Genomic DNA, 57265 nt, shown 5'->3' on the forward strand with positions numbered 1-57265 from the left:
CGATGCATCGGTGCTGTGGCAGATCACCGCATTCTGAAGCGGATCGGCGACCGCAAGACCTGCGGCCCAGCAGGCGACAATCGGCGCCAGCACCTGCATCGCGAGAGCGAGCAGGACCAGGGGCAGGAATTTTTGCAGCCGCGCGCGCATTCGCCGAACCATTCGTTCGCCCAGCAACTAAACACCGGGCCGGGCCCGAGTCGAGGCCACTTCGCCAGCCTGCTTGCGCGATCACAAATTTCTCGAAAACTGTGTTCGGCGTGCGCGGCCGAAGGGTGACGACCCAGCATTTGAGGCAGATGCGAGGCAGCCCCATATCCACAGATTTCTTATATTTGTCATATGCTTAGGGGGCAAAAAAGCCCGATCATTTCGCCAACTGCTCGAATTTTGAACAATCGTTGCCGAAAATGATGACAAGTGAGAAAAGTTGATCTAGCATCTCTTTGCTCAGGCTGGCCGCGAGGTCGAAGTCTGGTGGTCCAAGTCTCGGGAGGAGCCCCTGGCGCGCAAAACGCAGCGTCGCCCCGTCAATCAAGATCAAATCTCAGATATCGGGGATAATAGGGTCGACACAATTTTTGAGCGGGGCTAGGGCCCCGCTCTCTTTTTTTGTGCGGGCACCCAACACGGATGAACGCTTCAGCCAATCCAATCGAGAGAAGCTTCGAGCTCGCAGCCATGCGCTGCGACGATCTGACACCACTCGTCTATCAGCGGCTGTTTGCCGAGCATCCCGAAACGCAGACGATGTTTCGCAAAGACGGCGGCGAGCTGGTCCGCGGGTCGATGCTCGCGCTCACGATCGAGGCGATCCTCGATTTCGCCGGCGAGCGCCGCGGACATTTCCGCATGATCCAATGCGAATTGTCCTCGCACGACGCCTACGGCACGCCCCAAGAGTTGTTCATCGCGTTCTTTCGCGTGATCCGTGATGTGCTGCGGGAGCTGCTGGGCAACGAGTGGTCCCCCGATACGGATGAGGCGTGGAAGAAACTACTCTCCGAGATCGCGGGCTTCGCCGGCAGCCCGGCCTAACTCTCTTTGCGTTGCACCAAGTCGCAGCGATGCTGTCGCGATTGCCGAGTGGGTAGCGTGAACTCTTCGATTGTGAGACACTGCCCGCCTTGGTAGCGCAAACAATGACGCTGCCAACGATAAAATCATGGGAGCGAGCGATGTCCGAGACGAAAGATTTCTCGACAACCAGGCGCGATCTTCTTCAGGCGGCAACGACCGCCGGCGCCGCGGCGGCCATCCTCGGCGGCATGGGGATTAACCCAGCATTTGCTGCCGAGATGGGACGTTCGGAGAAGCCGTTGAAGGCGGCATTCTCCAATGCAGGCCTGCAGGCCACCTGGTGCGCGCAAGGCAAGCAGGCTGCGGAATTCTGGGGCAAGCTGTTCAACGTCGAGGTGACCTGGTTCGACGGCCAGCTCGATGCGGTGAAGCAGCGCGCGGCCATCGACAACATGGCCTCGCAGAAGTGGGACTTCGTCGCGATCCAGGCCTTCGGCATCGGCACCCTCACCCAGCCCGTGCAGAAGATGATCGATGCCGGCACGCCCGTCATCGACATGGATACGCTTATTGCTCCTCTTGATCAGATCAACGTGCATTCCTTCCTGGCCCCCGACAACGAGTTCATGGGCGCTTCCGTCACGCAGGCGCTGTGCAACGCCATGGGCGGCAAGGGCAAGATCATCATGACGCAAGGCGCGCTCGGCCATACCGGCGCGCAAGGCCGTGCCAAGGGTTTCAACTCGGTCGTCAAGCAATTCCCCAACATCGAGGTGCTCGACACCCAGCCGGCCGATTGGGATGTCTCCAAGACCGCGCGCCTGTGGGAGACATATCTGACGAAATACCCGCAGATCGATGCGGCCTTCTTCCACAATGACGACATGGCGCTCGCGGCCGCCAACATCATGAAGGCGCACAACCGTACCAACATCCTGATCGGTGGCGTCGACGCGATGCCGCCCGCGATCCAGGCGGTGAGCGAGGGCCGGATGTTCGCGACCGTCCGCAATCCCTCCTGCCGCATCCATGGCGGCGCCATCGTTGCGGGCGTCGCCGCGGTGGTCGGCGGGGAAAAAAGCGGCCAGGGCATTCCGAAGAGCGTGGTGACGGATGGCCCGGTCGTGACCAAGGCGAATGCCGCCGGCATGCAGTGGATGGAGGATCACTTCCTGATCTGATTCCTCCATGCCCGAAGGCCGTTCGCCGATCCTGGAACTGCAGGGCATCACGAAGAGCTTTGGCGGCGTCGAAGCGCTTCGTGGTGTCGACTTCGCGCTGTACGCCGGCGAGATCCATGGTCTCGTCGGCGAGAACGGCGCCGGAAAAAGCACGCTGATGAAAATCATCGCCGGCGTGCACCCGGAATTCTCGGGCCGCTTCCTGATCGACGGGAAGGAGACCCGGTTCCGCTCGGCCCGCGACGCGCACGCGGCCGGCATCGCCATGGTGCATCAGGAGCTCAGCGTCGCGCCCGACCTGACGGTCGCCGAGAACGTTTTCCTCGGCAACCAGCCGACCAACCGGCTCGGGCTCGTACAATGGCGGCGCATGGCGCGCGAGGCCGGCGAGCAGCTCGCCCGCTTCGGCATCGACGTCGATCCGATGTCGCGGCTCGGCGACCTGCCGATCGGCCTGCAGCAGCTCATCGAGATCGCCCGCGTGCTTTTCTCCGGCGCGCGCATCGTCATCCTGGACGAGCCGACTTCCGCCCTCTCCCCGCCCGAGGTCGAGCGCCTCTTTGCGACGCTCCGCCGATTGCGCGAAGAGGGCACGGGCATCGTCTTCATCTCGCACTTCATCGAGGACATCTTGCGCGTGTCCGACACGGTAACCGTGTTCCGCAACGGTCGGAAGGTCGCCGAGACCGCGGCTAGCGCGACCACAAAGGGTGCGCTGATCGAAGCGATGATCGGCCGCGGTGGCGAGGCGCTCGAGCACAGCTACACCGACGACCTCATGTTGCCAGCCGCCAACGGGGGCTCAGTCGTCCTGAAGGTCGACCAGCTTTCGCTCGCGCGCAGCCTTCAGGACGTCTCGTTCGAGGCGCGTTCCGGCGAGGTGCTCGGCATCTACGGCTTCATGGGCTGCGGGCAGCAGGAGCTGTCGCGCATCCTGTTCGGCAAGCTGAAGCCGGACAGCGGCGCGCTGGTCGTCGACGGCGCGCCAAAGTCCTTTGCCTCGACCGCAGCCGCACGGCGCGCGGGCATCGCGCTCGTGCCCGAGAGCCGGCGTGCCATGCTGTTCCACCAGGAGCCAGTCTATAAGAACATCTCGATCAGCATTCTGGATCGCATTTCGGCCATGCTGCTCAAGCCGGCGCAGGAGCGCGACATCGCCCAGCGTCAGGTCGAGCAGTTGCAGATCAGGCCACCTGTCGTTGGCCTCGACCTCGGCATGCTCTCGGGCGGCAACCAGCAAAAGGTGGCCCTGGCGAAATGGCTGACCTATCCGCCGCGGCTCCTGGTGCTCTGCGAACCCACGCGCGGCATGGATGTCGGCGCCAAGAACGACGTCATCAACATCGTGCGCGACCTCCGGGCCAAAGGCCTTGCCATCATCGTGCTGTCGACGGAGCCGGAGACGGTGCTGTCGTTGGCCGACCGCATCCTCGTGCTCAAGCGCGGCGCGGTCGTGCGCGAATTCAAGAACGAGCCGGTCAGCAAAGACCGCCTTTTGGAGGCGGCGTGACGGAGAAACACAATGGCGAGCAGTGAAGCAGTTTCCGGAGCGGCCCGCCGGCCGCGCGGCATTGGCTCGTTCCTGCGCTCGCAGATGCGCAACATCGCGCCGTTCCTGACGCTGATCTTCCTGAGCCTGTTCTTCGCCTTCGCAAGCCCCTCCTTCGCCACGCTGGACAATCTCGGCAACATCCTCACCCAGGTCTCGGTGACCGGCGTGATCGCAGTCGGCCTCACCTTCGTGATCCTGTGCGCCGAGATTGACCTCTCGATTGCCAGCATTGCCAACGTCACGGGGATTGCGGTCGCCTATTTCACGATCCAGGAATCCTACGTCAACATCGCCAACGTCCCCCTCCCAGGCGCCGCCGCGATCCTGCTCGCGCTGCTGCTCTGTGCGGCTCTCGGGCTCGTCAACGCGCTGGGCCTGACCGTGATCGGCATCCCCTCCTTCATCATGACGCTCGCGATGATGCAGATCGCGGCCGGCATCTCTGCGCTGCTGGTGCGCGGCCAGATCGCCTACAAGGTGCCCGACCTGATCGCTACCCTTGGCTCAGGCTCGATCGGCGGCATTCCCTGGATCGTCATCGTCGCCGCGGTGATGCTGCTCGCCGGCCATCTGGTGCTGACCTACACGCGCTTCGGGCGCTACGTCTACATGGTCGGCGGCAATCGCGAGGCGGCCGAATATTCGGGCCTCAACGTCAAGCTGATCCTCGGCGTCGTGATGGTCATTTCGGCGGTCTGCTCAGGGATCGGCGGCATGCTCGGCGTCGCGCATTTCGGCAGCGCGCAGCAGAACGAGTTCGACACTTATCTGCTCGACTCCATCGCCGCCGTCGTGGTCGGCGGTACCAGCCTGTTCGGCGGCCGCGGCGGCATCGGCAACACCATCGTCGGCCTGTTCGTGCTGGGCGTGCTCAACAACGGCCTCGACCACGTCAACATCGACAGCTTCCTGAAGATCCTGATCCGCGGCCTGATCCTGCTGGCAGCGCTGATCATCAACGTCTACGCGCAGCGGCTGCGGGAGAAGGCGGCGGAGTAGATGGGCGCGATAGCCCTCACCTTCAAAATGTCGAAAACAACCCCATGCAAAGTAGCGGATGACGGTCGAGGCAGATTTCGTTTTTTACGAAATCATTTGACACGTCGGGCAAATCAGTGGCACGATGTCATCATGGCGCCGCGTATCCGAGACCGCAGCGTGGGCAAAGGCGCGCATTTCGCGCGCCGTGCCCACCACCTCTGTTGCACTCGCGGAAAGCTGGTGGGCACGGCGCAAGAGCGCCTTTGCCCACCCTACAACTGATCCTTCTGGCGGCGCTGATCATCAACGTCTATGCGCAGCGGCTGCGATGCTGAATAGCCCCAGCGGATCTGTGCGCGCGTCTCCCTGCTCATCGTCGTCCTGGCGCGAGCGGAAAGGAAGCGTCCAAAATGCTGGTTAGACCAGCTCAGATGGCCGATGCCGACCAAGCGATCGACGTCGTGCGACGGTCGATACAGGAACTATGCATCCTCGACCACCAGGGTGACCCAGCCACCCTGTCGATGTGGCTCAGCAACAGACGGCAGACAACATGCGGCGGTGGATCGGTGCTCACGCGGTCCTTGTGGCGATTGAAAGCGAGCGTATCGCAGGCGTTGCAGCCGTCCGGGCCGACGGTGGCGTTTTGCTGAACTACGTGGCACCCGAGACGAGGTTCAAGGGGACGAGCAAGTCTTTGATCCGTGAGATCGAGGTCTGGGCATCACATCATGGCCTCGAGCGGCTTACACTCGACAGCACGGTCACCGCACTTCGATTCTATCTATCGAACGGCTGGACCATGACCGGACCGCCGCAGCCTGGATTCGGAGTGACGACAAGACATCCGATGGGTAAGGCCGTGACAGTCGTACCTTAGCTATCTTGCGAAATCAGGCTGCCAACCGCGGACCTCGCGCGCTGCCTTGATCACCGCATCGATCGTCGCGAAAGACGACGCCTCCACCATCATCCTGCGCGCCAGCCGGAGGCTGCGCGCTTCGCAAATCGCGCGCAGCTTCTCGTCGGCGATCGCTTCGAAATCGAGATTATGCGCCAAGCCGAGAATGCGCCGGATGGTCTTCGCCGCGGCGAAGCCGACGGTGTCCTGGAACAGCCGCGCCATATGGGCCTGCCGTTCCGTGTCGAGCCGCGCTGCCCCCGCCTCGCCTGCGAACAGCGATACGGGATAGCCATCCCCCTTGGCGTCGCTTCGCCACAGTCCCAGGAACTTGCGCGCGAACTCGTTCCAGACACCCTCGATCGTTTCCAACACCCAGGCCTCGAACGCCGCCCGGTCGCCCGGCGAGCGCTCGTGCCCGGATGAGGCCAGATAAGCCATCAGGAGGTTCGCGATCACGGCCCCGACGTCGAATCCGACGGGGCCGTAGAACGCGAATTCGGGATCGATCACCTTGGTCTCGCTCTCCGTGACCATGATCGAACCGGTATGGAGATCGCCATGGATCAGCGCCTCCGGGCTCGCCATGAATTTCAGCTTCAGCCGGGAGATCGCGACATGCAGGTCAAAATCCTCGCGGAAGCTTGCGGCCGTCGCGTCGAGCCAAGGCGCGGTCCAGCGGTTCTGCTCCGCGATCCGGTAGGGATCCGTGAAGATCAGATCCTCGGTGATCTTGCAGAGCGCGTGGTTGCCGGCAAAGGCCGCGATGCCCTCCTTCTTCTCGGCGGCGGTGAGCGCGAGATCGGACGTGAAGAACAGTGTCTGCGCCATGAAGGTGGTGATGTCGTCGACGAAGCGCGAATATTGCGTGCCCGCGATCAGCCCCTTGCGCATGATGATGTGCGGCTCGAGCAGCTCCATTACTGTGAGCGCGAGCGCGTCGTTGTGATGCAGCACCGCCGGCACGAGCCCGGGCGCGAGTTGCGCCTGTCGGGTCAGCGCCAGATATTCGTAATGCGCGCGCGACAGCGGCAGCGGCCAGCTTTCCCCGACCAGGCGGACATAGGGCAGTGCCTGCTTCACGGCAACGCCGCCGCGCGCTCCCTTGACGATGAAGACGAGGTTGATGTTGCCGTCGCCGACTTCCGTGATCGACCAGTCGCCGGGCACGCCGCCCAGTACCGCGGTCAGCTTTGGACGACCCGCGAGATAGTCCCGCAGATCCGCCTCACGCAGAATCCGATAGTTCTCCGCCTGCGCCAGCGTCATGACGATTCCTGCCCATGATCCTGGCCGGATCGTCAGTCGCGCTCCAGGAAGCTCGAACCGATGTCGGCCTTTCTTTTGATCGGATCGTAATCGCAATAGACGCCGTCCGCCACCAGCGTGTAGCTCGCAATGACCGTATATTTGTCGAGCTTGACCGAGTTCAGGCCGGCGATCGCGGTGCTCTTGCCGCCGTTCCACTTGAACGGCGTCGAGCTCTGCGCCCGCTCGCAGGCCGCCACCGCCTCGTTGAAGACGTAGCCCTCGACGAAGGCCTTCATGGTGCGGACCTGCACGGCCATCTTCCACTCGAAATAGCCGATGGCGCCGAGGCCTGCGACGATCAATACCAAGAGCGCAACGACGATCCGCTGAAAAGTCATTCGTCCCCCAAACATGTTGCCACAGAAAAATCCAGGCCGCCTACCCACAATCGCATTGACGTAACGCGGTAAAGGCTACGTCCGCTCTGCTCCGTTAGCAACCAAGCTTGCCCGGCAGCGCAATATGTCGCGAAGGGCCATAAGCGGATTCATGCACCGCAGCAATGACGTTCTTATTCGATCACCTCGTCGGCACGGGCCAGCAGCGCCGGGGGCAGGATGAGGCCGAGCGCCTTCGCGGTCTTGAGGTTAATCACCAACTGGAATTTGGTCGGCTGCTGGACAGGGAGATCGGAAGGCTTCACCCCCTTTAGGATTTTGTCGACGTAGTCCGCAGCGCTTCTGTGAAGGTCTCGATCATCAAGGTCGTCGTAGGCCATCAGTCCGCCGTTCTCCGCAAACGCGGCGTAAGGATAAACTGCCGGCAAACCGTAGCGCGCAGCGAGTTCGGTGACTCGCGCCCGCGCGTCACGGAAGATGCTTTCGGCCGTGGTGAGAACTCCCTGTGCACCGACCCTGCTCCCAGCCTCGAACGCTACCGGAAGATCATCGGCTGTCTTAATGTCGATGACGTGCAACGTCACGCCTAGCGATGAAGCTGCTTCTTTCATAGCTTGGACTTGAAGCGGCGAGATAGGGTCAACGAGGTATGCCAGCACAAGCACGCGCGAAAGTTCGGGCACCGCCTCTTTCAGAAGCTCTAGACGCTTCGCCGCGAGCCCCGACGTCATTTGCGACATACCGGTGATGTTGCCTCCCGGGCGACCCAGGCTGGCGACGAGTTTTGTGCCGACCGGATCGCCAACCACCATCACGATCGGGATGGCAGTAGTTGCATCCTTCAGTGCACGAGCGCCGGGCGTTGTAGTCACTGCAATGATATCGGGCTTACGGTGGAGACATTCAGAAGCAAGTTCGGGATACCGATCACTCCGACCCTCAGGGTGCAGGTAGTCGATGGTGATGGTTTCTCCATTTACATAGCCAAGTTCGCGCAACCTCTCGAAGAACCCTTCGAAGCGCTTCGCCGGCGACTGTGGCGTGCCAGGGTCAAAGGTGAGAAAGCAGAGGCGAGGAATTCTCTTCAGCGATTGCGGCGCTGAAGAAAAGGGCCAGGCGAGCATCCCACCTGCGACCGCAATAAAGATCCGCCGCCGCATCTGAACTCTCCCATAGTGTCCAGGTCAGCAACCTATTGCGCCTGCGCGTTCGCGAGGGTCGCACCCTACCACATCGTCACAGCAATGCTTCATTCCGCATCACAGCAGACGAACTTGTTACGTCGGCAATGGGTCATTCGCTGCGGACCGAAAGCGGGCCCACGGCCCCCTAAGGCCGCAAGCCTCTGAAAGCAGACACGATCTGCGCGTCACAACACATGCTCGCTGCCCTCACAAACCGAGGAGTACGATCATGCTTGACGAAGACAGCCTCTCCACTAAGACTCGCCGCCCCCTGGAATAAGGGCAAGCTGATCGGAGCCAAACCTCCGCTGCGGCCAAGCCAAGTCTGGTCGATCCGAACACGGCTCCTGATCGAAAGACGAACCCCATGCTCGCGAAACAGCCAACGCGGACCTTATTCGATCCGGGCTATTCAAAGCGCAATGCCGCAATCGGATCGAGCCGCGCAGCCTTCTGCGCCGGATAGAGGCCGAACGAAATGCCGACAAAACCTGCGAATCCACAAGCCAACATGATGGCCCACGGACTGATGAGAACGGGCCAACCGGCATTCCATGCGATCGCGACGGCGGCGACGGCTCCCAGCACTGCTCCTGCGATCCCTCCGATCAATGAAAGTATCAAGGCTTCAATCAGGAACTGCCATCGGATATCACGGCGACTGGCGCCGACCGCCATGCGCAACCCGATTTCGCGGGTCCGTTCGGTCACCGAGACCAGCATGATGTTCATGATGCTGATGCCGCCAACGATCAGCGAAACTGCTGCCACTGCGATTAGCAGGATCCCGAGAGTTCGTACCGCAGCACCACGTGCGGTCAACAGGTCCGCGGGATTCTCGATCCTAAAATCGCTGGGAGCATCGCCGCGAATATGATGGCGCTGTCGTAGCAGGTCCTCGATGTTGCGTTCGATTTCGGGCCTGTCGCTCGCATTGGACATCTTGATCGAGACGAAATCCAGGGCTTCGCGGGTAGTGCCATGCACGGCACCGAGGACGCGGCTCTTTGCGGTCGAAAGAGGAATGAATACGACGTCGTCCTGACTGCGCCCGGCCGCGCCCAATCCTTTTCTGTCGAGAACGCCGATGACCGTGAAAGGCACGTTGCCAATTCGAAACACCTCTCCAACCCTCGCACGCCCATCAAATAGCTCATCGATGACCACCGACCCCACGATCGCGACTTTGGCGCCGGAGGTGGTCTCGTCGCCCGTAAATGATCGCCCCTCGATCACTCGCCATTCGCGGGCGACCAGATAATCGTTACTAATTCCAGCCACCAGCGTCACCCAGTTCCTATTGAGCGCGACGAGCGGCATCGAGCGCGACAGCAGAGGCGCGGCGACCTGCACGTCCACCAGTTCGCGGCGGATCGCCGCGGCGTCCTCTTCGGTGAGGGTAGGCTGTGTTCCAGACTCAAGCCTTGCTCCGCCGGCATTGCGCGCTCCGGGCAAGACCAGCAGGAGGTTGGCTCCCAAGGTACGGATCTTTTCCGAGACCTCAGCTTGTGCGCCCGCTCCCACCGACACCATGCAAACCACGGCCGCGACACCAACGATGATTCCAAGTGCGGTCAAGGCGCTGCGAAGCTTGTTCGAGCGAAGCGCTCGTGCCGCGATGCGCAGATCTTCCACGGGGCTCATGAGGGAGAACCCACGCCGATGGCGCTTGACGGCGCGCGTTTGCACGTTGCTCCATCGTCATCGACAATTCGTCCATCATGCATGGTGATCCGTCGCTGCGCACGACCGGCAACCTCAATGGCGTGCGTTACCACGATGAGGGTGCGACCGTCGCGATGCAGGTCGTCGAACAGAGATAGGATCTCCTCGCTCGTGGTGCTGTCCAGTGAACCCGTCGGCTCGTCAGCGAGGATAACAGCCGGATCGTTGACAATCGCGCGGGCGATCACAACCCTCTGCTGTTCTCCTCCTGAAAGTTGGTTCGGCCAACGATGACTATGGTCGGCCAAACCCACACGCGCGAGTGCGTCCATCGCCGTACGGCGGCGTCTCAGGCGCGGCGCGGAAGCGTAGACGAGGGGCAACTCGACATTTTCCAGCGCGGTCGCCCGCGGCAGAAGTGCCGGCAATTGGAACACGAAGCCGATGTCTCGGCTCCTGATGGACGCCCGCGTCGCCTCGCTCAGTTGCGCGACGTCGCATCCTTTCAAGGCGTACTCCCCGGAATCCGGCCGATCCAACAGACCTAGGAGGTTCATGAGGGTAGACTTCCCCGAACCCGAGCGGCCGCGGATCGCGACGAACTCTCCAACCGCAATTGAGAGCGATACGTTGGATACCGCAGCGATAACAACCTCTCCGGATAAGTATTGCTTCGAGAGACCAATGGTCCGGACCAGCGGCGACATCCTACAAATCCGATCTCAGAATTCGAGGCGAACCCCGAAGTAGCGCCTCGGGGTCTGCGTACTGGCAACCCCGATGATCAGCTGCCGGCCCTCGGCGAGCTGGCCTTCCAGGAGTTCGGCACCATTGTCGTCTGTCGCGCCGAGCTTGACAGCGATCGGACTGGGTTGCCCGTCATCGCCAACCGCCCAAACCGTCGCGAGTGCCTTTGAGGAAGCGGATTCGGCCTGACTCCGGCGAGGGGATCGAGAGCCGGCCTCCGCCGGCTGGAAACGCAGCGCGTGGCCGGGAATTTTGAGCACCTCTCCAGTATCGCTCACCACGATCCGAAGTTGTGCGGTCATACCCGGCAACAGCAGGAGCTCCGGATTTGGTGCGGAAACAATGGTCGTATAAGTGACGACGTTTTGCACGACGTCGGGAGACTTGCGGATCTGCAGAACCCGGCCGCTGAAGGTTCGATCAGGGAAAGAGTCCACTGTGAACTTGGCCGTCTGGCCCACTTTCAATTGCCCGACATCGGCCTCGTCAATCTTGCCATGCACCTCCATCTCATGCAGATCGTTCACGATCTTGAACAACGTCTTAGCTTCGAGGCTGACTGCAACCGTTTGTCCTGGATTGACATCCCGATTGATGATGATTCCGTCGATCGGCGCGCGCAGCACGGTACGATCAAGGTCGAGCTGCGCCTGATCGAGGGCCGCCTGCTTCTGCTCGACAACAGCCTGTGCATTCTCGAGATTGGCCTCGGCCATAAGCCGTTCTGCTTCCGCGATCGCAATGGCCTCGATCTTCATCTGGATCTGATCAAGGGAGGCGCGCAGGTCGGCGGCTCCCGCATCACGCAGGGCCCGCGCCTGGGTCAAGTCGCGCTCGGTTCCGGCTCCGGTACGCGCCAATGCCACCTTTCGCAGGAACTCCCTCTCGACCTCGTCCTGCCGCGCCTTATTCGCGGTGGATTGCTCCTCTGCCAGTTTTTCGGCAGTCTGCGCATTCGCGACCGCGACCTTCGCTCGTTCAAGTGCCGCCTTTTGTACCTCGGCAGTCGCTTTCGCCACTTTAAGGGCCGCTTTCGCTTCACTGACGCGAGCGGCAAAGAGTTCTGGATCGATTTGCGCGATCGGCTGCCCAGCCGTTACAGCATCGTTGAAACTAACGAACACTTTCGCGATTCGTCCCGACAGTTGCGAGCTGACATCGACGCTTACGACCGCCTCGATGGTGCCGCTCGCCTTGACCAAAGTAGCGATGCTGCCGCGTTCGACTGGGGCGGTGAGGAAGGTCGGGACCGAGGATTCGCGGCTATGGCTATAGGTGTACCCCAGCCCGACTATGAACCCGCAAAACAGAACGGCGACGGCGAAACGCATGTGTGGCTATCATCCTGATCACTAACCGCTTGAAGCAATCCCAAGAAGCGGATTGGTTCATTCAAGCCGAACATGTCCGCTAGACAGAGAAAGCTGCTACCTCCCAACGCCAGTCGATCCCGGGAAACAGTTCTCGAAGACCCCGGCGACCAATCGAGCCGACGGGGCCCCGCACTCAATGCCGAAACAGCCTCGCCCCTATGCATTCTGCGCTGTGTCGTGACCTGCCGCCTCCCGTGTCGGGCGGTGCCGCGCTTACGGCATTTGCTGGAAACAAGCGTTGTCGTACTGGGAGTTGGCTTTTGGATTGGCCCCTGAGTTTCCTGCGCCGGATCCAGCGTACACTTTGGTTGGCGTAGGGTTGCCTAGAGTAGGGAATGGGGAGTTGGTGTTGAGGCTGTCGACCTGACCCGGAGGACTAGCTTGCGCGCCACCGCACGATGCAACACCGGCACCACCTGTACCATTCTGGCCTTTGGTCCCTAAGACCCTATGGGCGTCCGTGGCGAAGACCGCCCCAGCCGAGGAAACCAGCAGGCAGGCGCCGATAAGAAGCGAAGTTGTCGGGTGTTTCATCTGGACACTCCCTTTCAAGGTTATGTTGCGCATTGGAAAAATCGCGCAGAGAGTTCCGACAGATAGTTCCAGCATATTATTGATCGTCCGCTGGTGGGACGTAGTCGCCGATAGCAAACACCAGACGGGCGCAGATCATCCGGAAACGATTCAAAGTTTTTTGGATCACGTCCTCTCCGGCGATTTCAAATGACAAAGGTGACAGATTCTGACAGCGAAGTTAGCGTGATTGTTAGGCGCCCGCGAAAGAACGCGAAGGGCCAGAAGGCGACATGGTCATCACATAACGGGATGCGACCGGAGGCGGCCTCCGCGATTCCATCTGGGAGCGGATATTTGGGTCAGGGTTTTGGTCTATATCGCGGCGGCGGTTCCGGCGTGGTGCATGTACCCACTGACGACACTCGGCAAGGCACATCATAGTGCAGTCTGCCCCCGCCGGGGGCGTTCCCATCGTTGGCCCGTTCCGTGGGCGTTGTGGGATCGACCACGGCATTCGTCTTAGGTGCCCTGGTTGTGGGAAGCTGTTGCGCGACAGCGAGCGACGACAAGGCAACCAGCGCGGTCGCCGTGAGCAACGCGGACCTCATGGCTTGTGTCCTCCGTAGTGCACTCAGACCATTGGGACACTAGTTACCACAAATTAAGACACGAGGCTCGGAATACGACAGCGCCGCTGCATTCAGAACCGATCATCACGTCCGTTGCTATCTCAAAGCGGCGGCGGTCGGGCTGTGGCTTCGCGCTAAACAGTCTGCGCTCTAGAACGGCATTCCCATCAATTTCGACAAGCGTTCGATCGAGAGGTATCCGGCATGATAGGCGGCCATGCCGAGGCCAAAGACGACCGCCGAGATCAGCGTGGTCCAGATCAGCTTGCTGCGCATTCCGGTCAGGATCGGCGCGCCGGGATCGGTGCCGGGGGCGCCGACGCCTTCCTCATGCTGGCTGCGCACGCCGAACGGCAGGGTCACGAACAGCGTGACCCACCAGAGTACGAAGTAGATCGCAAGCGCGGTGGAGATCTCGTAGGCCATGGCTCTGCCTTACGCCTGTTCGATCTCGACCAGCGCGCCGGAAAAGTCCTTCGGGTGCAGGAAGAGCACCGGCTTGCCATGCGCGCCGATCTTCGGCACGCCGTCGCCCAGCACCCGCGCGCCCTCCTTCACCAGCACGTCGCGCGAGGTGATGATGTCGACGACCTCGTAGCAGACGTGATGGATGCCGCCGTCGGCATTGCGTTCCAGAAACTTTGCGATCGGCGAGCCTTCGCCGTAGGGCTCGATGAACTCGATCTTGGTGTTGGGGAGCATCACGAACACGGTGGTCACGCCGTGCTCGGGTAGCGCCACGGCTTCGGAAATCTGCGCGCCGAACGCCGCGCCGTAGATCTTGGCGGCCTTCACGGCATCCTTGGTCGCGATCGCGACATGGTTAAGCCGGCCCAGCATGGTTCTCTCCCTCAGAGCATGATCCGGAAAAGTGTGAAGTGCTTTTCCGAAAAGACCATTCTCAAACTAGACTGTCAGTACATGTACCAGACAGGGGGGCTTTTTACCCCAATGTTCGTTGATCACGGCCCGCACCGCGCGTCGCACCGACTCAGCCAAAGCATCCGGGTCGCGGCGGCGCGCTTTCGGCAGGCCTTCGATCGTGGACATCACGGCATCGAAGACGAGGTCGTCAAACGCCTCGCCCGCCCTGTTCTTCTCGGGGATGCCGACGAGATCGACCTCGGGTTCGTCGACGAGCTCGCCCTGCTCCGTCATCGCGATGGCGACGAAAGCGCAACCGGAAAAGGCCATCCGCCGCCGCTCGACCACCGCGCGGGACTTGGAATCCTCCAGGATCGTGCCGTCCTTGTAGAGCCGCCCGGAAGGCACCTCGCCGACGATGCCGGGATCGCCCGGGCCGAGCTTCACCAGATCGCCATTGCGGCACACCAGCACCCGCGGCACACCGGCAGCGCGCGCGAGCTTGGCATGCTCGTGCAGATGCAGGGCCTCGCCATGCACGGGGACCAGGAGCTGCGGCTTGGTCCAGGCGATCATGTCGCGCAACTCGTCGCGGCGGGGATGGCCGGAGACGTGGACCAGATGGTCGCGGTCGGTGATGACCTCGACGCCCTGGAGCACCAGATTGTTGATGATCGAGCCGACCGCCTTCTCGTTGCCGGGGATGGTGCGCGAGGAGAAGATCACGCAGTCGCCGCGGTTCAGCGTGATCTCGGGATGATCGTCATTGGCGATGCGCGCCAGCGCGGCGCGTGGCTCACCCTGGCTGCCGGTGCACAGCGCGAGCACCTTGTCCTGCGGAAGATGGCCGTAGACCTCAGGCGAGCGGAAATTCTGCACGCCGTCGAGATAGCCGGTCTCGCGCGCGACCTGCACGACGCGGTCCATGGCGCGGCCGACCACGACGACCTCGCGGTCCGCGGCCTTGGCGGCGTCAGCCACCGCCTTGATGCGCGCGACGTTGGAGGCGAAGGTCGTCACGGCGACGCGGCCCTTGGCAGCCTTGACCAGATCGATGATGGTCCTGGCGACCTCGGCTTCCGAAGGCGAGCGGCCGTCGCGCACCGCATTGGTGGAATCGCCGATCAGGGCGAGCACGCCCTCCTCGCCCAGCTCGCGCAGCCGCCTTTCATCGGTCGGACTCCCCAAGGTCGGGCTCGGGTCGATCTTCCAGTCGCCGGTATGCAGCACCGTGCCGGCCTCGGTGTGGATCGCCAGCGCGTGCGCTTCCGGAATCGAATGCGCGACGGGAATGAACTCGACATTGAACGGGCCGACATCGACGCGCCCGCCGGACGGGACCACCGTCACCGGAATATTCGGTGCATTGCGCTCGGCCGCGCATTTGGCCTCAAACAGCGCCGCGCTGAATTTGGTGGCGTAGATCGGGCATTTAAGCTTGGGCCAGAGGTCGATGATGGCGCCGAAATGGTCCTCATGGGCGTGGGTCAGCACCAGCCCCATCAGGTTCTTGCGTTCCTTCTCCAGGAAGCTGATGTCGGGCATGATCAGGTCGATGCCCGGCAGGTGCTCCTCGTCGCCGAAGGAGACGCCGAGATCGACCGCGAGCCAGGCGCGCTGGTGGCGGTTGCCGAGGCCATAGATCGACAGGTTCATGCCGATCTCGCCGACGCCGCCGAGCGGCGCAAACACCAGTTCGTCAGGCCTTGCCATCACGCCGCTCCCATCGAGGCGGCCGTGCCGAAGAAGACCTCGCCTGCCGCCACCGGCACGCGCCGGCCGTCGGCGGTGCGGACGATCAGGCAGCCGCTGCCGTCGATCGTGTCGAAGATGCCTTCGAGCGTCGCGCTTCCGGTCTGGATCGCGACCTTCTCGCCAAGGCCGGCGGCGCGCTCCAGCCAGAGGCGGCGGATCTCCGCAAAGCCGCGGCCATCGTCCCAGATGCCCCGGAATTCAACCCAGGCGTCGGACAATGCCGTGAACAGCTCCTCCGCGCTGATACTGACGCCAAGGGCGGCCAGCGACACCGCGGGCGTCGGCGTGCCCTCAGGAGCCGCCACGACGTTGGTGCCGATGCCGACCACGACGGCAAGCCGGTCGCCGATGGCCTCGGCCTCGAGGCCGATGCCGACGAGCTTCTTGCCACCGGCAAGCACGTCGTTCGGCCATTTCAGGGTGTATCGGGGCCGGTCCGGACCCAGGCGAAGCGCGGCTTCGACGCTGACCCGCTCCAGCGCCGCCTCCTCGGCCAGCCCCGCCGCAAAGCCGAGCGTGGCGGCGACGGCCGGCGCGACGTCCATCACCTCGAGGATGCTGGCCGCCAGATTGCCGCGCGGCGCGATCCAGGCCCGCTGGCGGCGGCCACGTCCCGCCGTCTGCTCCGATGTCACGAACCAGATCGGGCCGCGCTCACCTAGGCGGGCGCGCTCCAGGGCTGCCGTATTGGTCGAGCCGATCTGGTCGAAGGCTGCGAGGCGGTAGCCCGCGGACGATGCGCGATGACCGAGCGCGAAGCCCATCCCTAAAACAGCGACTTTGCCGCTGCGCTGGCGACACTCACGACGGGTCCCGCAAACAGCGCAAACAGGATGGTGAACAGGCCCGCAACCGCCAGCACGGCCCGCACCTCGACGCGCACCGGATCGACCTGCCCGGAGGGCTCGTCGAAATACATCGTCTTGACGATGGTGAGGTAGTAGTAGGCGCCCACCACGCTCGTCAGCACGCCGATGACAGCGAGCGTGAACAAATTGGCCTTGATCGCGGCGACGAAGACGTACCATTTGGCGAAAAAGCCGGCGAGCGGCGGTACGCCGGCAAGCGAGAACAGCAGCATCGCGAAGAAGAAGGCAAGCAGCGGGTTGGTGCGCGAGAGGCCGGCGAAATCGCTGATCTGCTCGAGGGCCTGGCCGTTGCGCTTCATGGCGAGAATGACGGCGAATGAGCCGAGCGTCATCGCAACGTAGATCACGAGGTACATCAGCACGCCCTGCGCGCCCTCGACCGTGCCGGAGGCAAGGCCGACCAGCGCAAAGCCCATATGGCCGATCGAGGAATAGGCCATCAGGCGCTTGATGTTGGTCTGGCCGATCGCGGCAAAGGAGCCGAGCGCCATCGAGGCGATCGCCACGAACACCAGGATCTGCTGCCATTGCGAGACGATGCCGGGGAATGCGGTCAGCGTCGCGCGCGCGAAGACGGCCATGGCTGCGACCTTCGGCGCCGAGGCGAAGAAGGCGGTCACCGGCGTCGGCGCGCCCTCATAGACGTCGGGCGTCCACATGTGGAACGGCACGACCGAGACCTTGAAGCAGAGGCCGGCGAGCAGGAAGACGAGACCGAAGACCAGACCGACGCTGGCGGTCGTGGCCGATGCCGCGATGCCGGCAAAGCTGACCGTGCCGGTGAAACCGTAGATCAGCGAGGCGCCGTACAGGAGCATGCCCGAGGACAACGCACCCAGCACGAAATACTTCAGGCCCGCTTCATTGGACTTGGCATTGTCGCGGTTGCTGGCCGCGACGACGTAGAGCGCCAGCGACATCAGCTCGAGGCCTAGATAGAGCGAGATCAGGTCGCCGGCCGAGATCAGCACCATCATGCCGAGGGTGGAGAGCAGGACGAGGATCGAATATTCGAAGATGCGGCGCGACGGATCGGACAAAAACTCCGTCGACAGGATCAGCGTCACCGCCGAGCCGATCAGCGCCAGGATCTTCAGGAAGCGCGCGAAGTCGTCGACGATGAAGCTGCCGCCGAAGGTCACCAGCTTGCCCGCGGGCAGCAGGAGCACCAGCACGCCGGTTGCGACCAGGAGCAGAACGGCGAGCGTCGTGATCGCCTTCGTGGTCCCCTGCCCGCGATACGCACCCAGCATCAGGAGCGCCATGCTGCCGACCGCGAGCACGAGCTCGGGCACGACCGGCGCCAGTTGATAACCTGCTGTCTCAAAGCTCATGGCGATATCCTGACCTGCCCGCTCACTGGAGCAGTGCGGCGGCCTTCACGGCCGTCACCGCGGTGTTGTAATTGTTGACGAGTTGCTGGACCGAGGCGGCCGACATATCGAGGACCGGCTTCGGATAGACGCCGAACAGGATCGTCAGAGCGATCAGCGGGAACAGCGTCAGGCACTCCCGGAAGGTGAGGTCCTTGATGGTCGTCAGCGACGGCTTCACCAGCGCCCCGAACACGACCTTGCGGTAGAGCCAGAGGGCATAGCATGCCGACAGGATCACGCCCGTCGTGGCGAAGAACGCGGTCGGGAGCGAGACCTTGAAGGTGCCGAGCAGTGTCATGAACTCGCCGACGAAGCCAGAGGTGCCGGGCAGACCGACATTGGCCATGGTGAAGACCATGAAGGTCAGCGCGTAGAGCGGCATCCGGTTGACGAGGCCGCCATAGGCCGCGATCTCGCGGGTGTGCATGCGGTCGTAGACGACGCCGACGCAGAGGAACAGCGCGCCGGAGACGATGCCGTGCGAGATCATCTGGAACACGCCGCCGGCGACACCCTGCATGGTGCCCGCGAAAATGCCCATGGTGACGAAGCCCATATGCGCGACCGAGGAGTACGCGATCAGCTTCTTCATGTCCTCCTGCATCATCGCCACCAGCGAGGTGTAGACGATGGCGATGGTCGAGAGCGTGAAGATCAGCGGCGCGAAGTCGTGCGACGCCAGCGGGAACATCGGCAGCGAGAAGCGCAGGAAGCCGTAGCCCCCCATCTTCAGCAGGATCGCCGCCAGGATCACCGAGCCCGCGGTCGGCGCCTCGACGTGCGCATCGGGCAGCCAGGTGTGCACCGGCCACATCGGCATCTTCACCGCGAAGGAGGCGAAGAAGGCCAGCCACGCCCAGGTCTGCAACGACCGCGGCACGGCGGTGTGCATCAGGGTCGGGATGTCGGTGGTGCTGCCGTTCCAGTACAGCGCCATGATGGCGAGCAGCATTAGCACCGAGCCGAGGAACGTGTAGAGGAAGAACTTGAACGAGGCATAGACCCGACGCGGACCACCCCAGATGCCGATGATCAGGAACATCGGGATCAGGCCGCCCTCGAAGAACAAATAGAACAGCACGAGATCGAGCGCCGAGAAGGTGCCGATCATCAGCGTTTCCAGGATCAGGAACGCCATCATGTATTCGCGCACCCGGGTCTGGATCGCCGTCCAGCTCGCGATGATGCAGAATGGCATCAAGGCCGTGGTCAGGATCACGAACGGCAGGGAGATGCCGTCAACACCCATGTGATAAGTGATGCCGACCGCGAGCCAATTGGCCTTCTCGACGAACTGGAAATCCGCGACCGACGGATCGAAGCGCACGACCAGGAGCAGCGACACCGCAAAGGTGATCAGCGTGGTCCACAGCGCAATCCAGCGCGCATTGCGCCGCGCCGCCTCGTCGTCGCCGCGAACGGCGTAGACGAGCAGCGCGCCGACGAGCGGCAGGAAGGTGGTGACGGAAAGGATGGGCCAGGTTGTCATTTACTGGCCTCCAAAGCCGAACATGAACCAGGTGATCAGGCCGGCGACGCCGATCAGCATGGCGAATGCATAGTGATAGAGATAGCCGGTCTGGATCTTCACGACGTTGCGGGTGATATCCAGGACTCGCTTCGAGACGCCGTCGGGGCCCAAGCCGTCGATGATGGCCCCGTCGCCCTTCTTCCAGAGCTGATAGCCGATCCACTTCGCCGGGCGGACGAAGATGACGTCGTACAGCTCGTCGAAATACCACTTGTTGAGCAGGAACTGGTACAGCATCGGCTGGGTTCTTGCGAGCTCGACCGGCAGATAGGTCCAGCGAATGTAGAACAGGTAGGACACCAGGAAGCCGCCCACCATCATCACGAAGGGCAGCCATCCCAGCAGGGGCGGCATGTGCTCCATGTCCTCGAGAATATGCGGGTTCATTTTCACGGATTCACGGAAGAACTCCTCCACGCCGTGAGGTCCGGTGAAGATCTCCTTGAACGGGAAGCCGGAGAGGATCGAGCCGGCAGCGAGCACACCGATCGGAACCAGCATCCACATCGGGCTCTCATGTGCCGCCTCGTAGTGCTTCTCGTCGTGCGGCTCGCCGAAGAAGGTCTTGAACACCAGGCGCCAGGAATAGAACGAAGTCAGGCCGGCGGCCCCGATGGTCAGCAGGTAGGCGTAGGTCGAGAACGGATTATGCGAGGCATAAGCCGACTCGATGATCGCATCCTTGGAGAAGTAACCGGCGAACAGCGGGAAGCCGGTCAGCGCCAGCGTGCCGACGGTCATCACCGCGAACGTATAGGGGATCTTGCGCCACAAGCCGCCCATGTTGCGGATGTCCTGCTCGTGATGCATCGCGTAGATCACCGAGCCGCTCCCCAAGAACAACAGCGCCTTGAAGAAGGCGTGGGTGAACAGGTGGAACATGCCGACCGAATAGGCCCCTGCCCCCATCGCCACGAACATGTAGCCGAGCTGGGAACAGGTCGAGTAGGCGACGATGCGCTTGATGTCGTTCTGAACGAGGCCGACGGTCGCGGCGAAGAACGCCGTGGTCGCGCCGAAGAACATCACGACGGCCTGCGCGTTCGGCGCGAGTTCGAACAGCGGTGACAGCCGCGCCACCATGAAGACGCCCGCGGTCACCATGGTCGCGGCGTGGATCAGCGCCGAGACCGGGGTCGGGCCTTCCATCGCGTCCGGCAACCAGGTGTGCAGCAGGAACTGCGCCGACTTGCCCATCGCGCCCATGAACAGCAGCACGCAGGCGAATGTCAGGGCATCGGCTTGCCAGCCGAAGAAGTTGATGGTCTTGCCGGTGAGGCCGGGGGCCGCGTGGAAGATCGTCTCGAAATCGGTCGAGCCGACCAGCGCGAACACCGCAAAGATGCCGAGCGCGAAGCCGAAGTCGCCGACGCGGTTGACGACGAAGGCCTTGATCGCCGCCGCGTTCGCCGACGGCTTCTGGTACCAGAAACCGATCAGCAGATAGCTGGCCAGACCCACGCCTTCCCAGCCGAAGAACAGCTGCACGAGGTTATCGGCCGTCACCAGCATCAGCATGGCGAAGGTGAACAAAGAGAGATAGCCGAAGAAGCGCGGCCGGTACGGATCCTCGTCCATGTAGCCGATGGAATAGAGGTGCACGAGCGATGACACGGTGTTGACCACCACCAGCATCACGGCCGTGAGCGTGTCGACCCGCAGCGCCCAGTAGACTTGGAGGTCGCCGGAGAGGATCCAGGGCAGCAGCGGAATCCGCGCGTCGTGGTGCATGAAGCCGACGTCGACCAGCGTGAACCAGGACAGGGCCGCCGAGACGAACAGCAGCGCCGTCGTGATCAGCTCAGCCGCGCGCGAGCCCGCCGCCGGCGGCTCGGAGACGTGGTGGTCGTCGTGGCCATGATCGTCGTGGGCATGATCATCATGGGCGGCCGTCGCATGGGCGTCGCCATGACCGTGATCGTCGCCGTGATGCTCGACCGTATCGCCGCTGGGGTTGCGGCCATGCGCGCCGAAAATGGCGATCAGGCCGGCGAGAATGGCGCCCAGCAGAGGCAGAAAGACAATTGCCTGAACCATAGCTGGGTTAACCCTTCATCAGATTGACGTCCTCAACCGCGATCGAGCCGCGGTTGCGGAAATAGACCACCAGGATGGCGAGACCGATCGCGGCTTCCGCAGCCGCGACCGTCAACACCAGCAGCGCGAAGACCTGGCCGACGATGTCGCCGAGGAAGGTCGAGAACGCCACGAAGTTGATGTTGACCGCGAGCAGGATCAGCTCGATCGACATCAGGATGACGATGATGTTCTTGCGGTTCAGGAAGATGCCGAGGATGCCGAGCGTGAACAGGATCGCGCCGACGGCAAGATAGTGTCCGAGCCCGATCGTCATTTCACCCACTCCGCCGCATCGGCATCCTGGAGTCCCTGCCCCGGTGCCACCTTGCGCAGCGCCATCGCCATGTCGGGCGTGCGCGCGTTCTGAACGTTGATGTCCTGCCGCTTGACGGACGCCTTGTGGCGCAACGTCAGCACGATGGCGCCGATCATCGCGACCAGCAGCACCATGCCAGCGAGCTGGAAGTAATGGATGTACTTCGTATAGAGCACGAGCCCGAGCGCCTCGGTGTTGGAGACGTTGGCGGGGATCGCCGCCGTGATCGTCTTGGTCACGGTCGGGTTGATCACCCAAGCGCCGACGACCAGCAACAGCTCGAACATGAAGATGCCGCCGATCACGAGACCAACCGGCAGGTACTCGATGAAGCCCTCGCGCAGCTCGAGGAAGTCGACGTCGAGCATCATGATCACGAACAGGAACAGCACCGCGACCGCGCCGACATAGACGACGATCAGGATCATCGCCAGGAACTCGGCGCCCATCAGCACGAACAGGCCGGAGGCGTTGACGAAGGCCAGGATCAGGTACAGCACGGAGTGCACGGGATTGCGCGAGACAATCACCATCACCGCCGAGGCGACGCAGATGCCGGCGAACAGATAGAAAAACAGCGCGGGAAGGATCATGCCCTCACCTCACCGGTACGGCGCGTCGAGCTCGATCGCTTTCGCGATCTCGCGTTCCCAGCGATCGCCATTGGCGAGCAGCTTGGCCTTGTCATAGAACAGTTCCTCGCGGGTCTCGGTCGCGAACTCGAAGTTCGGGCCTTCGACGATTGCGTCGACCGGGCAGGCCTCCTGGCACAGGCCGCAATAGATGCACTTCACCATGTCAATGTCGTAGCGCACGGTGCGGCGGGTACCGTCGTTGCGGCGCGGGCCGGCCTCGATGGTGATGGCCTGCGCCGGGCAGACCGCCTCGCACAGCTTGCAGGCAATGCAGCGCTCTTCGCCGTTCGGATAGCGGCGCAGCGCGTGCTCGCCGCGGAAGCGTGGCGAGATCGGGCCCTTCTCGAAGGGATAGTTCAGCGTCGGCTTCGGCTGGAAGAAGTAGCGCATGGCGAGGAAGAACGCCGAGACGAATTCCGACAGCAGAAGCGAACGCGCGGTGGCGTTGATGTTGATACCCATGGCGGACCTCACTTCGGCGCGATGCCGGCGAAATGCAGTACGCCGGCTACCACGATCACCATCGCCAGCGACAACGGCAGGAACACCTTCCAGCCGAGACGCATCAGTTGATCGTAGCGGTAGCGCGGCACGATCGCCTTCGCCATCGCGAACAGGAAGAACATGAAGAACAGTTTGAGCGAGAACCAGATGATCCCCGGCACCCAGTTGAAGGGCGGCAGATCGACCGGCGGCAACCAGCCGCCCAGGAACAGGATCGTCGCCAGCGCGCACATCGTGACGATGGCAACGTACTCGCCGAGCATGAACAGCAGATACGGCGTCGAGCCGTATTCGACCATGAAGCCGGCGACGAGCTCGGACTCGGCTTCGACGAGGTCGAACGGCGGACGGTTGGTTTCCGCCAGCGCCGAGACGTAGAACACGACGAACATCGGGAACAGCGGCCACACGTACCAGTTCAGGATGGTGAGCTGCGGCAACCCGATCAGGCTGGCAAGGCCACGCGCATGCTGCGCCTCGACGACCGCCGACAGGTTCAGCGTGCCGGCGCAGAGCAGGACGGTGATGATGACGAAGCCGATCGAGACCTCGTAGGACACCATCTGCGCCGCCGAGCGCAGCGCGGCCAGGAACGGATATTTCGAGTTCGACGACCAGCCGGCCATGATGATGCCGTAGATCGACAGCGACGAGATCGCGAAGATGAAGAGGACGCCGACATTGATGTCGGAGATCACCCAGCCGAGATTGGTCGGGATCACCGCCCAGGCCGCGAGCGCGAGCACGCAGGAGACCAGCGGCGCCAGGAGGAAAACGCCCTTGTTGGCGCCGGCCGGAATGATCGGCTCCTTCAGCACGAACTTCAGGAGGTCGGCGAAGGATTGGAACAGGCCCCAGGGGCCGACCACGTTCGGGCCACGGCGGATCTGCACCGCCGCCCAGATCTTGCGGTCGGCGAGCAGGATGTAGGCGATCGCGACCAGCAGGACGACGAGCACCAACACGCTCTCCGCGACCATGATGATCAGCGGCCAGAGGAACCCGGTCCAGAATGCGCTTTCGAAGAATGCCATCAGATCACGCTCACTCCGCTGCGGTCAGCATCTGCCCGGAGGCAAGCCGCGAGCATTCCGCCATCACGGCGGACGCACGCGCGATTGGGTTGGTCAGGTAGAAGTCCTCGATCAGGGCCTTGAACGGCGCCTTCTCCGGCGTGCCGCCCTTGCCTGCGAGCGCCTTGACCTGGTCGGCCGTGCCCGCCTCGATCTGGTCCAGACGGATCAGATGCGGCACCGCCTTGAAGATCGCCTGACGCAGCGCAGGGAGCGAGTCGTAGCCGAGCTTCTTGCCGAGCGCCTCGGACAGCGCGCGGACGATCGCCCAGTCCTCGCGGGCCTCGCCCGGCGGAAACGCGGCACGGCCCGTCATCTGTACGCGGCCCTCGGTGTTGACGTAGATCGCGGACTTCTCGGTGTAGGCCGCCGCCGGCAGAATCACGTCGGCGCGGTGCGCGCCGCGGTCGCCGTGGGTGCCGACATAGACGACGAAGGTGCCGTCCGGCGCCTTGATCTCATCGGCGCCGAGCAGGAACAACAGGTCAAGCGTGCCGAACGTCGTCATCTGCGCGGCGTTCAAACCGCCGTTACCTGACGCAAAGCCGATATCCAGCGCGCCGACGCGCGAAGCCGTCTCCTGGAGGACGCCAAAGCCGTTCCAGCCATCCTTTAGCGCACCGATATCGAGCGCCAGCTTGGCGGCCTGCGCGAGAATCGCCGCGCCGTCATGGCGCGAGGTCGCGCCGGCCCCGACCAGAACGACCGGATGCTTGGCGTTCTTCAGGACATCAGCGAAGGAATGCTTGCCGGCGGCGAGATCGGCGAGCGTCTCCGTGCCCGCGCCGAGATGATCGTAGTCATAGGTCAGATCGGCCTTGGCACCGATCACGCCGACCTTGAAGCCGCCCGCGCGCCAGCGCTTGCGGATGCGGGCGTTGAACACGGCCGCTTCCTTGCGCGGATTGGCGCCGATGATCAGCAGCGCGTCGGCCTGCTCGATGCCGACGAGCGTCGGATTGAAGATATACGAGCCGCGGCCGAGCGCGGGATCGAAGGCATCGCCACCCTGCACCGCCAGATTGGCCGAGCCGAACTTGGCGAGCAGATCCTTGAGCGCGAACATCTCCTCGACGCCGGCGAGATCGCCGGCAATGGCGCCGATGCGCTTGCCGTCGCTGCGGCCCGCCTTGGCGGCGATCGCGGCGAAAGCTTCGGACCATGAAGCCGGGCGCAGCTTACCGGCCTCGCGGATATAGGGCCGGTCGAGCCGCTGCGTGCGCAGGCCGTCGACGACGTGACGGGTCTTGTCGGAAATCCACTCCTCGTTCACGGCCTCGTTGACGCGCGGCAGGATGCGCATCACCTCGCGGCCGCGGGTGTCGACGCGGATCGCCGAGCCGACGCCGTCCATCACATCGACCGACTGGGTCTTGCCGAGCTCCCACGGGCGCGCGGCGAACGCATACGGCTTCGAGGTCAGCGCGCCGACCGGGCAGATGTCGACGAGGTTGCCCTGAAGCTCGGACGTCAGCGCGTGCTCGAGATAGGTCGTGATCTCCATGTCCTCGCCGCGGCCTGTCGCGCCCATCTCGGGGGCGCCGGCAACTTCCGCCGAGAAGCGGACGCAGCGCGTGCACTGGATGCAACGGTTCATCGAGGTCTTGACCAGCGCGCCGAGATACTTGTCCTCGACCGCGCGCTTGTTCTCGGCGAAGCGGCTGGTGTCGACACCATAGCCCATCGCCTGGTCCTGGAGGTCGCACTCGCCGCCCTGGTCGCAGATCGGGCAGTCCAGCGGATGATTGATGAGAAGGAACTCCATCACGCCTTCGCGGGCCTTCTTCACCATCGGCGAACGCGTCGAGATTTCCGGCGGCTCGCCCTTCGGACCCGGACGGCAATCGCGCACGCCCCAGGCGCAACTCGCGACCGGCTTCGGGCCGCCCTTCACCTCGACGAGACACATCCGGCAATTGCCGGCGATCGACAGCCGCTCGTGATAGCAGAAGCGCGGAATCTCGGCGCCGGCGGCCTCGCACGCCTGGAGCAGCGTGTACTCCGGCGGGACATCGATCTCTTTGCCGTCGATGATGAGCTTTGTCATTCTTCCTACTCCGCCGCGACCATGTTCACGGGATCGCGGACGCCGGCATCGTCGATGTCGGCCTTGTGCGAATACTGGTCGATGCGCGCTTCGATCTCATGACGGAAATGCGCGATCAGGCCCTGGATCGGCCAGGCGGCTGCGTCGCCGAGCGCGCAGATGGTGTGGCCTTCGACCTGCTTGGTGACTTCCAGCAGCATGTCGATCTCGCGCTTGTGGGCGCGACCTTCGGCCATGCGGGTGAGCACGCGCCACATCCACCCCGTGCCCTCGCGACACGGCGTGCACTGACCGCAGCTCTCATGCTTGTAGAAATAGGAGATGCGGGCGATCGCACGGATCAGGTCGGTCGACTTGTCCATCACGATCACGGCCGCGGTGCCGAGACCCGAGCGCAGCTTGCTCAGGCTGTCGAAGTCCATCGGCGTGTCGATGATCTGCTCAGCCGGCACCATGCGCACCGAGGAGCCGCCGGGGATCACGGCCTTCAGATTGTCCCAGCCACCGCGGATGCCGCCGCAATGCTTGTCGATCAGCTCACGGAACGGAATGCCCATAGCCTCTTCGACGTTGCAGGGCCGCTCGACATGACCGGAGATGCAGAACAGTTTCGTGCCGACATTGTTCGGACGGCCGATGCCGGCGAACCAGGCCGCGCCGCGCCGCAGGATGTCAGGCGCAACCGCGATCGACTCGACGTTGTTGACCGTGGTCGGGCAGCCGAACAGGCCGACATTCGCCGGGAACGGCGGCTTCAGCCGCGGCTGGCCCTTCTTGCCTTCCAGGCTCTCGAGCAGCGCGGTCTCTTCGCCGCAGATATAGGCGCCGGCGCCGTGGGCGACGTAGATATCGAACGGCCAGCCGTTGACGTTGTCCTTGCCGACCAGCTTGGCCTCGTAGGCCTGGTCGATCGCGGCTTGCAGGTGCTCGCGCTCGCGAATGAACTCGCCACGGACATAGATGTAGCAGGCATGCGCGTTCATCGCGAAGCTCGCGATCAGGCAGCCCTCGATCAGGAGATGCGGATCATGCCGCATGATCTCGCGGTCCTTGCAGGTGCCGGGCTCGGACTCGTCGGCATTCACCACGAGATAGCTCGGCCGCCCGTCGGTCGATTCCTTCGGCATGAAGGACCACTTCAGGCCGGTCGGGAAGCCGGCGCCACCGCGACCGCGGAGCCCCGAGGCCTTCATCTCGTTGATGATCCAGTCGCGGCCCTTGTCGATGATGGCCTTGGTGCCGTCCCAGGCGCCGCGGCGCCGCGCGCCCTCGAGCCCCCAATCATGGAGGCCGTAGAGGTTCTTGAAGATGCGGTCCTTGTCCTCGAGCATTTCAGTGCTTTCCGATCAACGGTTGGCTTGCTTGTAGGCAAGCCCGGCGGCGCAGACGGCAAAGGTCAGCGCCCAGAGCAGGCTGGTTTCCAGCGACGCGTTCAGGGTGAAGCGCTGCAGCAGGAAGATGAAGGCGGCCGCGACGGCGGCATGCATGGCGATGAAGCCCCACTTCTTCACGGCGCCGCTCCTCTCCGCTGCCGGTGACGCGAGCTCACGCATCAGGTGGTCTCCTTCAGCGTGGTCGGGCCGGTGATGGGGGCCGAGAACTGACGGCCGTTCTGCGGGCCGGGCTTGGGCGGATTGCCCGAGGCAAAGCCATCGAGCACCTTGCCGAAGCTTTCCTTGGTCAGGTCCTCATAGGTGTCCTTGCCGATCAGGACCATCGGCGCGTTCACGCAGGCGCCCAGGCATTCGACCTCTTCCCAGCTGAAATTGCCGTCCTTGGATAGGTGGAAGGGCTCGTGATGAATCCGGCTCTCGCAAACGTGGATCAAATCTTCGGCGCCGCGCAGGCGGCACGGCGTGGTGCCGCAGACCTGGACGTGGGCCTTCTTGCCGACGGGCGCGAGCTGGAACATTGTGTAGAAGGTCGCGACTTCCAACACGCGGATATAGGGCATGTCGAGCATGTCGGCGATGACGCGGATCGCGGCTTCCGACACCCAGCCATCGTTCTGCTCCTGCGCGCGCCACAGGATCGCGATCACGGCCGAGGCCTGACGCCCCGCCGGATATTTCGCGATCTGCTGCTTCGCGAACGCGAGGTTCTCCTCCGTGAACGCAAAGCTCGCGGGCTGGACTTCCTTGGGCGCTAGGCGGCGAACGGACATCTCTTCAATCTCTCACTGGATACGGCGCGCAGCCTTCGCATTCAGGGCATCGATCCTGTCCTGCCAGAATGCGCTTGCGGTGCCGAAAACGTTGTAGCCGACGTGGGTGGAGACCTTGATGCGATCGAGGATCGAGAGTTCGGTCACCGTCTCCATGCGGTTGGTGCTGGGATCGTAGACGATCAGCTTCAGCGGGGTTTGTTCGAGGATGTAGCGCGACACCGCGTGTGAACGGTCGCTGCCGTGCTCCTCGCACATGATCACGCTGTCGCCCTGCAACAGCCGCGCGCCGCCCTTGATCGCCTCGATCTCCACACCTTCGACGTCGAGCTTGATCAGATATTTGCCGCCGGCCGCGACCTTGCCGTCATCGATGAGATTGTCGAGCGCGATAACCGGCACCTGCTCGCCGCCTTGCGAAGGATCGCCGGCAATGCTGAACGCCTCGTGCTTGGTGCCAGAGAGCCGCGCGGTGCCGCGCTCGGCGCCGATCGCGCATTTCATGGTCTCGAAGCGATTACCGTTGATGCGCGCGTTGTTCGCAAGCTTCGGGTAGTTCTGACCCGACGGCTCGATCGCGATAGCCTGGTGCGCGCCGAACGGCTTGCTTGACACCAGCACGGACCAGTAGCCGTAATTCGCGCCGCAATCGAGCAGCGTGTAATCGACGTCGACGGAGTCCGCGAACAGCAGCTCCAGCTCGTCCTCGTAATTGTACGAGCGGTTGAGCAGCTTGCTCCAGTAGCCGTCGCCGTAGGGGAATTCGAACACGGCGTCCGGGTTGAGCTTGATCGCGATATTGCGCTCGGGCAGCGTTTTCCGCAGCAGGTTCGCGCAGGCGATGTAGCCCATGTGCGAGAAATGTGAGGAGATCTTCGATCCCGTTACCAGCGCCAAGGCAGCCGTCCGCTCCCACAGGTTGGCTCCTTCAAGAGCCCCTGAAGCGCGGTCAAACTGGATTGGCGCCTGCGCCATCACCGATCGACCTCTCCGAACACGATGTCGAGCGAGCCGAGGATGGCCGAGACGTCGGCGAGCAGATGGCCCCTGCAGATGTGATCCATGGCCTGCAGATGCGCAAAGCCCGGCGCGCGGATCTTGCACTTGTAGGGCTTGTTGGTGCCGTCGGAGACGAGATAGACGCCGAACTCGCCCTTCGGCGCCTCGACCGCCGCATAGACCTCGCCGGCCGGCACATGGACGCCTTCGGTATAGAGCTTGAAGTGATGGATGAGCGCTTCCATCGAGCGCTTCATCTCGCCGCGGCGCGGCGGGGCGACCTTGTTGTCCTCAACGACGACCGGCCCCTGCCCTTCCGGCGCCTTCAGCTTCTCGATACACTGCTTCATGATGCGCACCGACTGGCGCATCTCTTCCATGCGGATCAGGTAGCGGTCGTAGCAGTCGCCGTTCTTGCCGATCGGAATATCGAATTCCATCTCGGCATAGCACTCATAGGGCTGCGACTTGCGCAGGTCCCAGGCCGCGCCGGAGCCGCGCACCATCACGCCCGAGAAACCCCACTCCCAGGCTTCCTTCAGCGGCACCACGCCGATATCGACGTTGCGCTGCTTGAAGATGCGGTTGGCGGTGAGCAGGCGGTCGAGGTCCTCGACCACCTTCAGGAACGGATCGCACCAGGCCTCGATATCGTTGATCAGCTTGGGCGGCAGGTCCTGGTGCACCCCGCCAACGCGGAAGAAGGCTGCGTGCATACGGCTGCCCGAGGCGCGCTCGTAGAACACCATCAGCTTCTCGCGCTCCTCGAAGCCCCACAGCGGCGGGGTGAGCGCGCCGACGTCCATCGCCTGCGTGGTGACGTTGAGAAGATGAGAGAGAATGCGGCCGATCTCGCAATAGAGCACACGGATCAACTGGCCGCGGCGCGGCACCTCGATGCCGAGCAACTTTTCAGCGGCGAGGCAGAAGGCGTGTTCCTGGTTCATCGGCGCGACATAGTCGAGCCGGTCGAAATACGGGATCGCCTGCAGATAGGTCTTCTGCTCGATCAGCTTTTCGGTGCCCCGGTGAAGCAGGCCGATATGGGGATCGACGCGGGCGACGACTTCGCCGTCAAGCTCCAGCACCAGACGCAGCACGCCGTGCGCGGCCGGATGCTGCGGCCCGAAATTGATGGTGAAATTGCGAAGCTGTTCGGGTTGCTCGTTCATGATCAGACCTTCGGTCCTGCTTTTTCATCGCCCGGAAGGACCGGATAATCGGCTCCCTCCCAAGGAGACAAAAAGTCGAACTTGCGGAATTCCTGGTTGAGCCGAACCGGCTCATACACAACCCGCTTCTCCTGGTCGTCGTAGCGGACCTCGACGAAGCCGGTGAGCGGGAAGTCCTTGCGCAGCGGATGCCCCTCAAAACCGTAATCGGTGAGGAGGCGGCGCATGTCGGGATGGCCGACGAAGATCACGCCGTAAAGATCGTAAGTCTCGCGCTCGAACCAGTCGGCGCCGGGAAACACCTCGATCAGCGACGGCACCTGGGTGGTCTCGTCGGCCTGGGCCTTGAGCCGGATCCGGGTGTTCAACGTCGGCGACATCAGATGATAGACGACGTCGAAACGCTTCTCGCGCGACGGATGATCCACCGCCGTGATGTCGGTGAAGTTGATGAAGCGGCAGTTCGGATCGTCGCGGAGGTACTTGACCACCTCGACGATCTTGGCGGCCTCGACCTCCACCGTGAGCTGGTTGAAGGCGACCGTGTGACCGGTGGCGGCGCCCGGAAGCGCGCTAACGATCGTTTGCCCAAGGGCGTCGAGCTTGCCGTCGTCCATGACGTAAAACCTTAGCGTTCGATGGTGCCGGTGCGCCGGATCTTCTTTTGCAGCAGCAGCACGCCGTAGAGCAGCGCTTCCGCCGTGGGCGGACAGCCCGGCACATAGATGTCGATCGGCACGATGCGGTCGCAGCCCCGCACGACCGAGTAGGAATAGTGATAGTAGCCGCCGCCATTGGCGCAGGAGCCCATCGAGATGACGTAGCGCGGCTCCGGCATCTGGTCGTAGACCTTGCGCAGCGCCGGGGCCATCTTGTTGGTCAGGGTGCCTGCGACGATCATCACGTCGGACTGGCGCGGCGAGGCACGCGGCGCAAAGCCGAAGCGCTCGACGTCGTAGCGCGGCATCGAGACCTGCATCATCTCGACCGCGCAGCAGGCGAGACCGAAGGTCATCCACATCAGCGAACCGGTGCGCGCCCAGGTGATGAGGTCATCGGTCGCGGCGACGAAGAAGCCCTTGTCGGACAGCTCGTGATTGACCTCGAGGAAGAATGGATCGTTCGCACCGACCGGCTTGCCGGTCGACGGATCCAGAATGCCCTTCGGGGCCGGCGCGAGAACCGGACCGGCGGACGGTGTGGCAGGGTTCAATCCCATTCGAGTGCCCCTTTCTTCCATTCATAGGCAAACCCCACCGTCAGCACGGCGAGGAACACCACCATGGACCAGAAGCCGGTCGCACCAAGCTTTCCGAACGCGACTGCCCAGGGGAACAGGAACGCCACCTCAAGGTCGAAGATGATGAAGAGGATGGCGACCAGGTAGAAGCGGACGTCGAACTTCATCCGGGCGTCGTCGAAGGCGTTGAAACCGCACTCATACGCCGACAGCTTTTCCGGATCCGGCTGCTGGAAGGCCACGATGAAGGGGGCGATCAGCAGCACGAGGCCAATCAGGCCCGCTACCCCTATAAAGACGACAAGTGGAAGATAGTTCTGCAGAATGCCGCTCATTGGCACGCCCTTTTTCCCGCAAGCCTCGGGTGGCTCGCGGATTCGTCCCGATTTGGAATTGTTCTGAGCCTTAGCGCAGTGCACCAAAGGGTGCAAGACACGCTGTTTTTAGGCCCTTTGCCGCCCCCAGAACAGTGGAAATCCCGGAATCGCCCCGCGGCTGGTATGGAGCAGAACGGCCGCCCCAGCAAGGGCATCCCTGTCGGCCTCCTCCACCATCGACGGACGCTCCACGCGGAGCACGTCCACCCGCGGCTCGGGATGTCTAGGACGGCTTTGCTGTCCTGCTACGACGCAGCCAGGCCCAGGGAATGACGAGCACGGGAAGGCCAACCGTCACCCAGGCGACATATTTGCCGATCTCGCCCCACAGCAGCGCGGCGAGCAGGCCGATCGAGGTCGCTGCCGCGATCAGAATCGGCGCGACGAAGACCCGTAGCCACGGGCGCGAGCGAAGGGGCGAGCCATGCATCACAACGGGACCGGGGCTCGTTTCGCGAATGCGTCGGCGCGGGCCGGCCGCCGCTTTCGCCGCCGCACCAGCCAGAGGTAGAGGCCGCTGCCGATCACGATCATCGTGAGCACGTCAAGCGCGGCCCAGATCACCTTCAGCGGCATACCGCCATAGTTGCCGAAATGCAGCGGTTGCGAAATCAAGAGCGCCTGAAGGTAGACCGGGAGCGCCCGGCTGTCGGCGACTTCCCCGGTCTCCCCGTCCAGCAACACGGGCTTCAGCAGGCGCGCCGTGAGGGCGGTATCGCCGCGCATGAACGCCGCGAAATGGTGCGACGACGTGAATGGGGTACCCGGGAAAGCGATGAAGGCGATGTCCATGCCGGGTGCGGCCGCCCTGGCGCGGGCGACGACGCCGTCGAGCGAAGCCAGATGCACCGGCGGCGGCTTGCCGGCATAGGGCGCGACCATGCTGGCGAGCTCGGTCGCCTTCCATTGGTCGAGCATCAGCTCGGCCCAGGTGTTGATCACGCCAGTCAGCCCGACCACCAGAGCCCACACCACCGTCACCACGCCGATCAGATTGTGCCAGTCGAGCCAGACCACACGGCGCGCGGCGGGGTAGCGGATGGTTGCAAAGCGCAGGCGGCGGGTGAACGGCCAGTACAGCACCACGCCGGAGATGATGGCGACCGCGAACAAGAGCCCCATCGCACCGAGAAACAGCTTTCCGGCCTGGCCGGCGAACATATCGGTGTGCAGCTTGAGCACGATCAGCATCGGCCCGACACCGACGGGTCCGAGCAGCCTGGCCGAGACCGCATCGAAGGCGCGCACGGTGGCGTTGTCCGGCGGGCCGTCCGGCGCGCTGTTGGTGAATGCGAACACGATCCCGGGTTCGTCCTTGTCCCAGGAGATATATTGCAGCACCCGGCCCGGATCGGCAGCGAGCGCGGCGTCGGCGACCGCCTGGGTCGTCGCACGCGCCGCGCCCGCGTGAGCTTCGGGCTGGGGGGCATAGCCCAGAAGCTCGTCGAGCTCGTGATGGAAGATCAGCGGCAGTCCGGTCAGGCAGAGCAGGAGCAGAAACACGGTCGAGATCAGGCTGGTCCAGGTGTGGACCACGGACCAGAGCCTGACGGTGCGCGCCTTCACGCCGCGATCCCCTCGCCTGCCCTCACCATTTATAGGACACGCTGGCGGTGACGCGCCGGCGGTCGCCGTAGAAGCAGGCCCCTTCCGAGGCGCAGCTCGCGACATAGATCTTGTCGGTCAGGTTGATGACGTTGATCGCCGTGCGCCAGTTCTGCCATTCGTAATGGACCGCGAGATCGCCGAGCACGACCGCGGGAACCTCGAGTGTGTTGGCAGCGTCGGCCCAGGACGAGCCGACGTAGCGCACGCCCCCGCCGAAGCCGAAGCCCGCCAGCGGTCCCTCCTTGAACGTGTAGTCGGCCCAGCCTGACACCAGGAGCTCTGGCGTGTTGGTCGGCGTCTTGCCGATCAGCGATGAATCCAGGTCCTTGCTGGTGAAGAGATGATAGCTGGTGAAGGCGCCGATCAGCTTCAGCTCCTTCGTGACATTGGCCACCGCCTCGAGCTCGATGCCGCGCGAGGTGACCTCGCCGGTCTGGTTCTGCAACAACACATTTGACGGATCGGTGGTCAGTGCGTTCTGGCGCTTCAGGTCGAAGGCCGAGACCGTGAAGTAACCATCGAACCATTTCGGCTGCACCTTCAGGCCGACCTCGACCTGCTTGCCGGTTTCCGGCAGGAGCAACTGGTTGCTTGCATTGAGGCCAATGACCGGATTGTAGCTCGTCGCATAGGAGATGTAGGGCGCAATTCCGTTGTCGAAATTGTAGATCAGCCCGGCGCGCCCGCTGAACTTGCTGTCGTCGCGCTGGCCGACGATGGCGCCGCTGTCACGGGCGGCCTGCGTCGTCTCGACCCAGTCGTTGCGGCCGCTCAGCACCAGCGTGAAATTGCCGAGCTTCATCTGGTCCTGAAGATAGGTGCCGGCCTGCTTCTGCGTGATCAGGTAGTTGCGGAAAGGCGAGGTCGGCAACGGAACCTCGGCTGCGCCGTAAGAGGGGTTGAGGACGTTGATCGAGGGCACGCCGAACCCGAAGGCCTGGTAGTCGTCGATCTGGTAGCCCTTCAGATCGACGCCGAACAGCATGGTGTGCTTCACCGGACCGGTGTTGAAACGGTACTCCAGCTGGTTGTCGAGATCGGCCTGGTTGGCGGTGTCCTTCGCATACCAATTGTAGCGGGCGAGCGAGCCTGTGTTGACGTTTGTCCAACCGCTGCCGACGTAGCCTCGATAGGTCAAATCGACATGCGCGAAACGCGCATTCTGCCGGAACGTCAAATCGTCGGTGAGATTGCGCTCGAACTGGTAGCCGAGCATCTCCTGCTCGCGCGTGAACTTGTCCACGCTGGGATCGCCGGCGAAGAAGCTGGTCGGGATCTTGCCGAACGGCGCGCTCGTCACCGTACCCTTGTAGGGCAGGAAGTTGATGCCGCGGGTATCGGTCTTGGAGGCCGAGGCAAGGACCGTGAAGGTCGTGTCGGCGTCCGGCTTCCAGGTGACGGACGGTGCGATGAAGTAGTTGTTGTCGGGTGTGAAGTTGACCTGCGTGTCGCCGTTCCTGACCTCACCGACGACGCGGTAGAACAGCTTGCCGTCCTGGGGCTGCGTCACGACGGGACCACCGACGTCGAAGCCGACATAGGCGTTGCCGAAATTGTTGACCCCGGTCTCGATGTAGCGGATCGGCTCGGTTGGCGGCAGCTTGCTGATGACGTTGACAATGCCGCTCGGGCTCGATCCGCCATAGAGCACCGCAGACGGACCGCGCAGCACTTCGATGCGCTCCATGTTGGATGGCGGAAGCCGCCAGCTCGCATAGGCCGTGTAGAACAGCTGCACGCCGTCGAGGAACAGTCCGATGTCGTCCGACTTGAAGCCGCGGATCAGCCACCAGTCGTTGCGGGTGTCGGCGCCGAAGGTACCGGCGCGCACGCCGGCGGTGTAGCGCAGGGCTTCGTCCAGCTTGGTCGGCTTCTGGTCGCGGATCTGCTCGGCGCCGATGACCGACACCGATTGCGGCGTCTCCATGATCGGCGTGTTGGTCTTGGTGCCGGACGAGCTGCGGCCCGCGACATAACCATGAACCGGGCCGCGCGGCGTCTCGACGAATCCGACATTGCGCTCAGGCTGCGGCTTTCGCTCGTTCGCGCTCTGCGCTGCCCGCGGCGTTCGCCGCGTCGCCGCGGCCGCCGCACGGCGGCGGGGCTCGGGCGAAGCCACGGCAACCGGCGGCAAGGCTTGCGCGCCGCTCTGCGACGAGGATCCCGAGGATTGAGCGACCGAAGCTTGCGGCAACAGTACCAAAGCGGACGCGGTCGCAAGTCCCGCCGACCGCAGCATTCCAAGACAGTTCAACGCACCACCCCAACCTGCAACGTTTGTTGTTCCATGCCGAAAGTGCGAATGACGACATGCGTTGCGGCGACGCTTAAGCGAGCGCGTGCGGAAGACCTAATTGAATGCCTCTTAGAAGAGCTCTTAGAATTTTTCCAAAATGAACGCGTCGAAAACCGGTCGGACGATCAGTCCGGATCCTTTTCCGCATCCAACATCTCTTCGGCGGCTGCAGTCAGGCGATCGATCTGCGCCAGCAGCGAGTCGAGCTCGTCCTTGCTCAACTGCTGCAGCAGGCGCCGATTGCGCTCCTGCGCGCTGGCAACGATTGCGTCATGTGCGGCGAGCCCTGCCTTGGTCAGCGAGATCAGCACCTCGCGGCTGTCGTGCGGATTGGGCGTCTTCGCGATCAGCTTGCGTGACGACAGGCCCGCGAGTGCGCGGCTGATCTGTCCCTTGTCTTGCCCCACCGCTTCGGCGAGCCGCGCCACGCTCATCGGCGGACGCCGGCCAAGCGAGGCGACGAGGCCGAACTCCACCGAGTTCAATCCGGCGACGCGCTTGTAGCGCAGGATGGCGCCGCGCTTGAGCAGATTGGCAAGCACCATCAGCCGCGATGACAGCATCACGGTGATCGGCGCGGGCACCGCGCTCTCGTCCATGTCGGGCGACATCCGCCCGCCTCTGCTCGGCTTCTGGCTCATGCGCCACCTCTGCCAACAAACAAACGGCCTGCCAAGGGGCGGCGGCGTGGCACTTGAAATGATTGTTAGAGGCATTCGCAATATCGTTGACATTGTCATCGATCTATCGTTGACTTCCGCAATCAACGAAGAATACGACCCGGCGGCCGGAGAGCTGCGGGCGGGAGGAACGGCATGACCATCACCCAGCGCGACCGCGATCTCGGCACGGCCTATGCGATGCGGGAAGCAAGCACGCGCACCGAGCTGACCTCGGTCGCGCGCGGCACGCCGATGGGCGAACTGCTCCGCCGCTACTGGCACCCCGTCGGCCTCGTCAGTGACGCCACCGACACGCCGAGGAAAGTCCGCGCGCTCGGCGAGGACCTCGTCCTGTTCCGCGACAAGCATGGCCGGCCGGGCCTGTTGCACGCGCGCTGCTGCCACCGCGGCACCACGCTCTACTACGGCAAGGTCGAGGAGGATGGCATCCGCTGCTGCTATCACGGCTGGAAGTTCGACACGGAAGGCCACTGCCTCGAGCAGCCCTGCGAGCCCGACAGCGGGCAATTCAAGGACAAGGTGCGCCAGCCCTGGTATCCGGTCGAGGAACGCTACGGGCTGATCTTCGCCTATATGGGCCCGGCCGAGAAACGCCCGGTCCTGCCGGCCTACGAATGCCTGGAGACCATGGACGAGGGTGAACTCGTCGAGGCCGATGACTCCTCGATCGGCGGCGGGGGACCCGCCATCATCCCCTGCAACTGGCTCCAGCATTTCGAGAACGTGGTCGATCCCTACCACGTGCCGGTGCTGCACGGCTCGTTCTCAGGCCCGCAATTCACCAACATGATGGCCTCGATCCCGGAGGTGAAATTCGAGAAATCGCCGCGCGGAGTCCTCGTGCGCTCGGAACGCAGGCAGGACGACGGCAAGGTGTTCTACCGCGTCAGCGAGGCGGCGCTGCCAACCTTACGCGTCGTGCCGAACCCGCGCGTCGCGCAGTTCGCCCGCGTCGAGTCGATCGGCTGGGTGCTTCCGATCGACGACATTTCTTTCCGCATTTGTGTCGCGGGACGGGTGAAGCATGCCGGCGACATCAGCCGCATGCGCTCGAAGTTCAACGGAAAATTCTGGTGGGACATGAGTGAGGCCGAGCACCAGCAGTTTCCCGGCGACTACGAAGCCCAGGTCGGCCAGGGCCCCGTGACCATTCACTCCGAGGAGCATTTCGGCCAGAGCGACCGCGGCATCCTGATGATCCGGCGCATGCTGACCGATCAACTCGAGGCGCTCGCCGCAGGCCGCGACCGATCGGCGTCTCCTTCGATCCCAGCGCGCCGCCGGTCGCATTCGAAGCGGGGAATTACATCCGCGACAGGTGAGAGACCAAAACCAATGACAACAATAAATACATATTGGGGGGGGGAAGCGATGGTCGATGTGACGTCAGACGTGCCGACGCAGGCGGCCGCGGCCGCAAAGCCGTCCGCACGGCGCTACTACGTGCTCGGGCTGCTCACTATTATCTACGCGCTGAACTTCCTCGATCGCACCATCTTCAACGTCCTGATCGAGCCGATCAAGAAGGAGTTTCAGCTCAGCGACACCATGATGGGCCTCTTGGCCGGCTTCGGCTTCGCGCTGTTCTATTCGCTGCTCGGCATTCCCATCGCCCGCATGGCCGACCGGCTGAGCCGGCGCAACATCGTCGCGCTCGCCTTCGCGTTCTGGAGCGCGATGACGGCGCTGTGCGGCATGGCCACGAGCGTGACCTCGCTGGCGCTTGCCAGAATTGGGGTCGGCATCGGCGAATCCGCGGGCTCGCCGGCCTCGCAATCGATCGTCGCCGATCTCTTTGCCAAGAACGAGCGGCCGCGCGCGCTCGGCATCTACGCCATCGGCACCTATCTCGGCGTGTTCCTCGGATATTTCGTCGGTGGCTATGTCAACCAGCACTATGGCTGGCGGATGGCCTTCTACGTCGCGGGCCTGCCCGGCATCCTGCTCGCCGCCGTGCTGTGGCTGACGATCTCCGAGCCGAAGCGCGGCGCCATGCAGGAGACGTTCTCGCCCGAGCCGCTCGGGCCGACGCTGCGCTTCCTCGCCTCCCAGCAGAGCTTCATCATCGTGCTGATCGGCTTCTGCCTCACCACCTATACGAACTACGCGACCGCGGCGTGGATCCCGCCCTTCCTGGCGCGCGTGCACCATCTGTCGAGCGCGGAGATCGGAACCTATGCAGGGACCTTCAAGGGGCTCGCCGGGATGGCGGGCACCCTGCTCGGCGGCTTCGTGGTGGCGCAGGTGAGCCGCCGCGACGACCGCTGGAAGCTGTGGCCGCCCGCGATCACCTCGTGCCTCGCCGGCCCCGTGTTCGCGCTGTGCATGCTGACGCAGGATTTCGCGACCATGGTGGCGATGCTGGCGCTGACCTCGTTCCTGGTCGGCTTCCATCTTGGACCGATCTTTGCGATCGCGCAGACGGTGGCAAAGCCCAGCATGCGCGCGCTCGCCTCCGCCCTCATCGCGCTGACCGCGACCTGCTTCGGCCAGGGGCTCGGCCCGCTCATCGTCGGCATGATCAACGACGCGCTGAAGGGCGGCTTCGGCGCGGACGCCGTCCGGTACTCCCTGCTGTCTGCAGCGGTCACGACCACCGTGGGCGCCCTGCTCTTCGTCTGGGCTGCCCGCACGATCCGGACCGATATCGCCCGGGCGGCGGCCTGAAATGGCCCTCCGGGCGAGTTGTCGGGCGAAACCAAGCCGCCCGCTAGATGAAACCATTTTGCGCAAGGCGCGAAACCATCCGGAAACAGATCGTCCCTAGAAGAAGGGCCAACAGACGGGCGGCAAAGCCGGTCGGGAGGCCTAGATGAACCACTCCATTCACTCTGCTGATCGTGCGACGCACCTGAAGATCGTGGTGGTGGCGCTGGTGGCCGGCATCGCAGTGGCTGCCTTCGGGATCGCGGCACGCACCGGTGTCGACCTCAGCCAGACCGCTCAGACCAACCATGTCATGAAGGCCGGCAAGCCGGTGGTCGTGACCAGCTCGGGCACGTCGGAAATCCGCTAAGGCCGAAACGGACCATTTCGGACAGACCAAGGCCGCCTCCGGGCGGCTTTTCGTTTGCGGCGATCTGCGAGAATTCCAGGCTAAGCCATTGATTCAATGGCGCGAGAGACGGGGCTCGAACCCGCGACCTCCGGCGTGACAGGCCGTTGGAAAATCCAGCCAAATCAACGCGCGTTCCAACTTTGTCAGGGGCAAAGACCCTCTCCAAGAGCGAAAAGTTGGAACGCGTGCGCCGGGCCCTTCGGCATCGGCGAGGCGCCTAGATCCAGTCCCAGAACTTGGAGCACGGGACGGCTTCTGCACTCCGGTGTTTCAGAACGTCACCGCAGATCGCGCGTCTGCGTCGTAGCAATTCTGCAACAGCGGCGGACTGATACGGGGGCGATCGTTTCGAAACGTTGCTGGCGGGCTGGGTTCCCGAGTAGGTTCCCACCAGCGACTCCGCGGTTGCCGGCGTTGCGGATGGATATTTTTTTGATTTTTGCAGGGGCTGCGGCGCAGAGCCGCCGGGGGATGGCGAGTTTGATCGGGTTTCATAACGCACGTCGCAGGCGGGCCTTCCTTCTCGCGACCGTATCTTTGATCGCTATGGGCGCGCTCGCCATGCCCGCGCTGGCGGATGGCGGCTCCGGTGGCATCGGCGTCGGCTATCCGGGCGGAACGGGCGGCACCGATTCTGCAACTGGTCTCGGCGGGACGGGCGGTGACGGGACGTTCGGCTTTGCCGGCGGCGGCGGCGGCGGTGGCGCCGGCGTGGCAGGCGGCGGCGGCGGCACAGGAGAGGGGCAAGGCGGCTTCACGGCGAGCGGTGGTGCGGGCGGCGCGAGCGCTGGCGCCAACGGCGCCGACGGGAGCACTAGCGTCGTCTTCAATGTCGGCGGCGGCGGAGGCGGCGGCGGTGCCCATGGCGCGGTCGTCACCACAACGACAACCAATTCGGCCACGGTGACCGGCGGCAATGGTGGCAATGGCGGTAACGATACCGGCAGCGCCGGCGGCGGCGGCGGCGGCGCCGGCGGCTATGGGGTCGTGGTCAATGGCAGCGGCCTTGCCTATTCCAACAGCGGCACCGTCGCCGGAGGCCGCGGTGGCGCCGGCGGCGTCGGGTTCGGCAGCGGCGGCGTCAGCGGCAATGGCGGCAGCGGCGGCATCGGCGTCGATTTCACCGGCAGCGCCAGCCTGGTTAATTTCGGCACCATCAGTGGCGGCAATGGCGGTGCCGCGGGCGCGGGAACAGCCGGCGCCACAAACGGAACGGCTGGTGCGGGCGGCGCCGGCATCGTGGGGGCTGGCCTCACCATCATCAACAGCGGCAACATCATCGGCGGGCTCGCGGGCGACGGAGTGACCCGTGCCAACGCCATCACCTTCACCGGCGGTACCAACGTGCTGGAATTGTGGGCCGGTTCAGCCATCACCGGCAACGTCGTCGCCTCCAGCGCCGCCGACACGCTGCGGCTCGGCGGCACGACGAATGCGAGCTTCGACGTCTCGCAGATCGGCGCGACCGCGCAGTACCAGGGCTTCGGCGTGTTCGAGAAGAGCGGCAGCAGCACCTGGACACTGACCGGCACCAATGCCGCGGCGCAGCCCTGGGCGATCGACGCCGGCACGCTGCTGGTCAACGGCACCATGAGCAGCGCGAGCATGACGGTGAACACCGGCGGCACGCTCGGCGGCACCGGCACAGTGGGCAGCGTCACGGTGGCGAGCGGCGGCACGTTTGCCCCCGGCACGCCAGGCAGCACCATGACGATATCCGGCAATCTCGCCTTCCAGTCCGGCGCGCTCTACCTGGTGCAGGTCAATCCAACGACCGCATCGAGCGCCGTCACCGGCACCGCAAATCTCACCGGCGGCAGTGTGCAGACGGTGTTCGCCGCCGGCAGCTATGTGGGCAAGAGCTACGACATCCTGCACGCGAGCGGCGGCATCACCGGCAGCTTCACCGGCGTCAGCGGCAACGTGCCCGCCGGCTTCAGCGAAAGCCTGAGCACCACCACGACCGATGTGTTCCTGAACCTGACCGCCACGCTCGGCCAGGGTGCAGGCCTGAACGGCAACCAGCAGAACGTCGCCGGCGCGATCAACACCTTCTTCAACAATGGCGGCGCGCTGCCGCCGAATTTTGTCGGCGTGTTCGGTCTCACCGGCGGCAACCTCTCCAACGCGCTGACGCAGCTCTCGGGTGAAGCGGGCACCGGCGCGCAGCAGGGCGCGTTCCAGTTCATGGGCCAGTTCCTGGGGCTGATGATTGATCCCTTCGCCGATGGGCGCGGCGGGGCGCCCGGTGCGGGCGGCGCACTCGGCTTTGCGCCGGAGCGCGCGGCGTTGCCGGAGGACATCGGGCTTGCCTACGCGCGCGTGATGAAGGCGCCGGTCGCCAAGGCCCCTCCCCCTGTCGCGTTCGAGCAGCGCTGGACCGCATGGGCGAGCGGGTTCGGCGGCTATAACAGCACCAAGGGCGATGCCACCGTCGGCAGCCACGACCTCACCGCCCGCGCCGGCGGCGTCGCGGCCGGGCTCGACTACCGCGTCAGCCGCGATGCCGTGGTCGGCTTTTCGCTCGCCGGCGGCGGCACCAAGTGGGATCTGGCGCAAGGCTTCGGCAGCGGCAAGAGCGACACCTTCGCCGGCGGCGTCTACGGCGCCATCCGGTCCGGTGCCGCCTATGTCGCGGCCTCGTTCGGCGGCGGCAATCACTGGATGTCCACCGACCGCTTTGCCGCGTTCGGCGACCATCTCACCGCCAGCTTCAACGGCGAGAGCTTTGGCGGCCGCATCGAGGGCGGCTATCGCTATGGCGTTGGCAGCTTTGGCGTCACGCCCTACGCCGCGCTGCAGGCGCAGAGCTTCCGCACGCCGACCTACAGTGAAACCGATCTCACCGGCGGCGGCTTTGGCCTGACCTACAATGGACGGACCGCCAGCGACACCCGCAGTGAGCTCGGCGCGCGCTTCGATCACGTGGCCCTGGTTGCGTCGGATGCGGTGCTGACCTTCCGCGGCCGCCTCGCCTGGGCCCATGACTGGATCAGCAATCCGACGCTCGCCGCCGCCTTCCAGGCGCTGCCCGCTACCGGCTTCCTCGTCAACGGCGCAACGCCGGCCAAGGATGTGGCGCTGGTCTCCGCCGGCGCCGAGCTCAGGCTCGCGAAGGGGATCAGCCTGCTCGGCAAGTTCGACGGCGAATTCGCCGGCAAGGCGCAGACCTATGCCGGGACAGGGACCGTGCGGGTGAACTGGTAGAAGGTTCAGCAGAGTTCCCCGAGCGATCGCGCCACTACGTGGTGAAGCGCAAACGAGCCTTCTGGCAGCCGACGAAGAAAATGCGCAGCTTGGCCTTACCGCAAGGACATTCTGAGCAAAGATTTTCGGGTCATCCGGGCGGAGGCCTTTCCCGACGATGAGCGCACCATCGCCGATCTCCGCCGCTCCGGTGCCGTCGAAGCGGTTGTCGGCGGCGTCAACCCAGCCCACCTATCGGCCAAGATGGCCAACTCCATCGCCTCCGCCAAGCATCTCGAAGCGACCTATGTGCCTGTCGTCCAGGAAATGGTCCGGGGCGCAGACGATGCGCGTCTCAAGGGGCGCAAAACGCTCAACAAACGACAATCCGACGGGCAAAAAGTTGGAATGCGCGGGGTTGCCGACTTGGAACAGGGGATGGAGTTCTTGAGCCAAGTCATTGAAAAGACTGGCGCGAGAGACGGGGCTCGAACCCGCGACCTCCGGCGTGACAGGCCGGCGCTCTAACCAACTGAGCTACTCCCGCGTGCTGGGCAAAGCCATGCGGAACGAGGGGGGACTTAAAGGTGCGGTCTGGTGAAGTCAAGGACGTTGCGCCTCTCCCGTAAACATCGGGCGTTTCAGCCAGACTTCGCCGAAATCCAGCCCCGGATGGCTGGCCCGTCAGGTCCCGAATCGTCTGCTGCCCGGAGGCCCCGGCGCCGGAAGCCGCCGCCCGCCCTTTCAGGGAACTGGCCGACGCTTATTCAGGCTTACGCTTCGTTAAGCCTGATCACGCCTCGTTGCGCGGCAACATGCGGCCCCCCGGAATGACGCTTTTCTGGTATACCGCCCGCTCACCCGACCTTGGCGGTTACGAGAAGAAATGTCCCTCACCTTCACCCACACCGTGACCGAGCGCTTCCTGCGCTACGTCACCATCGACACCCAGTCCGATCCCGAATCCCCCACATCACCCTCGACCGAGAAGCAGAAGGATCTCGGCCGCGTGCTCGTCACCGAGCTCAGGGACATGGGCGTGGAAGATGCCCATCTCGACGACTACGGCTATGTCTACGCGACGATCCCGTCCAACACCGACAAGAAAGTGCCGGTGATCTGCTTCTGCTCGCACATGGACACCTCACCCGACTGCTCGGGCAAGGACGTCAAGCCGCAGATCGTGAAGAATTATCGCGGCGGCGACATTACGCTGTCAGCCGACCCCACCCAGGTGATCCGCTTCGCCGAGCATCCCGCGCTCAAGAACCAGATCGGCAACGACATCGTCACGACCGACGGCACGACTCTGCTGGGCGCCGACAACAAGGCCGGCGTCGCCGAGATCATGGACGCCGCGCATTTCTTCATCAACAACCCGGACGTGAAGCACGGCACCATCAAGATCCTGTTCACGCCCGATGAAGAGATCGGCCGCGGTGTCGACAATGTCGACATCAAGAAGCTCGGCGCCGATTTCGGCTACACCATGGACGGCGAGAGCGCCGGCAGCGTCGAGGACGAGACCTTCTCGGCCGACGGGGCCACCATCATCATCCAGGGCGTCAGCGCCCATCCCGGCTATGCCAAGGGCAAGATGGAGCACGCGATCAAGATCGCAGCCGCCATCGTCGAGCGCCTGCCGAAGGAAGGCTGCTCGCCGGAGACCACCTCGGGCAAGCAGGGCTTTCTGCATCCGATCGGCATCTCCGGCGCGCTGGAGCAGGCGACGCTGTCCTTCATCGTGCGCGACTTCACCGAGGAAGGCCTGAAGGAGAAGGAGGCGCTGCTCGAGGGCATCGTCAAGGACGTGATGAAGGACTATCCGCGCTCGACCTACAAGTTCGAGGTGCGCGAGCAGTACCGCAACATGAAGCAGGTGATCGACCGTCACCCGCACATCCTCGAATACGCCATCGAAGCGATCCGCCGCGCTGGGCTGCGCCCGATGCGCACCGCGATCCGCGGCGGCACCGACGGCTCACGCCTCTCCTTCATGGGCCTGCCCTGCCCCAACATCTTTGCCGGCGAGCACGCGTTTCACTCGCGGTTGGAATGGGTCAGCCGGCAGGACATGGAAAAGGCGGTGCAGACCATCGTGCATCTCGCGATGATCTGGGAAGAGCGGGCGTAGGATTTCCCAAAGGCCAACGTCGTGGCTGGGCTCGTCCCGGCGATGCCCTCGACCCTCCGTTTTTGCGCCGCATCGCCTGTCCTATGTTAACGACGCCAATCTCGAGATCATCAAAGATGCGACCGGGGCGGAGCCTCCGAATCGGGAGAGCCGCGTGGATCACAGAACGGCCTGCCTGAACCAGGCGAACGCTTTCCGGGAAAAGGCGCTCGCCGATCCCGAGCGCCACGACCAATGGATCGACGAAGCCATCAAATGGCTGGAACGGGCGATGGAAGCGAGCCGTCGCGTCTCGGTGACGGTTGAAGCGGGTGATGGCCATTCTATCCCGCACGATGCCCGGGCTGCGCAACACGTGGCCGGCCCGCCTGAACGTCTGGCAAAATCGTGATGTCGGGCCCGTTTGCGGGTTCCGTGACGGCATGCGACAATTGGATATGCACCTGAAACGGCTTGCCCACGCTCTGGTCATGCTGCTGGTCGCGGTCGGGCTCCTGCTCGCACCGCTGGCTGCGCCTGTTTCTGCGATGCCGATCTCCGGCGACGCCGGCAAGATATTGCAGGTGGCGCCGGATGATGTGCAGGCCGTGTCCGATGACATGCCCTGCTGTCCGGACGAGACCAAGAGCAAGACCTGCGACGGCTGTCCGTTCGTGGCGCTGTGCATGCTGAACCTCTCGCTCCCCGCGCCTTCCGGAGCGGGTTCGCTGATCGAGCGCAATCCGCGGCGGAGCGCGCTTGCGCCGCACGATGATCTCCTGCGCGACGGGCTGGCCGCGAAGCCACCTGACCACCCCCCTCGACTCGTCTGATCGGCGCTTGACGCGCCGGACCGATGACGTGTCGCCGCCCAGCGGCGCGCGCATCGTTGCATGCCGCCGTGTTGCATCTTGTGCCGGCGGCTCCATCAGACCTATCGAGGAATTGAAATCATGACGACCTTCAACGTCGCGCGCGCCGCCATGGCCGCACTGATCGGTGCTGCCTTCGCAGGGTTGGCCCTGCCGGCTCATGCCGAAATCAAGAACTACGAATTCCAGCTCGTTCAGCCGACCGTCAAGGCCGGCGCCGATCGCATCGTCACGGTGCGGCTGGTCGACAAGACCACCGGCAAGGCGGTGCCTGACGCGGTGATCTTCGCCAGCCGGCTCGACATGGCCCCGGACGGCATGCAGGAGATGGTCACCAAGGTCACGTCGATGCCGGGCACGGAGCCCGGGACCTACCGGTTCAAGGCCAATTTCGGCATGGCCGGGCGCTGGCAGCTCTCGCTCGGCGCCAAGGTGCAGGGCGAGACCGGCACGGTCGAAAACAAGCTCGTCGTCACGGCCGAGCAATGACCCGCCTCGCCCCCATGGGCACTGCCGCTGCGATTCTCGCAGCGGCAGGTGTCGTGCTGTTCGCCGGTGGCGGCTTGCGACCGCGGCCCGATGTCGACCGCCTCGTATCTACCGCAAACGCTGCGGATACGGGCACGCCGATCTATTTCCGCGATCCGGACGGCAAGCCGTACTACTCGCTGAGGCCAAAGAAAACGGCCGACGGCCGCGACTATCGCGCCGTGCAGGCGAGCGAAGACATCAGCTTCGACGAGCCCGACCAGCCGGCCGGCACAGCGCCGGCCGACACCAAGGGCGATCGCAAGATCAAATATTATCGCAACCCGATGGGTCTGCCCGACACCTCGCCGGCGCCGAAGAAGGATTCGATGGGGATGGATTACATCCCCGTCTACGAGGGTGACGACAGCGACGACGACTCGGTCAGGCTGTCGCCCGGCAAGATCCAGCGCACCGGCGTGAAATCCGAGCCCGCTGAATTGCGCCGGATCAGGACGCTGGTGCGCGCCCCCGGCACCATCCAGCTCGATGAGCGGCGGATCTCAGTGGTCGCGATGCGCGCCGAGAGTTTCGTGCAGAAGGTCGCCGACGTGACCACCGGCAGCCGCGTGGCGAAGGGCCAGCCGCTGATGGAGGTCTACAGCTCCGCGGTCGCCTCCGCGGCCGCCGAATATCTCGCAACCATCACCTCGAAGACCACGGCCGGCATCGAGCCTTATGGCCGCGGCTCGCGGCAGCGGCTGGTCAATCTCGACGTGCCCGAGCCCGTCATCGCCGAGATGGAGAAAAATCATTCGGTGCCGATCACTATCGTGTGGTCGTCGCCGCGCGACGGCATCGTGCTCCAGCGCAACGCCATCGAGGGCATGCGCGCCCAGCCCGGCGACGTGCTGTTCCGCATCGCCGATATCTCGCTGGTGTGGGCAAATGTCGACGTCGCCGAGCGCGACCTCGGCGGCATCAAGGTCGGCCAATCCGTGTCGGTGCGGGCCCGCAGCTATCCCGGCCGGGAGTTCAACGGCCACATCGGCGTGATCTATCCGCAGGTGAACAAGGAGACGCGCACCGCGCGGGTGCGGATCGAGCTGTCCAATGCCGATCTCGCGCTGCTTCCCGACATGTATGTCGATGCCGAGATCGACACCGGCACTCCGGTGCCGGTGCTCGCAGTGGCCGAGAGCGCGGTGCTCGACACCGGCAGCCGGCAGGCCGTTCTGGTCGACAAGGGACAGGGCCGCTTCGAACCGCGCGAGGTCAAGCTCGGACGGCGCGGCGAGGGTTATGTCGAAATCCGCGACGGGCTCGCCGTGGGCGAGGCGATCGTCACCTCCGCCAACTTCCTGATCGACGCCGAGAGCAATTTGAAGGCGGCGCTGAAGGGATTTGCCGACGGCGACAAGGCTACGGGAGGCAAGCCATGATCGCGCGCGTCATCGCCTGGTCGGCGCGCAACCTGCTCCTGGTGCTGTTCGGCGCCGGCTTTGCCGCCGCCGCCGGCCTCTATGCGCTGCTCCACCTGCCGCTGGACGCCATTCCCGACCTCTCCGACACCCAGGTGATCGTCTACACCGAATATCCCGGCCAGGCCCCGCAGGTGATCGAGGACCAGGTCACCTATCCCCTCACCACCGCGATGCTGACGGTGCCGAAGTCGAAGGTGGTGCGCGGCTTCTCCTTCTTCGGCGTCTCCTTCGTCTATGTCATCTTCGAGGATGGCACCGACATCTACTGGGCGCGTTCGCGGGTGCTCGAATTCCTCAACGGCGCAGCCTCACGGTTGCCCGCCGGCGTCACGCCGACGATCGGCCCGGACGCCACCGGTGTCGGTTGGGTCTACCAATACGTCGTGATGTCCAAAGAGTTGAATCTCGCGGAGACCCGGACGATCCAGGACTGGAACCTGAAATTCGCGCTCGCCAAGGCCGAGGGCGTCGCGGAGGTCGCCAGCGTCGGCGGCTTCGTCAAGCAGTACAATGTCATCCTCGACCCGCAGCGCATGCGCGACCTCGGCATCACCATGCAGAAGATGCGCGAGGCCATTCGTGCCAGTAATGCAGACGTTGGGGGTCGCACCGTCGAGCTCTCCGAGTTTGAATATGTCATCCGCGGCAAGGGTTATCTCAGGAGCGTCGACGACATCGGCAACATCGTGCTGAAGACCGACAACGGAACGCCGGTCAAGCTGCGCGACGTCGCTCGTGTCGAGCTCGGACCCGACGAGCGGCGCGGCATCGCCGAGCTCAATGGCGAGGGTGAGGTCGCGAGCGGCATCGTGCTCCAGCGCTTCGGCATGAACGCGCTCGACGTCATCGAGAACGTCAAGAAGCGGTTCAAGGAGATCGCGACCGGCCTGCCGAAATCGATCGAGATCGTCCCGGTCTACGACCGTTCGAACCTCATCTACGCAGCGATCGATACGCTCAGGCATACGCTGGTCGAGGAAAGCATCGTCGTCGCGCTGGTGTGCGTCGTGTTCCTGCTGCATGTCCGCAGCGCGCTCGTCGCCATCCTGATGCTGCCGGTCGGCGTCCTGATGGCCTTTGGCGCGATGAAGCTGCTCGGGATCGGCTCCAACATTATGAGTCTGGGCGGCATCGCGATTGCAATCGGCGCCATGATCGACGCGGCGATCGTCATGATCGAGAACGCGCATAAGCATCTCGAGCGCGCCGAGCCCGGCCGTTCGCGCGTCGCGATCCTGATCGGGGCCGCCGCAGAGGTCGGCCCTGCGCTGTTCTTCAGCCTCCTGATCATCACCGTGTCGTTCATGCCGATCTTCACCCTGGAATCGCAGGAAGGCCGGCTGTTCGGCCCGCTCGCCTTCACCAAGACATTTGCGATGGCGGCCGCCGCGCTGCTGTCGGTCACGCTGGTGCCGGCGCTGATGGTGATCTTCGTCCGTGGCAAAATCATCCCGGAGCACAACAATCCGCTCAACCGCTTCCTGATCTTTATCTATCGCCCGGTGATCGCTGGCGTGCTGCGCGCCAAGATCGTGGTGATCCTGCTCGCGCTCGGCGCGCTCGCCGCCTCGATCTGGCCGGCGCAGCAGCTCGGCACCGAGTTCATGCCGAACCTCAACGAGGGCACCCTGCTCTACATGCCGACCACGCTGCCCGGCATTTCCGTGACCAAGGCGGCCGAGCTGATGCAGACCCAGGACCGCATCATCCGCTCGTTCCCCGAGGTCGCCTCCGTCTATGGCAAGGCCGGCCGCGCGGCCACCGCGACCGATCCGGCGCCGTCGGAGATGTTCGAAACGGTGGTCAACCTCAAGCCGAAGGAGCAGTGGCGCGCCGGCGTGACGGTCGACGGCCTGATCGCCGAGATGGACAAGGCGCTCCAGTTTCCCGGCGTGTCCAACGCCTGGACCATGCCGATCAAGGCGCGCATCGACATGCTCTCGACCGGCATCCGCACGCCTGTTGGCGTCAAGGTGATCGGCACCGATCTTGCCGGGATCGACAAGCTCGCGAGGCAGATCGAGCAGGTGCTCAAGGCCGTCCCCGGCACCTCCTCGGCCTATGCCGAGCGCAGCCTCGGCGGCTACTACCTCGAGATCACACCGAACCGCGAGGCGCTGTCGCGCTACGGCATCGTGGTGCAGGACGTGCAGGACACGATCGCCACCGCGCTCGGCGGCCAGGCCGTGACCACGACGGTGGAAGGCCGGCAGCGCTTCACCGTCAACATGCGCTATCCGCGCGACCTGCGCGACAATCCCAAGGCAATCGCCAGCGACATCCTGGTGCCAATGCCGGCCGGCGGCGCCGTCCCGCTCGGCGCGGTCGCCAGCGTCACGCCGGCGCGCGGGCCGACCTCGATCCGGACCGAGAACGGGCAGCTCGCCACCTACATCTATGTCGACATCCGCGACCGCGACCTCGGCGGCTACGTCACCGACGCGCAGCGCGCGGTGCAGGCGAACATCCAGTTTCCGCCGGACTATTACGTGGTCTGGAGCGGGCAGTACGAATATCTGGAGCGGGCCGCTGCGCGGCTCAAGATCGTGGTGCCGGCGACGCTACTGATCATCTTCCTCCTGCTCTATCTCAACTTCCGCTCGGTCACCGAGGCCATGATCGTCATGCTCTCGCTGCCGTTCGCCCTGGTCGGCGGCCTCTGGCTGATGTGGTGGCTCGGCTTCAACCTCTCCGTCGCGGTCGCCGTCGGCTTCATTGCGCTGGCGGGCGTGGCAGCCGAGACCGGGGTCGTGATGCTGATCTATCTCAACCACGCGCTCGCGGAGACCAAAGCGCGCTGCACCCTCACCGGCAGCGCCCCGACCCGCAGAGATCTCCATGAGGCCATCATGGAAGGCGCCGTCGAGCGCGTCCGCCCGAAGATGATGACGGTGGTCGCGATCATGGCAGGCCTTTTGCCGATCATGTGGAGCACCGGTACAGGATCCGAGATCATGCAGCGCATCGCGGTGCCCATGATCGGCGGCATGATCTCGTCAACACTGCTGACGCTGATCGTGATCCCCGCGATCTTCGCCCTGGTGAAGGGTATCGGCCTTCCTTCGGACGACCATGGCTGCCACCCGCCGCAGGTCCGCGCCGAGGTGGAAACGAAGCGAGAGCCTGTTACCTACCTGGACAACTCACGCATCATCAGGCTGCATTTCGAGCATCTCCACTGCGACAACGGCGGAGCGTTCTGCAGCGGCGCAGGTTGCCTGCATCAGGATTACGTCACAAAGGGCGGCCAGTACCGGCTGATCAAGAGCTACTACGGCCGCAATGACGATTGACACCTCCAGGCGCAGGGTCCGAAAGTCCCGCTCGCTTCAACGGTCGTTCCACAAGCGTAACAATGTTGCACATCGACACCCTTCCGGTTGCCATGCTAGGCAGGCCGGTACGCAACCAGAGTGACGTCGTGCCCGTGATCCGCCGGCCAAAGAGAGTTTTCGACCTGAGCAATTGGCGCGGGCTCTTTGCGCTGCTCGTCGCGACCGTCTATTTGCTGTCCGGAACGTTGCACGGCCTGCACGACCTCGATGTGACCAATCCGTCCGGCCATTCGGAAATCGCATCGGTCCTCGATACTTCCGCGGGACACGCCGACCACAAGGCTCTCGCCGGCCATCACTGCCATGGCTGCTTCTCGGTGACGGTGGCGCAGCAGGCGCAATCGAAGACATCGATCGCGCTTGTGTCGGCGCCGGGCGCGCATCGCGAGCCGGCGTTCTTGGGCGTCGTGCCCGACACGGACTCCCCGCCCCCCAAACGCCTGACCTGAACGGATCAGCCGGGCGCCATGCGCGCCCATGCCCTTCCCTTCACAGGTCATTTCCATGTCTTGCAGGCGAACTGCCGCGCGCTTGGCGTGCGCGATGGCGATTCTCATCGGCGGGCCGCTCATGCTGGCCGCGCAGGCCCAGACCCTGACCATGCGCGCTGCGCTGACGCGCGCGCTCGCTGCCAGCCCGCGGCTGACGGCCGCCGAGCGCGATGTCGGCATCGCCACGGGCCAGCGCATCCAGGCCGGCGCGCTGCTCAATCCGGAGCTGTCCTATGAGCAGGACAATTCCTTCGGCTCCGGCATCTATCGCGGCACGAAATCGGCCGAGACCACGCTCCAGATCAGCCAGGCCTTCGAGCTGTTCGGCAAACGCGAGGCACGGATCGCCGCGGGTAGCGCCGGCATCGAAGCGGCCGCAATCCAGCGCAAGGCTGTCAGGCTCGAGGTGCTCTCGGAGACCGCGATCGCATTCCTCAGCGTGCTCGGCGCGCAGCGCCGCATCCAGATCCTGGACGAGCAGGTTGCTGCGATCGATCGCCTGACACCCTTGCTCCGCCGCCGTGTCGAGGCCGGCGCCTCTTCGCCCGCAGAGACCGGCCGGGCCGAGGTCGCCTCCGCGCTGGTGAAGGCCGACCGCGAGCGCTTCAAGGCGACGCTTGCGAGCGCCCGGCGCGAGCTCGCCGTGCTGATGGGCGATCCCACGCCGAAATTCGCCGACGTCTCCGGACGGCTTGACCCCACCGGCCGACCACCCACGTTCCAGTCGGTCGTCGCCGCCATCGATGCCAATCCGCAACTGGTGCGCTGGACCGCAGTCTTTGCGCAGCGCAACGCCGAGCTGCTTCTGGCGCGCTTAAAACCCTATCCGGACGTGCGGATTGCTGCCGGCTGGCGTCATTTCAACGAGACCAATGACGACGCGGTGCGCCTCACAGTCTCGGTCCCGATCCCCGTATTCGACCAGAACCAGGGCAACGTCCTCTCGGCGCAGGAAAGTCTCGCCAAGACAAAGGCCGAGCGCGAAGCCAATCGCAACGCGCTGATCGTGGTTGCAGGCCGCGCCTATGACTCGCTGCAGGGTTCGCTGCGCGAGCTCGCCGTGCTGCGCGAGACAGCAATCCCCAAGGCGCAGGAAGCGGCGGAAGCCATTTCCCAAGGCTACGGCCAGGGCCGCTTCACGCTGCTCGAAGTGCTCGATGCGCAGGCGAGCGTCACGCAGGCGCGGCTGCGCGAGCAGGAGGCGCAACAGAACTTCCATGCCGCGGTCGCCACCATCGAAGGCCTCGTCGGCAATCCGTTCACGCTCGCCCGGGAGAGCGCAAGATGAAGACCTCCTCCACCGTCATCGTGGCCCTCGTCACCGCCGCGCTCGGCGCCTACGGCTATGCGATGCTGGCACCGGCCAAGGTCGAGACCACGAGCCAGACCCAGGACAAGAAGCCGGAGAAGCCGCCGAACGCGCATGTCGAGCAGGACGAGCACGGCGCCGACCGCATCAGGATCTCCGACGTCAAGCTCGCCGCCGCCGGCGTGACGCTCGCGGAAGCCGCAAGCGCGACGCTGACCGACACGCTCTCCTTCAACGGCGTGCTGCGCGCCAACCAGGAGGCCGTGGTGCAGGTGACGCCGCGCTTCCCCGGTATCGTCAAGTCGATCCGCAAGCGGATCGGCGACACCGTCGCCAAGGACGACCTCCTGGCGTCGATCGAAAGCAACCAGAGTCTGACGGCCTACGACCTCAAGGCGCCGATCGGCGGCACCATCATCGACCGACAGATCTCGCTCGGCGAATATGCCTCCGAGCAGAAGCCGGCCTTCGTCGTCGCAGACCTTTCCACCATCTGGGTCGACCTGTCGATCTATCGCCAGGACATCAAGCGCGTGCGTCTCGGCGACGAGGTGCTGATCGATCCCGACGACGGCCGCAGCGAGATCAAGGGCGCGATCTCCTATCTGGCCCCGGTCGGCGTCAGCGAGACCCAGACCGCGCTGGCGCGCGTCGTGCTGCAGAACGCCGACGGGCGCCTCCGCCCGGGTCTCTTCGTCACCGCGAAGTTGATCCTTGCCGCGCGCAACGTTGCGGTCGCGGTGCGGACCAGCGCCATCCAGACGCTGGAGAACCGGACCATCGTGTTCGTCCGCGAGGACGGCGACAAGATCGAGGCCCGCCCGGTCGAGCTCGGCGAGTCCGATCCGCGCCATGTCGAGATCAAGGCCGGGCTATCCGCCGGTGAGCGTTACGTCGCCGAGAACAGCTTCGTCGTGAAGGCGGAGATGGGCAAGGGAGACGCCGATCATGATTGAGGCCGTTCTCGCCTTCTCCATTCGCCAGCGCTGGCTGGTCGTCCTCGTCGTGCTCGCGGCCGCCGCATTCGGCGCCTGGAACTTCACGCGGCTCCCGATCGACGCGGTGCCCGATGTCACCAACGTGCAGGTGCAGATCAACACGCGTGCGCCGGGCCTGTCGCCGCTCGAATCCGAGCAGCGCATCACGTTCCCGATCGAGACGGCGATGGGCGGTCTGCCCAGGCTCGACTATACGCGCTCGATCTCGCGCTACGGCCTGAGCCAGGTCACCGTCGTGTTCCAGGACGGCACCGACATCTACTTCGCCCGCCAGCTCGTGAACGAGCGCATCCAGCAGGTGCGCGATCAACTGCCGACCGGCGTCGAGGTCGCGATGGGGCCGATCTCGACGGGGCTCGGCGAGATCTACACCTACGCCGTCGAGGCCAAACCCGGCGCCAAGGCGCCCGGCGGCAACGACTTCACGCCGACCGAGCTACGGACCATTCAGGACTGGATCATCAAGCCGCAACTGCGCACCGTTCCCGGTGTGATCGAGGTCAACTCGATCGGCGGCTACGAGCGCCAATTCCACGTGCTGCCGTTCCCCGGCCGGCTCATGGCCTACAAGCTCGGCTTCCGCGATATCATGACGGCGCTTGCCGCCAACAACGCCAATGTCGGGGCCGGCTATATCGAGCGAAACGGCGAGCAATATCTCGTCCGGGCACCCGGCCAGGTCGCGAGCATCGACGAGATCAAGGACATCGTGGTCGGCTCGCGCGGCGGCGTGCCGGTGCGCATCCGCGACGTCGCCGACGTGAAGGAGGGTCACGAGCTGCGCACGGGCGCAGCGTCGACCAATGGCAAGGAAACCGTGCTCGGCACCGCGATGCTGCTGATCGGCGAGAACAGCCGCAGCGTGGCACAGAGAGTCTCGGCCAAATTGCAGGACATCTCCAAATCCCTTCCCGACGGCGTGGTCACACGCGCGGTCTATGACCGCACCCATCTGGTGGAGGCGACCATCGCGACCGTCGCGAAGAATCTCCTCGAAGGCGCCGCACTGGTCATCGTGGTCCTGTTCCTGATCCTCGGCAATATCCGCGCCGCGCTGATCACGGCCTGCGTCATCCCGCTCTCCATGCTGATCACGATATCAGGCATGGTCGAGAGCAAGGTCAGCGCCAACCTGATGAGCCTTGGCGCGATCGATTTCGGCATCATCGTCGACGGCGCCGTGATCATCGTCGAGAACTGCCTGCGCCTGCTCGCCGAAGCGCAGCACCGGCGCGGCCGCCTGCTCACGCTCGATGAGAGGATGGAGACGATCCGCGCGGGTGCCAGCGAAGTGATCCAGCCGAGCCTGTTCGGCACGCTGATCATCGCCGTCGTCTATCTACCCGTCCTGACGCTGACGGGCACCGAGGGCAAGATGTTCACGCCTATGGCGCTGACGGTGCTGATGGCGCTGGCGGGGGCTGCTCTTCTGTCCGTGACCTTCGTTCCGGCTGCGATCGCGATTCTGGTCAGTGGCAAGGTTTCGGAGACGGAAAACATCTTCATGCGCGCCGCCAGGCGGGTCTACGTGCCCCTGCTGGAGCGTTCCATCCGCTATCGCAAGAGCGTGGCGTTCGGCGCCGTTCTGATCGTCGCCGCCAGCGTCACGGCGGCAACGCGCATGGGCGGCGAGTTCATCCCGAGCCTCGATGAGGGCGACGCCATTATCGAGACCGTCCGGATTCCCGGAACGAGCCTCACGCAGAGCGTCGAGATGCAGCTCCGGCTTGAGAACGCCGTCAAGCAGGTGCCCGAGGTGGCGACGATCTTCTCCAGGATCGGCACCGCGGAGATTGCCAACGATCCCATGCCGCCGAACGTCGCCGACACCTATGTCACGCTCAAGCCGCGCAACGAATGGCCCGACCCCGGCAAGGCCAAGGACGAGGTCGTCGAGGATATCGAGCGCGCGGCCAACACCCTGCCCGGTACGACCTACGGCATGTCGCAGCCGATCCAGATGCGCTTCAACGAGCTCGTCGCGGGCATCCGTAGCGACGTCGGCGTCAAGATCTTCGGCGACGATCTCGACGTTCTGCTCGGCGTCGCGCAGCAGGTCAATGCTGTCATCCGCGGCATCGACGGCGCCGCCGACGTCAAGACCGAACAAATCGCAGGCCTGCCGATCCTCACCGTGAAGCTCGACCGCCAGGCGCTGTCGCGTTACGGTCTCAGCGTCGGAGAGGTTCAGAACCTGATCGAGATCGCGATCGGAGGAAAACCCACCGGAAAGCTGTTCGAAGGCGACCGCCGCTTCGATATCGTCGTACGCCTGCCGGAGGAGCTGCGCGCCAGTCCTGACGCCATCAAGTCGCTCCCCGTACCGCTGCCGCCCGGCGAGAATGCGGCGACGGTCACCAGAACCGCCTTGTCGGCCGCACCGAGTACGGCCCCGCGCTACGTTCCGCTGTCGGCCATCGCGTCCGTCGAGGTCGCTCCCGGCCCCAACCAGATCAGCCGCGAGAACGGCAAGCGTCGGATCGTGGTCACGGCCAATGTGCGTGGGCGGGACCTGCGCTCCTACGTCACCGAGGCCCAGGAGGCGGTAGCGCAGAAGGTCAAGCTGCCGCCCGGCTACTGGATCGGCTGGGGCGGCCAGTTCGAGCAGCTGGTCTCGGCCACCAAGCGGCTGACCATCGTCGTGCCGGTGGCGCTGCTGCTCGTCTTTCTCCTGCTGTTCATGAGCATGGGGTCGGCGGCGGATGCGCTCTTGGTGTTCAGCGGCGTGCCACTGGCGCTCACCGGCGGCATCGCGGCGCTGCTGCTGCGCGGCATCCCGCTGTCGATCAGCGCCGGCGTCGGCTTCATCGCCCTGTCCGGCGTCGCCGTGCTCAACGGCCTCGTCATCATCGCCTTCATCGAGCGACTGCGGAGCGAGGGCAAGCCCCTCGTCGAGGCCGTCGGCGAAGGCTCCCTGACGCGCCTGCGCCCGGTGCTGATGACCGCGCTGGTCGCTTCCCTCGGC

52 protein-coding genes, 1 tRNA gene and 2 pseudogenes (2 of these 55 running past the window's edge) are annotated in these 57265 nt (G+C 64.3%); 21 read left to right on the forward strand and 34 right to left on the reverse strand.

The window, feature by feature from the left end; translation table 11 throughout:
- Both NLM33_RS08040 and NLM33_RS08045 read right to left on the reverse strand, forming a co-directional pair.
- Positions 1 to 150: the beginning of a DUF2946 family protein gene (locus NLM33_RS08040; protein ID WP_254095557.1), read on the reverse strand. 225 nt of this gene lie to the left of the window's left edge; only the first 150 of its 375 coding nucleotides appear in the window; the start codon lies at positions 148 to 150; the stop codon falls past the left edge of the window.
- A gap of 217 nt (positions 151 to 367) precedes the next feature.
- The gene (locus NLM33_RS08045) at positions 368 to 544 is read right to left on the reverse strand and encodes a hypothetical protein (RefSeq protein WP_254095558.1); all 177 of its coding nucleotides are present in this window, start codon (positions 542 to 544) and stop codon (positions 368 to 370) included.
- Positions 545 to 633: 89 nt separating this feature from the next.
- On the opposite strand from NLM33_RS08045, the gene NLM33_RS08050 reads away from it, so the two are divergent.
- From NLM33_RS08050 to NLM33_RS08065, 4 genes are all read left to right on the forward strand, one after another.
- Complete coding sequence (locus tag NLM33_RS08050) at positions 634 to 1038, forward strand: globin (RefSeq protein WP_254095559.1); 405 nt, start codon at positions 634 to 636, stop codon at positions 1036 to 1038.
- A gap of 140 nt (positions 1039 to 1178) precedes the next feature.
- Positions 1179 to 2201: a sugar ABC transporter substrate-binding protein gene (locus NLM33_RS08055; RefSeq protein ID WP_254095560.1), complete on the forward strand. Its 1023-nt coding sequence runs from the start codon at positions 1179 to 1181 to the stop codon at positions 2199 to 2201.
- 7 nt (positions 2202 to 2208) lie between these two features.
- Complete coding sequence (locus tag NLM33_RS08060) at positions 2209 to 3711, forward strand: sugar ABC transporter ATP-binding protein (RefSeq protein ID WP_254095561.1); 1503 nt, start codon at positions 2209 to 2211, stop codon at positions 3709 to 3711.
- Between the two features lie 12 nt (positions 3712 to 3723).
- On the forward strand, positions 3724 to 4752 hold the full coding sequence (locus NLM33_RS08065) for an ABC transporter permease (protein ID WP_254095562.1): 1029 nt from the start codon (positions 3724 to 3726) through the stop codon (positions 4750 to 4752).
- Positions 4753 to 5006: 254 nt separating this feature from the next.
- On the opposite strand, the gene NLM33_RS08070 is transcribed toward NLM33_RS08065, so the two are convergent.
- Positions 5007 to 5183 carry a hypothetical protein gene (locus tag NLM33_RS08070; RefSeq protein WP_254095563.1) on the reverse strand — a complete coding sequence of 59 codons (177 nt, stop codon included), beginning with the start codon at positions 5181 to 5183 and terminating at the stop codon, positions 5007 to 5009.
- 104 nt (positions 5184 to 5287) lie between these two features.
- On the opposite strand from NLM33_RS08070, the gene NLM33_RS49585 reads away from it, so the two are divergent.
- Entirely contained in the window at positions 5288 to 5614 is a 327-nt protein-coding gene (locus NLM33_RS49585; protein WP_371929918.1) for a GNAT family N-acetyltransferase, read from the forward strand.
- Here NLM33_RS49585 and mtnK read toward each other — a convergent pair whose 3' ends face one another.
- The 6 genes from mtnK to NLM33_RS08100 all read right to left on the reverse strand — a co-directional run bounded on the left by mtnK (position 5615) and on the right by NLM33_RS08100 (position 12211).
- Complete coding sequence (gene mtnK, locus NLM33_RS08075) at positions 5615 to 6904, reverse strand: S-methyl-5-thioribose kinase (RefSeq protein ID WP_254095564.1); 1290 nt, start codon at positions 6902 to 6904, stop codon at positions 5615 to 5617. It abuts the gene before it with no gap.
- Between the two features lie 32 nt (positions 6905 to 6936).
- Positions 6937 to 7284, reverse strand: a complete 348-nt coding sequence (locus tag NLM33_RS08080; protein ID WP_254095565.1) for a hypothetical protein — start codon at positions 7282 to 7284, stop codon at positions 6937 to 6939.
- 173 nt (positions 7285 to 7457) lie between these two features.
- Positions 7458 to 8444, reverse strand: coding sequence for an ABC transporter substrate-binding protein (locus tag NLM33_RS08085; RefSeq protein ID WP_254095566.1), 987 nt, complete (start codon positions 8442 to 8444; stop codon positions 7458 to 7460).
- A 432-nt stretch (positions 8445 to 8876) separates the two neighbouring features.
- Positions 8877 to 10112, reverse strand: coding sequence for an ABC transporter permease (locus NLM33_RS08090; RefSeq protein ID WP_254095567.1), 1236 nt, complete (start codon positions 10110 to 10112; stop codon positions 8877 to 8879).
- Positions 10109 to 10840 carry an ABC transporter ATP-binding protein gene (locus NLM33_RS08095; protein ID WP_254095568.1) on the reverse strand — a complete coding sequence of 244 codons (732 nt, stop codon included), beginning with the start codon at positions 10838 to 10840 and terminating at the stop codon, positions 10109 to 10111. Before NLM33_RS08095 ends, NLM33_RS08090 begins: the two co-directional genes overlap by 4 nt.
- 15 nt (positions 10841 to 10855) lie before the next feature.
- Positions 10856 to 12211 carry an efflux RND transporter periplasmic adaptor subunit gene (locus tag NLM33_RS08100; protein ID WP_254095569.1) on the reverse strand — a complete coding sequence of 452 codons (1356 nt, stop codon included), beginning with the start codon at positions 12209 to 12211 and terminating at the stop codon, positions 10856 to 10858.
- Positions 12212 to 12713: 502 nt separating this feature from the next.
- Between NLM33_RS08100 and NLM33_RS08105 the strand changes: the two genes are divergently transcribed.
- Positions 12714 to 12980: a hypothetical protein gene (locus NLM33_RS08105; RefSeq protein ID WP_254095570.1), complete on the forward strand. Its 267-nt coding sequence runs from the start codon at positions 12714 to 12716 to the stop codon at positions 12978 to 12980.
- A 568-nt stretch (positions 12981 to 13548) separates the two neighbouring features.
- On the opposite strand, the gene NLM33_RS08110 is transcribed toward NLM33_RS08105, so the two are convergent.
- The 24 genes from NLM33_RS08110 to NLM33_RS08225 form a co-directional block, all read right to left on the reverse strand.
- Positions 13549 to 13824, reverse strand: a complete 276-nt coding sequence (locus NLM33_RS08110) for a DUF1467 family protein (protein ID WP_254095571.1) — start codon at positions 13822 to 13824, stop codon at positions 13549 to 13551.
- A 9-nt stretch (positions 13825 to 13833) separates the two neighbouring features.
- Complete coding sequence (gene mce, locus NLM33_RS08115; protein WP_254095572.1) at positions 13834 to 14238, reverse strand: methylmalonyl-CoA epimerase; 405 nt, start codon at positions 14236 to 14238, stop codon at positions 13834 to 13836.
- Between the two features lie 66 nt (positions 14239 to 14304).
- Positions 14305 to 15975, reverse strand: coding sequence for a ribonuclease J (locus NLM33_RS08120; protein WP_254095573.1), 1671 nt, complete (start codon positions 15973 to 15975; stop codon positions 14305 to 14307).
- Positions 15975 to 16781, reverse strand: coding sequence for a biotin--[acetyl-CoA-carboxylase] ligase (locus NLM33_RS08125; protein ID WP_254095574.1), 807 nt, complete (start codon positions 16779 to 16781; stop codon positions 15975 to 15977). The genes NLM33_RS08120 and NLM33_RS08125 overlap by 1 nt, the downstream gene beginning before the upstream one ends.
- Positions 16782 to 16783: 2 nt before the next feature.
- Positions 16784 to 18220 (reverse strand): NADH-quinone oxidoreductase subunit NuoN, encoded by a 1437-nt coding sequence (gene nuoN, locus NLM33_RS08130; protein ID WP_254095575.1) that lies wholly within the window; start codon positions 18218 to 18220, stop codon positions 16784 to 16786.
- Positions 18221 to 18242: 22 nt separating this feature from the next.
- Positions 18243 to 19751, reverse strand: a complete 1509-nt coding sequence (locus NLM33_RS08135) for an NADH-quinone oxidoreductase subunit M (protein ID WP_254095576.1) — start codon at positions 19749 to 19751, stop codon at positions 18243 to 18245.
- The gene (nuoL, locus tag NLM33_RS08140) at positions 19752 to 21830 is read right to left on the reverse strand and encodes an NADH-quinone oxidoreductase subunit L (RefSeq protein ID WP_254095577.1); all 2079 of its coding nucleotides are present in this window, start codon (positions 21828 to 21830) and stop codon (positions 19752 to 19754) included.
- 7 nt (positions 21831 to 21837) lie between these two features.
- Complete coding sequence (gene nuoK, locus NLM33_RS08145; protein ID WP_254095578.1) at positions 21838 to 22146, reverse strand: NADH-quinone oxidoreductase subunit NuoK; 309 nt, start codon at positions 22144 to 22146, stop codon at positions 21838 to 21840.
- The gene (locus NLM33_RS08150; protein ID WP_254095579.1) at positions 22143 to 22781 is read right to left on the reverse strand and encodes an NADH-quinone oxidoreductase subunit J; all 639 of its coding nucleotides are present in this window, start codon (positions 22779 to 22781) and stop codon (positions 22143 to 22145) included. The genes nuoK and NLM33_RS08150 overlap by 4 nt, the downstream gene beginning before the upstream one ends.
- Before the next feature lie 9 nt (positions 22782 to 22790).
- Positions 22791 to 23279: an NADH-quinone oxidoreductase subunit NuoI gene (gene nuoI, locus NLM33_RS08155; RefSeq protein ID WP_026232873.1), complete on the reverse strand. Its 489-nt coding sequence runs from the start codon at positions 23277 to 23279 to the stop codon at positions 22791 to 22793.
- 14 nt (positions 23280 to 23293) lie between these two features.
- Positions 23294 to 24361, reverse strand: coding sequence for an NADH-quinone oxidoreductase subunit NuoH (gene nuoH, locus NLM33_RS08160; RefSeq protein ID WP_254095580.1), 1068 nt, complete (start codon positions 24359 to 24361; stop codon positions 23294 to 23296).
- A gap of 10 nt (positions 24362 to 24371) precedes the next feature.
- Entirely contained in the window at positions 24372 to 26447 is a 2076-nt protein-coding gene (gene nuoG, locus NLM33_RS08165; protein ID WP_254095581.1) for an NADH-quinone oxidoreductase subunit NuoG, read from the reverse strand.
- 5 nt (positions 26448 to 26452) lie between these two features.
- The gene (nuoF, locus tag NLM33_RS08170; RefSeq protein WP_254095582.1) at positions 26453 to 27778 is read right to left on the reverse strand and encodes an NADH-quinone oxidoreductase subunit NuoF; all 1326 of its coding nucleotides are present in this window, start codon (positions 27776 to 27778) and stop codon (positions 26453 to 26455) included.
- Positions 27779 to 27793: 15 nt separating this feature from the next.
- Positions 27794 to 28000 carry a hypothetical protein gene (locus tag NLM33_RS08175; RefSeq protein ID WP_254095583.1) on the reverse strand — a complete coding sequence of 69 codons (207 nt, stop codon included), beginning with the start codon at positions 27998 to 28000 and terminating at the stop codon, positions 27794 to 27796.
- Positions 28000 to 28611, reverse strand: a complete 612-nt coding sequence (gene nuoE, locus NLM33_RS08180; RefSeq protein ID WP_254095584.1) for an NADH-quinone oxidoreductase subunit NuoE — start codon at positions 28609 to 28611, stop codon at positions 28000 to 28002. The genes NLM33_RS08175 and nuoE overlap by 1 nt, the downstream gene beginning before the upstream one ends.
- 12 nt (positions 28612 to 28623) lie before the next feature.
- Positions 28624 to 29586 (reverse strand): FkbM family methyltransferase, encoded by a 963-nt coding sequence (locus NLM33_RS08185; RefSeq protein ID WP_254095585.1) that lies wholly within the window; start codon positions 29584 to 29586, stop codon positions 28624 to 28626.
- Entirely contained in the window at positions 29586 to 30782 is a 1197-nt protein-coding gene (locus NLM33_RS08190; RefSeq protein ID WP_254095586.1) for an NADH-quinone oxidoreductase subunit D, read from the reverse strand. Before NLM33_RS08190 ends, NLM33_RS08185 begins: the two co-directional genes overlap by 1 nt.
- A gap of 2 nt (positions 30783 to 30784) precedes the next feature.
- On the reverse strand, positions 30785 to 31399 hold the full coding sequence (locus tag NLM33_RS08195; protein WP_254095587.1) for an NADH-quinone oxidoreductase subunit C: 615 nt from the start codon (positions 31397 to 31399) through the stop codon (positions 30785 to 30787).
- Between the two features lie 11 nt (positions 31400 to 31410).
- Entirely contained in the window at positions 31411 to 32001 is a 591-nt protein-coding gene (locus tag NLM33_RS08200) for an NADH-quinone oxidoreductase subunit B family protein (protein ID WP_371929919.1), read from the reverse strand.
- A complete protein-coding gene (locus NLM33_RS08205; protein ID WP_008136158.1) occupies positions 31992 to 32357 on the reverse strand; it encodes an NADH-quinone oxidoreductase subunit A in 366 nt (121 codons plus the stop codon). Before NLM33_RS08205 ends, NLM33_RS08200 begins: the two co-directional genes overlap by 10 nt.
- 265 nt (positions 32358 to 32622) lie before the next feature.
- The gene (locus NLM33_RS08210; protein WP_254095588.1) at positions 32623 to 32829 is read right to left on the reverse strand and encodes a hypothetical protein; all 207 of its coding nucleotides are present in this window, start codon (positions 32827 to 32829) and stop codon (positions 32623 to 32625) included.
- Positions 32829 to 33965, reverse strand: a complete 1137-nt coding sequence (locus tag NLM33_RS08215; RefSeq protein ID WP_254095589.1) for a PepSY domain-containing protein — start codon at positions 33963 to 33965, stop codon at positions 32829 to 32831. Before NLM33_RS08215 ends, NLM33_RS08210 begins: the two co-directional genes overlap by 1 nt.
- A 22-nt stretch (positions 33966 to 33987) precedes the next feature.
- Complete coding sequence (locus tag NLM33_RS08220; RefSeq protein WP_254095590.1) at positions 33988 to 36246, reverse strand: TonB-dependent siderophore receptor; 2259 nt, start codon at positions 36244 to 36246, stop codon at positions 33988 to 33990.
- Between the two features lie 182 nt (positions 36247 to 36428).
- Positions 36429 to 36944, reverse strand: coding sequence for a MarR family winged helix-turn-helix transcriptional regulator (locus tag NLM33_RS08225; protein WP_371929920.1), 516 nt, complete (start codon positions 36942 to 36944; stop codon positions 36429 to 36431).
- On the opposite strand from NLM33_RS08225, the gene NLM33_RS08230 reads away from it, so the two are divergent.
- The 5 genes and pseudogenes from NLM33_RS08230 to NLM33_RS08250 all read left to right on the forward strand — a co-directional run bounded on the left by NLM33_RS08230 (position 36901) and on the right by NLM33_RS08250 (position 43251).
- Positions 36901 to 37122: a hypothetical protein gene (locus NLM33_RS08230; protein ID WP_254095592.1), complete on the forward strand. Its 222-nt coding sequence runs from the start codon at positions 36901 to 36903 to the stop codon at positions 37120 to 37122. The genes NLM33_RS08225 and NLM33_RS08230 overlap by 44 nt on opposite strands.
- Positions 37119 to 38308 (forward strand): annotated as a pseudogene (locus NLM33_RS08235) (Rieske 2Fe-2S domain-containing protein). Before NLM33_RS08230 ends, NLM33_RS08235 begins: the two are co-directional and overlap by 4 nt.
- A gap of 49 nt (positions 38309 to 38357) precedes the next feature.
- Positions 38358 to 39653, forward strand: coding sequence for an MFS transporter (locus tag NLM33_RS08240; protein ID WP_254095593.1), 1296 nt, complete (start codon positions 38358 to 38360; stop codon positions 39651 to 39653).
- Positions 39654 to 39798: 145 nt separating this feature from the next.
- Positions 39799 to 40002, forward strand: a complete 204-nt coding sequence (locus NLM33_RS08245; protein ID WP_254095594.1) for a hypothetical protein — start codon at positions 39799 to 39801, stop codon at positions 40000 to 40002.
- Between the two features lie 603 nt (positions 40003 to 40605).
- The gene (locus tag NLM33_RS08250; protein ID WP_254095595.1) at positions 40606 to 43251 is read left to right on the forward strand and encodes an autotransporter domain-containing protein; all 2646 of its coding nucleotides are present in this window, start codon (positions 40606 to 40608) and stop codon (positions 43249 to 43251) included.
- Between the two features lie 449 nt (positions 43252 to 43700).
- On the opposite strand, the gene NLM33_RS08255 is transcribed toward NLM33_RS08250, so the two are convergent.
- Positions 43701 to 43777: transfer RNA gene (locus NLM33_RS08255), tRNA-Asp, on the reverse strand.
- Between the two features lie 339 nt (positions 43778 to 44116).
- Here NLM33_RS08255 and pepT point away from each other — a divergent pair.
- The 10 genes and pseudogenes from pepT to NLM33_RS08305 form a co-directional block, all read left to right on the forward strand.
- The gene (pepT, locus tag NLM33_RS08260) at positions 44117 to 45364 is read left to right on the forward strand and encodes a peptidase T (protein WP_254095596.1); all 1248 of its coding nucleotides are present in this window, start codon (positions 44117 to 44119) and stop codon (positions 45362 to 45364) included.
- A 154-nt stretch (positions 45365 to 45518) separates the two neighbouring features.
- Complete coding sequence (locus NLM33_RS08265) at positions 45519 to 45755, forward strand: hypothetical protein (protein WP_254095597.1); 237 nt, start codon at positions 45519 to 45521, stop codon at positions 45753 to 45755.
- Positions 45756 to 45801: 46 nt separating this feature from the next.
- Positions 45802 to 46176, forward strand: coding sequence for a hypothetical protein (locus NLM33_RS08270; RefSeq protein ID WP_254095598.1), 375 nt, complete (start codon positions 45802 to 45804; stop codon positions 46174 to 46176).
- Between the two features lie 120 nt (positions 46177 to 46296).
- Positions 46297 to 46704, forward strand: a complete 408-nt coding sequence (locus tag NLM33_RS08275; RefSeq protein ID WP_254095599.1) for a FixH family protein — start codon at positions 46297 to 46299, stop codon at positions 46702 to 46704.
- Positions 46701 to 48125, forward strand: a complete 1425-nt coding sequence (locus tag NLM33_RS08280; RefSeq protein ID WP_254095600.1) for an efflux RND transporter periplasmic adaptor subunit — start codon at positions 46701 to 46703, stop codon at positions 48123 to 48125. The genes NLM33_RS08275 and NLM33_RS08280 overlap by 4 nt, the downstream gene beginning before the upstream one ends.
- A pseudogene (locus NLM33_RS08285) lies at positions 48122 to 51244 on the forward strand (efflux RND transporter permease subunit); the annotation flags it as partial. The gene NLM33_RS08280 and the pseudogene NLM33_RS08285, both read left to right, overlap by 4 nt.
- Before the next feature lie 278 nt (positions 51245 to 51522).
- The gene (locus NLM33_RS08290; protein WP_371929921.1) at positions 51523 to 51951 is read left to right on the forward strand and encodes a hypothetical protein; all 429 of its coding nucleotides are present in this window, start codon (positions 51523 to 51525) and stop codon (positions 51949 to 51951) included.
- A 55-nt stretch (positions 51952 to 52006) separates the two neighbouring features.
- Positions 52007 to 53281, forward strand: a complete 1275-nt coding sequence (gene ihpA / locus NLM33_RS08295; RefSeq protein WP_254095601.1) for a divalent metal ion exporter subunit IhpA — start codon at positions 52007 to 52009, stop codon at positions 53279 to 53281.
- Positions 53278 to 54258, forward strand: coding sequence for a divalent metal ion exporter adaptor subunit IhpB (gene ihpB, locus NLM33_RS08300; RefSeq protein ID WP_254095602.1), 981 nt, complete (start codon positions 53278 to 53280; stop codon positions 54256 to 54258). The genes ihpA and ihpB overlap by 4 nt, the downstream gene beginning before the upstream one ends.
- Positions 54251 to 57265 carry the 5' portion of an efflux RND transporter permease subunit gene (locus NLM33_RS08305; protein ID WP_254095603.1) on the forward strand. 204 nt of this gene lie beyond the right edge of the window, so the window shows 3015 of its 3219 coding nt (coding positions 1-3015); its start codon is at positions 54251 to 54253; its stop codon lies beyond the right edge, outside the window. Before ihpB ends, NLM33_RS08305 begins: the two co-directional genes overlap by 8 nt.

The organism is Bradyrhizobium sp. CCGUVB1N3, assembly GCF_024199925.1.
GTDB lineage: Bacteria > Pseudomonadota > Alphaproteobacteria > Rhizobiales > Xanthobacteraceae > Bradyrhizobium.

Excerpts from the sequence above, each read along its gene's own strand:
- NLM33_RS08050 (WP_254095559.1), top strand. The coding sequence starts at position 634 with ATGAACGCTTCAGCCAATCCAATCGAGAGAAGCTTCGAGCTCGCAGCC.
- NLM33_RS08055 (WP_254095560.1), top strand. The coding sequence starts at position 1,179 with ATGTCCGAGACGAAAGATTTCTCGACAACCAGGCGCGATCTTCTTCAG.
- NLM33_RS08060 (WP_254095561.1), top strand. The coding sequence starts at position 2,209 with ATGCCCGAAGGCCGTTCGCCGATCCTGGAACTGCAGGGCATCACGAAG.
- NLM33_RS08065 (WP_254095562.1), top strand. The coding sequence starts at position 3,724 with ATGGCGAGCAGTGAAGCAGTTTCCGGAGCGGCCCGCCGGCCGCGCGGC.
- NLM33_RS49585 (WP_371929918.1), top strand. The coding sequence starts at position 5,288 with ATGCGGCGGTGGATCGGTGCTCACGCGGTCCTTGTGGCGATTGAAAGC.
- mtnK (WP_254095564.1), bottom strand. The coding sequence starts at position 6,904 with ATGACGCTGGCGCAGGCGGAGAACTATCGGATTCTGCGTGAGGCGGAT.
- NLM33_RS08080 (WP_254095565.1), bottom strand. The coding sequence starts at position 7,284 with ATGACTTTTCAGCGGATCGTCGTTGCGCTCTTGGTATTGATCGTCGCA.
- NLM33_RS08085 (WP_254095566.1), bottom strand. The coding sequence starts at position 8,444 with ATGCGGCGGCGGATCTTTATTGCGGTCGCAGGTGGGATGCTCGCCTGG.
- NLM33_RS08090 (WP_254095567.1), bottom strand. The coding sequence starts at position 10,112 with ATGAGCCCCGTGGAAGATCTGCGCATCGCGGCACGAGCGCTTCGCTCG.
- NLM33_RS08095 (WP_254095568.1), bottom strand. The coding sequence starts at position 10,840 with ATGTCGCCGCTGGTCCGGACCATTGGTCTCTCGAAGCAATACTTATCC.
- NLM33_RS08100 (WP_254095569.1), bottom strand. The coding sequence starts at position 12,211 with ATGCGTTTCGCCGTCGCCGTTCTGTTTTGCGGGTTCATAGTCGGGCTG.
- NLM33_RS08110 (WP_254095571.1), bottom strand. The coding sequence starts at position 13,824 with ATGGCCTACGAGATCTCCACCGCGCTTGCGATCTACTTCGTACTCTGG.
- mce (WP_254095572.1), bottom strand. The coding sequence starts at position 14,238 with ATGCTGGGCCGGCTTAACCATGTCGCGATCGCGACCAAGGATGCCGTG.
- NLM33_RS08120 (WP_254095573.1), bottom strand. The coding sequence starts at position 15,975 with ATGGCAAGGCCTGACGAACTGGTGTTTGCGCCGCTCGGCGGCGTCGGC.
- NLM33_RS08125 (WP_254095574.1), bottom strand. The coding sequence starts at position 16,781 with ATGGGCTTCGCGCTCGGTCATCGCGCATCGTCCGCGGGCTACCGCCTC.
- nuoN (WP_254095575.1), bottom strand. The coding sequence starts at position 18,220 with ATGAGCTTTGAGACAGCAGGTTATCAACTGGCGCCGGTCGTGCCCGAG.
- NLM33_RS08135 (WP_254095576.1), bottom strand. The coding sequence starts at position 19,751 with ATGACAACCTGGCCCATCCTTTCCGTCACCACCTTCCTGCCGCTCGTC.
- nuoL (WP_254095577.1), bottom strand. The coding sequence starts at position 21,830 with ATGGTTCAGGCAATTGTCTTTCTGCCTCTGCTGGGCGCCATTCTCGCC.
- nuoK (WP_254095578.1), bottom strand. The coding sequence starts at position 22,146 with ATGACGATCGGGCTCGGACACTATCTTGCCGTCGGCGCGATCCTGTTC.
- NLM33_RS08150 (WP_254095579.1), bottom strand. The coding sequence starts at position 22,781 with ATGATCCTTCCCGCGCTGTTTTTCTATCTGTTCGCCGGCATCTGCGTC.
- nuoH (WP_254095580.1), bottom strand. The coding sequence starts at position 24,361 with ATGGCATTCTTCGAAAGCGCATTCTGGACCGGGTTCCTCTGGCCGCTG.
- nuoG (WP_254095581.1), bottom strand. The coding sequence starts at position 26,447 with ATGACAAAGCTCATCATCGACGGCAAAGAGATCGATGTCCCGCCGGAG.
- nuoF (WP_254095582.1), bottom strand. The coding sequence starts at position 27,778 with ATGCTCGAGGACAAGGACCGCATCTTCAAGAACCTCTACGGCCTCCAT.
- NLM33_RS08175 (WP_254095583.1), bottom strand. The coding sequence starts at position 28,000 with ATGCGTGAGCTCGCGTCACCGGCAGCGGAGAGGAGCGGCGCCGTGAAG.
- nuoE (WP_254095584.1), bottom strand. The coding sequence starts at position 28,611 with ATGTCCGTTCGCCGCCTAGCGCCCAAGGAAGTCCAGCCCGCGAGCTTT.
- NLM33_RS08185 (WP_254095585.1), bottom strand. The coding sequence starts at position 29,586 with ATGGCGCAGGCGCCAATCCAGTTTGACCGCGCTTCAGGGGCTCTTGAA.
- NLM33_RS08190 (WP_254095586.1), bottom strand. The coding sequence starts at position 30,782 with ATGAACGAGCAACCCGAACAGCTTCGCAATTTCACCATCAATTTCGGG.
- NLM33_RS08195 (WP_254095587.1), bottom strand. The coding sequence starts at position 31,399 with ATGGACGACGGCAAGCTCGACGCCCTTGGGCAAACGATCGTTAGCGCG.
- NLM33_RS08200 (WP_371929919.1), bottom strand. The coding sequence starts at position 32,001 with ATGGGATTGAACCCTGCCACACCGTCCGCCGGTCCGGTTCTCGCGCCG.
- NLM33_RS08205 (WP_008136158.1), bottom strand. The coding sequence starts at position 32,357 with ATGAGCGGCATTCTGCAGAACTATCTTCCACTTGTCGTCTTTATAGGG.
- NLM33_RS08210 (WP_254095588.1), bottom strand. The coding sequence starts at position 32,829 with ATGCATGGCTCGCCCCTTCGCTCGCGCCCGTGGCTACGGGTCTTCGTC.
- NLM33_RS08220 (WP_254095590.1), bottom strand. The coding sequence starts at position 36,246 with ATGCTGCGGTCGGCGGGACTTGCGACCGCGTCCGCTTTGGTACTGTTG.
- NLM33_RS08230 (WP_254095592.1), top strand. The coding sequence starts at position 36,901 with ATGTCGGGCGACATCCGCCCGCCTCTGCTCGGCTTCTGGCTCATGCGC.
- NLM33_RS08225 (WP_371929920.1), bottom strand. The coding sequence starts at position 36,944 with ATGAGCCAGAAGCCGAGCAGAGGCGGGCGGATGTCGCCCGACATGGAC.
- NLM33_RS08240 (WP_254095593.1), top strand. The coding sequence starts at position 38,358 with ATGGTCGATGTGACGTCAGACGTGCCGACGCAGGCGGCCGCGGCCGCA.
- NLM33_RS08245 (WP_254095594.1), top strand. The coding sequence starts at position 39,799 with ATGAACCACTCCATTCACTCTGCTGATCGTGCGACGCACCTGAAGATC.
- NLM33_RS08250 (WP_254095595.1), top strand. The coding sequence starts at position 40,606 with ATGCCCGCGCTGGCGGATGGCGGCTCCGGTGGCATCGGCGTCGGCTAT.
- pepT (WP_254095596.1), top strand. The coding sequence starts at position 44,117 with ATGTCCCTCACCTTCACCCACACCGTGACCGAGCGCTTCCTGCGCTAC.
- NLM33_RS08270 (WP_254095598.1), top strand. The coding sequence starts at position 45,802 with ATGCACCTGAAACGGCTTGCCCACGCTCTGGTCATGCTGCTGGTCGCG.
- NLM33_RS08275 (WP_254095599.1), top strand. The coding sequence starts at position 46,297 with ATGACGACCTTCAACGTCGCGCGCGCCGCCATGGCCGCACTGATCGGT.
- NLM33_RS08280 (WP_254095600.1), top strand. The coding sequence starts at position 46,701 with ATGACCCGCCTCGCCCCCATGGGCACTGCCGCTGCGATTCTCGCAGCG.
- NLM33_RS08290 (WP_371929921.1), top strand. The coding sequence starts at position 51,523 with ATGTTGCACATCGACACCCTTCCGGTTGCCATGCTAGGCAGGCCGGTA.
- ihpA (WP_254095601.1), top strand. The coding sequence starts at position 52,007 with ATGTCTTGCAGGCGAACTGCCGCGCGCTTGGCGTGCGCGATGGCGATT.
- ihpB (WP_254095602.1), top strand. The coding sequence starts at position 53,278 with ATGAAGACCTCCTCCACCGTCATCGTGGCCCTCGTCACCGCCGCGCTC.